Annotated in this window: 53 protein-coding genes, 1 tRNA gene and 1 pseudogene (2 of these 55 cut by a window edge); 34 read left to right on the top strand and 21 right to left on the bottom strand. The window is 60.7% G+C overall.

The genetic code is table 11. The annotated features are described in order from the left end of the window. On the top strand, positions 1-752 hold the end of the coding sequence (locus N5D22_RS16430; RefSeq protein WP_279656815.1) for a hypothetical protein. Its footprint begins 808 nt before the window's first position; only the last 752 of its 1,560 coding nucleotides appear in the window; its start codon lies beyond the left edge, outside the window; it ends in the stop codon at positions 750-752. Between the two features lie 94 nt (positions 753-846). On the opposite strand, the gene rpsA is transcribed toward N5D22_RS16430, so the two are convergent. Continuing rightward, the gene (gene rpsA, locus N5D22_RS16425) at positions 847-2,547 is read right to left on the bottom strand and encodes a 30S ribosomal protein S1 (RefSeq protein WP_003522474.1); all 1,701 of its coding nucleotides are present in this window, start codon (positions 2,545-2,547) and stop codon (positions 847-849) included. A gap of 151 nt (positions 2,548-2,698) precedes the next feature. Continuing rightward, entirely contained in the window at positions 2,699-3,379 is a 681-nt protein-coding gene (cmk, locus tag N5D22_RS16420) for a (d)CMP kinase (RefSeq protein WP_279656968.1), read from the bottom strand. A 199-nt stretch (positions 3,380-3,578) separates the two neighbouring features. On the opposite strand from cmk, the gene N5D22_RS16415 reads away from it, so the two are divergent. Both N5D22_RS16415 and N5D22_RS16410 read left to right on the top strand, forming a co-directional pair. Further along, complete coding sequence (locus N5D22_RS16415) at positions 3,579-3,965, top strand: TIGR02300 family protein (protein WP_279656816.1); 387 nt, start codon at positions 3,579-3,581, stop codon at positions 3,963-3,965. 152 nt (positions 3,966-4,117) lie between these two features. Continuing rightward, positions 4,118-4,193, top strand: a tRNA-Ala gene (locus tag N5D22_RS16410). Between the two features lie 76 nt (positions 4,194-4,269). Here N5D22_RS16410 and N5D22_RS16405 read toward each other — a convergent pair. Both N5D22_RS16405 and N5D22_RS16400 read right to left on the bottom strand, forming a co-directional pair. Continuing rightward, positions 4,270-4,770 (bottom strand): thermonuclease family protein, encoded by a 501-nt coding sequence (locus N5D22_RS16405; RefSeq protein WP_279656817.1) that lies wholly within the window; start codon positions 4,768-4,770, stop codon positions 4,270-4,272. 72 nt (positions 4,771-4,842) lie between these two features. Then, complete coding sequence (locus N5D22_RS16400) at positions 4,843-5,217, bottom strand: PAS domain-containing protein (RefSeq protein ID WP_279656818.1); 375 nt, start codon at positions 5,215-5,217, stop codon at positions 4,843-4,845. Positions 5,218-5,424: 207 nt separating this feature from the next. On the opposite strand from N5D22_RS16400, the gene N5D22_RS16395 reads away from it, so the two are divergent. The 7 genes and pseudogenes from N5D22_RS16395 (at position 5,425) to N5D22_RS16360 (ending at position 10,832) form a co-directional block, all read left to right on the top strand. Next, positions 5,425-6,327 (top strand): hypothetical protein, encoded by a 903-nt coding sequence (locus tag N5D22_RS16395; RefSeq protein ID WP_279656819.1) that lies wholly within the window; start codon positions 5,425-5,427, stop codon positions 6,325-6,327. A gap of 69 nt (positions 6,328-6,396) precedes the next feature. After that, positions 6,397-7,368, top strand: a complete 972-nt coding sequence (nadA, locus tag N5D22_RS16390) for a quinolinate synthase NadA (RefSeq protein WP_279656820.1) — start codon at positions 6,397-6,399, stop codon at positions 7,366-7,368. Next, positions 7,365-8,938, top strand: a pseudogene (locus N5D22_RS16380) (L-aspartate oxidase). The gene nadA and the pseudogene N5D22_RS16380 overlap by 4 nt, the downstream one beginning before the upstream one ends. A gap of 1 nt (position 8,939) precedes the next feature. After that, positions 8,940-9,797, top strand: coding sequence for a carboxylating nicotinate-nucleotide diphosphorylase (nadC, locus tag N5D22_RS16375; protein ID WP_279656821.1), 858 nt, complete (start codon positions 8,940-8,942; stop codon positions 9,795-9,797). Between the two features lie 149 nt (positions 9,798-9,946). Further along, positions 9,947-10,198, top strand: a complete 252-nt coding sequence (locus N5D22_RS16370; protein ID WP_065116337.1) for a GlsB/YeaQ/YmgE family stress response membrane protein — start codon at positions 9,947-9,949, stop codon at positions 10,196-10,198. Positions 10,199-10,210: 12 nt separating this feature from the next. Continuing rightward, positions 10,211-10,621, top strand: a complete 411-nt coding sequence (locus N5D22_RS16365) for a DUF3597 domain-containing protein (RefSeq protein ID WP_279656822.1) — start codon at positions 10,211-10,213, stop codon at positions 10,619-10,621. Between the two features lie 22 nt (positions 10,622-10,643). After that, entirely contained in the window at positions 10,644-10,832 is a 189-nt protein-coding gene (locus N5D22_RS16360) for a hypothetical protein (protein WP_003522463.1), read from the top strand. An 88-nt stretch (positions 10,833-10,920) separates the two neighbouring features. On the opposite strand, the gene cydX is transcribed toward N5D22_RS16360, so the two are convergent. From cydX to N5D22_RS16320, 8 genes are all read right to left on the bottom strand, one after another. Continuing rightward, positions 10,921-11,043: a cytochrome bd-I oxidase subunit CydX gene (gene cydX / locus N5D22_RS16355; protein ID WP_003508602.1), complete on the bottom strand. Its 123-nt coding sequence runs from the start codon at positions 11,041-11,043 to the stop codon at positions 10,921-10,923. 25 nt (positions 11,044-11,068) lie between these two features. Beyond that, positions 11,069-12,226 carry a cytochrome d ubiquinol oxidase subunit II gene (cydB, locus tag N5D22_RS16350; RefSeq protein ID WP_279656823.1) on the bottom strand — a complete coding sequence of 386 codons (1,158 nt, stop codon included), beginning with the start codon at positions 12,224-12,226 and terminating at the stop codon, positions 11,069-11,071. A gap of 6 nt (positions 12,227-12,232) precedes the next feature. Continuing rightward, a complete protein-coding gene (locus N5D22_RS16345) occupies positions 12,233-13,810 on the bottom strand; it encodes a cytochrome ubiquinol oxidase subunit I (protein ID WP_279656824.1) in 1,578 nt (525 codons plus the stop codon). A 67-nt stretch (positions 13,811-13,877) separates the two neighbouring features. After that, positions 13,878-15,569 carry a thiol reductant ABC exporter subunit CydC gene (gene cydC / locus N5D22_RS16340; protein ID WP_279656825.1) on the bottom strand — a complete coding sequence of 564 codons (1,692 nt, stop codon included), beginning with the start codon at positions 15,567-15,569 and terminating at the stop codon, positions 13,878-13,880. Beyond that, on the bottom strand, positions 15,566-17,353 hold the full coding sequence (gene cydD / locus N5D22_RS16335) for a thiol reductant ABC exporter subunit CydD (RefSeq protein ID WP_279656969.1): 1,788 nt from the start codon (positions 17,351-17,353) through the stop codon (positions 15,566-15,568). Before cydD ends, cydC begins: the two co-directional genes overlap by 4 nt. A 17-nt stretch (positions 17,354-17,370) precedes the next feature. After that, positions 17,371-17,949, bottom strand: coding sequence for a GbsR/MarR family transcriptional regulator (locus N5D22_RS16330; RefSeq protein WP_279656826.1), 579 nt, complete (start codon positions 17,947-17,949; stop codon positions 17,371-17,373). 2 nt (positions 17,950-17,951) lie between these two features. After that, complete coding sequence (locus N5D22_RS16325; RefSeq protein ID WP_279656827.1) at positions 17,952-18,158, bottom strand: hypothetical protein; 207 nt, start codon at positions 18,156-18,158, stop codon at positions 17,952-17,954. 252 nt (positions 18,159-18,410) lie between these two features. Continuing rightward, positions 18,411-19,442: an L-idonate 5-dehydrogenase gene (locus tag N5D22_RS16320; protein WP_279656828.1), complete on the bottom strand. Its 1,032-nt coding sequence runs from the start codon at positions 19,440-19,442 to the stop codon at positions 18,411-18,413. Positions 19,443-19,662: 220 nt separating this feature from the next. Between N5D22_RS16320 and N5D22_RS16315 the strand changes: the two genes are divergently transcribed. The 3 genes from N5D22_RS16315 (at position 19,663) to N5D22_RS16305 (ending at position 22,531) form a co-directional block, all read left to right on the top strand. Then, complete coding sequence (locus N5D22_RS16315) at positions 19,663-20,418, top strand: SDR family oxidoreductase (RefSeq protein WP_279656829.1); 756 nt, start codon at positions 19,663-19,665, stop codon at positions 20,416-20,418. Between the two features lie 85 nt (positions 20,419-20,503). Then, positions 20,504-21,397: an NAD(P)-dependent oxidoreductase gene (locus N5D22_RS16310; protein ID WP_279656970.1), complete on the top strand. Its 894-nt coding sequence runs from the start codon at positions 20,504-20,506 to the stop codon at positions 21,395-21,397. 150 nt (positions 21,398-21,547) lie between these two features. Next, positions 21,548-22,531: an aldose 1-epimerase gene (locus tag N5D22_RS16305; RefSeq protein WP_279656830.1), complete on the top strand. Its 984-nt coding sequence runs from the start codon at positions 21,548-21,550 to the stop codon at positions 22,529-22,531. Positions 22,532-22,549: 18 nt separating this feature from the next. Here N5D22_RS16305 and N5D22_RS16300 read toward each other — a convergent pair whose 3' ends face one another. Next, the gene (locus N5D22_RS16300) at positions 22,550-23,011 is read right to left on the bottom strand and encodes an Lrp/AsnC family transcriptional regulator (RefSeq protein ID WP_279656831.1); all 462 of its coding nucleotides are present in this window, start codon (positions 23,009-23,011) and stop codon (positions 22,550-22,552) included. A gap of 167 nt (positions 23,012-23,178) precedes the next feature. Between N5D22_RS16300 and N5D22_RS16295 the strand changes: the two genes are divergently transcribed. The 10 genes from N5D22_RS16295 to N5D22_RS16250 all read left to right on the top strand — a co-directional run bounded on the left by N5D22_RS16295 (position 23,179) and on the right by N5D22_RS16250 (position 38,001). After that, entirely contained in the window at positions 23,179-23,892 is a 714-nt protein-coding gene (locus tag N5D22_RS16295; RefSeq protein WP_279656832.1) for an aspartate/glutamate racemase family protein, read from the top strand. Beyond that, a complete protein-coding gene (locus tag N5D22_RS16290; protein WP_279656833.1) occupies positions 23,893-24,663 on the top strand; it encodes a class II glutamine amidotransferase in 771 nt (256 codons plus the stop codon). Between the two features lie 428 nt (positions 24,664-25,091). Next, positions 25,092-27,554, top strand: a complete 2,463-nt coding sequence (locus N5D22_RS16285; RefSeq protein WP_279656834.1) for a glycogen/starch/alpha-glucan phosphorylase — start codon at positions 25,092-25,094, stop codon at positions 27,552-27,554. Then, positions 27,554-29,761: a 1,4-alpha-glucan branching protein GlgB gene (gene glgB / locus N5D22_RS16280; protein WP_279656835.1), complete on the top strand. Its 2,208-nt coding sequence runs from the start codon at positions 27,554-27,556 to the stop codon at positions 29,759-29,761. The genes N5D22_RS16285 and glgB overlap by 1 nt, the downstream gene beginning before the upstream one ends. Positions 29,762-29,782: 21 nt before the next feature. Then, positions 29,783-31,045: a glucose-1-phosphate adenylyltransferase gene (gene glgC, locus N5D22_RS16275; protein WP_279656836.1), complete on the top strand. Its 1,263-nt coding sequence runs from the start codon at positions 29,783-29,785 to the stop codon at positions 31,043-31,045. Between the two features lie 5 nt (positions 31,046-31,050). Beyond that, a complete protein-coding gene (gene glgA / locus N5D22_RS16270; protein WP_279656837.1) occupies positions 31,051-32,493 on the top strand; it encodes a glycogen synthase GlgA in 1,443 nt (480 codons plus the stop codon). A gap of 4 nt (positions 32,494-32,497) precedes the next feature. Continuing rightward, the gene (locus tag N5D22_RS16265) at positions 32,498-34,126 is read left to right on the top strand and encodes an alpha-D-glucose phosphate-specific phosphoglucomutase (RefSeq protein ID WP_279656838.1); all 1,629 of its coding nucleotides are present in this window, start codon (positions 32,498-32,500) and stop codon (positions 34,124-34,126) included. Positions 34,127-34,435: 309 nt separating this feature from the next. Next, positions 34,436-36,391: a glycogen debranching protein GlgX gene (gene glgX / locus N5D22_RS16260; RefSeq protein ID WP_279656839.1), complete on the top strand. Its 1,956-nt coding sequence runs from the start codon at positions 34,436-34,438 to the stop codon at positions 36,389-36,391. A 54-nt stretch (positions 36,392-36,445) separates the two neighbouring features. Continuing rightward, positions 36,446-36,934 (top strand): MaoC family dehydratase, encoded by a 489-nt coding sequence (locus N5D22_RS16255; RefSeq protein ID WP_279656840.1) that lies wholly within the window; start codon positions 36,446-36,448, stop codon positions 36,932-36,934. A 23-nt stretch (positions 36,935-36,957) separates the two neighbouring features. Next, positions 36,958-38,001, top strand: coding sequence for a DUF2332 domain-containing protein (locus N5D22_RS16250; RefSeq protein WP_279656841.1), 1,044 nt, complete (start codon positions 36,958-36,960; stop codon positions 37,999-38,001). Here the strand turns inward: N5D22_RS16250 and N5D22_RS16245 are convergent. The 5 genes from N5D22_RS16245 to N5D22_RS16225 are packed head-to-tail and all read right to left on the bottom strand — an operon-like array spanning position 37,998 to position 43,491. Then, a complete protein-coding gene (locus tag N5D22_RS16245) occupies positions 37,998-38,552 on the bottom strand; it encodes a sarcosine oxidase subunit gamma (protein WP_279656842.1) in 555 nt (184 codons plus the stop codon). The two genes, N5D22_RS16250 and N5D22_RS16245, sit on opposite strands and share 4 nt — an antisense overlap. Next, positions 38,545-41,505, bottom strand: a complete 2,961-nt coding sequence (locus N5D22_RS16240) for a sarcosine oxidase subunit alpha (protein ID WP_279656843.1) — start codon at positions 41,503-41,505, stop codon at positions 38,545-38,547. The genes N5D22_RS16245 and N5D22_RS16240 overlap by 8 nt, the downstream gene beginning before the upstream one ends. Beyond that, positions 41,502-41,816, bottom strand: coding sequence for a sarcosine oxidase subunit delta (locus N5D22_RS16235; protein WP_279656844.1), 315 nt, complete (start codon positions 41,814-41,816; stop codon positions 41,502-41,504). The genes N5D22_RS16240 and N5D22_RS16235 overlap by 4 nt, the downstream gene beginning before the upstream one ends. Positions 41,817-41,827: 11 nt before the next feature. After that, the gene (locus N5D22_RS16230) at positions 41,828-42,238 is read right to left on the bottom strand and encodes a hypothetical protein (RefSeq protein WP_279656845.1); all 411 of its coding nucleotides are present in this window, start codon (positions 42,236-42,238) and stop codon (positions 41,828-41,830) included. After that, the gene (locus N5D22_RS16225; protein ID WP_003522141.1) at positions 42,238-43,491 is read right to left on the bottom strand and encodes a sarcosine oxidase subunit beta family protein; all 1,254 of its coding nucleotides are present in this window, start codon (positions 43,489-43,491) and stop codon (positions 42,238-42,240) included. The genes N5D22_RS16230 and N5D22_RS16225 overlap by 1 nt, the downstream gene beginning before the upstream one ends. A gap of 317 nt (positions 43,492-43,808) precedes the next feature. Between N5D22_RS16225 and rpsU the strand changes: the two genes are divergently transcribed. Continuing rightward, positions 43,809-44,036 (top strand): 30S ribosomal protein S21, encoded by a 228-nt coding sequence (gene rpsU, locus N5D22_RS16220; RefSeq protein WP_003508541.1) that lies wholly within the window; start codon positions 43,809-43,811, stop codon positions 44,034-44,036. A gap of 133 nt (positions 44,037-44,169) precedes the next feature. Continuing rightward, complete coding sequence (locus N5D22_RS16215) at positions 44,170-45,066, top strand: tetratricopeptide repeat protein (protein ID WP_279656854.1); 897 nt, start codon at positions 44,170-44,172, stop codon at positions 45,064-45,066. Between the two features lie 72 nt (positions 45,067-45,138). On the opposite strand, the gene N5D22_RS16210 is transcribed toward N5D22_RS16215, so the two are convergent. Continuing rightward, entirely contained in the window at positions 45,139-45,405 is a 267-nt protein-coding gene (locus tag N5D22_RS16210; RefSeq protein ID WP_004437715.1) for a DUF6074 family protein, read from the bottom strand. Between the two features lie 340 nt (positions 45,406-45,745). Here N5D22_RS16210 and N5D22_RS16205 point away from each other — a divergent pair, with 340 nt between their 5' ends. Next, entirely contained in the window at positions 45,746-46,024 is a 279-nt protein-coding gene (locus tag N5D22_RS16205; RefSeq protein ID WP_279656971.1) for an exopolysaccharide production repressor protein, read from the top strand. Positions 46,025-46,134: 110 nt separating this feature from the next. Then, the gene (locus N5D22_RS16200; RefSeq protein ID WP_279656856.1) at positions 46,135-47,124 is read left to right on the top strand and encodes a glycosyltransferase family 2 protein; all 990 of its coding nucleotides are present in this window, start codon (positions 46,135-46,137) and stop codon (positions 47,122-47,124) included. 189 nt (positions 47,125-47,313) lie between these two features. Here N5D22_RS16200 and N5D22_RS16195 read toward each other — a convergent pair whose 3' ends face one another. Both N5D22_RS16195 and N5D22_RS16190 read right to left on the bottom strand, forming a co-directional pair. After that, positions 47,314-48,282, bottom strand: coding sequence for a polysaccharide pyruvyl transferase family protein (locus N5D22_RS16195; protein ID WP_279656857.1), 969 nt, complete (start codon positions 48,280-48,282; stop codon positions 47,314-47,316). A 52-nt stretch (positions 48,283-48,334) separates the two neighbouring features. Beyond that, on the bottom strand, positions 48,335-49,300 hold the full coding sequence (locus N5D22_RS16190) for a glycosyltransferase family 2 protein (protein WP_279656858.1): 966 nt from the start codon (positions 49,298-49,300) through the stop codon (positions 48,335-48,337). A gap of 118 nt (positions 49,301-49,418) precedes the next feature. On the opposite strand from N5D22_RS16190, the gene N5D22_RS16185 reads away from it, so the two are divergent. The 7 genes from N5D22_RS16185 to N5D22_RS16155 form a co-directional block, all read left to right on the top strand. Beyond that, positions 49,419-50,897 (top strand): lipopolysaccharide biosynthesis protein, encoded by a 1,479-nt coding sequence (locus N5D22_RS16185; protein WP_279656859.1) that lies wholly within the window; start codon positions 49,419-49,421, stop codon positions 50,895-50,897. A 371-nt stretch (positions 50,898-51,268) separates the two neighbouring features. Then, positions 51,269-52,417, top strand: a complete 1,149-nt coding sequence (locus N5D22_RS16180; protein ID WP_279656860.1) for an acyltransferase — start codon at positions 51,269-51,271, stop codon at positions 52,415-52,417. 4 nt (positions 52,418-52,421) lie between these two features. Then, complete coding sequence (locus N5D22_RS16175) at positions 52,422-53,213, top strand: glycoside hydrolase family 16 protein (protein WP_279656861.1); 792 nt, start codon at positions 52,422-52,424, stop codon at positions 53,211-53,213. A gap of 61 nt (positions 53,214-53,274) precedes the next feature. Continuing rightward, positions 53,275-54,456 carry a glycosyl transferase family 1 gene (locus N5D22_RS16170; RefSeq protein ID WP_279656862.1) on the top strand — a complete coding sequence of 394 codons (1,182 nt, stop codon included), beginning with the start codon at positions 53,275-53,277 and terminating at the stop codon, positions 54,454-54,456. Between the two features lie 17 nt (positions 54,457-54,473). Further along, positions 54,474-55,472 (top strand): glycosyltransferase family 2 protein, encoded by a 999-nt coding sequence (locus N5D22_RS16165; protein WP_279656863.1) that lies wholly within the window; start codon positions 54,474-54,476, stop codon positions 55,470-55,472. Further along, the gene (locus N5D22_RS16160; RefSeq protein ID WP_279656864.1) at positions 55,469-56,413 is read left to right on the top strand and encodes a glycosyltransferase family 2 protein; all 945 of its coding nucleotides are present in this window, start codon (positions 55,469-55,471) and stop codon (positions 56,411-56,413) included. Before N5D22_RS16165 ends, N5D22_RS16160 begins: the two co-directional genes overlap by 4 nt. Then, positions 56,413-57,100, top strand: the 5' portion of a protein-coding gene (locus tag N5D22_RS16155; protein ID WP_279656865.1) for a glycosyltransferase family 2 protein. 308 nt of this gene lie beyond the right edge of the window; 688 of the gene's 996 nt are visible here — the first part of the coding sequence; its start codon is at positions 56,413-56,415; the stop codon falls past the right edge of the window. The genes N5D22_RS16160 and N5D22_RS16155 overlap by 1 nt, the downstream gene beginning before the upstream one ends.

Raw genomic sequence — 57,100 nt, 5'->3', positions numbered from 1 at the left:
GTCCGCTTCCGTCGCAAACCGGCAGCGTGACCAAGGAGGTATCGTCAGAGACCCGTCCGGCAAATCCGCCCCGTGCCGAAACCGGCGGAATGCGCCCTGCCCTTCCGCATCGGGAGGCGGTGAAGACGGAGCAGAAAGAAATCCGCACGGCTTTTGCCCCGCCATCCGGTCCGCTCGCGGATGACGCCGAGACCATGAACAACCTTCTGCTTGCCGCTACGGCCGGTAAACTTCCGGTCAAGGCGACCAGCACACAGGGCCCCCTGCCCGCACAACAGGGTGTTGCGCAGCAAGCATTAGATGATCAGCCCGCCGAAAAATCGGCCCTCGCGACAGCCGCTGCCCGCCCTTCGGGTGAGGAAACGGAAACGGTGGCCCATCGCCCCGAAGCCCAGCCCCTGCCGCGGGCCGTGCTGGACCCGGAGGCGAGAATGGCGATGCTGGAGCAATCGGCTTCGCAATCCCTGGTCGCTGCGGCTCTGGTAAAAGAAGGCACGCCGCTACCGCTCATCGCCTATCCGCCGGCGGATGAGGACTATGAACAGGAAACGCCGCCGCGTGGAGGCGGACCTTTTTCAGAGGAAGAGGCGGAAGGTGAGGCCGAGGCCGGGGCTGAAAATTCCGATGGTCAGGACGATACGGAAGAACGCATTGCTGCCAATGACACGACGGACGAGCAGGAAAGCACGCCCGCGGCGGCTTCTGACGACAGTGCGGAAAATTATTATCTGAAGATGAGCGGCATGCTCTGAGAAGCGCGCCGCGCCCACCCACCGGCAATAGCTGAAAGCAACAAAAAACCCGCCGGAAATTCCGGCGGGTTCTTCATTTCAAAGATCGGAGCGATTATTCGCCGCGGTTCTTCAGAGCCGCGCCGAGGATGTCGCCGAGCGAAGCGCCCGAGTCGGACGAACCGAACTGTGCGACGGCTTCCTTCTCTTCAGCGATTTCCAGAGCCTTGATCGAAAGCATGACCTTGCGGTCCTTCTTCGAGAAGTTGACGACGCGGGCGTCGACAACCTGGCCAACCGAGAAGCGCTCGGGGCGCTGCTCGTCGCGGTCACGGGAAAGGTCAGCGCGACGGATGAACGAGGTGAGGTCTTCGTGGTTGACGAGCTTCACTTCGATGCCGCCATCGTTGACGCCGATGACTTCAGCGGAAACGACTGCGTTCTTGCGCAGGTCGCCGGAAGAAGCGGCTTCGCCGACAGCATCCTTGCCGAGCTGCTTGATGCCGAGCGAGATGCGTTCCTTCTCGACGTCAACGTCGAGAACGACAGCCTTGACGACGTCACCCTTGTTGTACTCTTCGATGACCTGCTCGCCCGGACGGTTCCAGTCGAGATCCGACAGGTGAACCATGCCGTCGACATCGCCTTCGAGGCCGATGAACAGACCGAATTCGGTCTTGTTCTTGACTTCGCCCTCAACTTCAGTGCCGGCCGGATGGCTGTAGGCAAATGCCTGCCACGGGTTTTCCAGCGTCTGCTTGAGGCCGAGCGAGATACGGCGCTTGGACGGATCGACTTCGAGAACGACAACGTCGACTTCCTGGCTCGTGGACAGGATCTTGCCGGGATGGACGTTCTTCTTGGTCCAGGACATTTCGGAAATGTGGATCAGGCCTTCGATGCCCGGCTCCAGCTCGACGAATGCACCGTAGTCGGTGATGTTCGTGACCGTACCGGAGATCTTCTTGCCAACCGGGTACTTGGCGGAGATGCCATCCCACGGATCGGACTCGAGCTGCTTCATGCCGAGCGAGATACGGTGGGTTTCCTGGTTGATGCGGATGATCTGAACCTTGACCTGCTGGCCAATGTTGAGGATTTCCGAAGGATGGTTGACGCGGCGCCATGCCATGTCGGTAACGTGCAGCAGGCCGTCGATGCCGCCGAGGTCAACGAACGCACCGTAATCGGTGATGTTCTTGACGACGCCGTCAACAACCTGGCCTTCTTCGAGGTTCTGAACGATTTCAGAACGCTGCTCTGCACGCGACTCTTCGAGAACCGTACGGCGCGAAACGACGATGTTGCCGCGACGCTTGTCCATCTTGAGGATTTCGAAGGGCTGCGGGTTGTGCATCAGCGGGGTAACGTCGCGGATCGGACGGATGTCGACCTGCGAACGCGGCAGGAAGGCAACAGCGCCGTCCAGATCGACGGTGAAACCACCCTTGACCTGGTTGAAGATAACGCCTTCGACGCGCTCGCCAGCTTCGAACTTGGCTTCGAGCTTGACCCAGCTTTCTTCGCGGCGAGCCTTCTCGCGCGACAGAACGGCTTCGCCGAGAGCGTTTTCGATGCGCTCGACGTAAACTTCGACTTCGTCGCCGACCTTCAGCGTGCCGTCCTTGGACTTCGCGCCGAATTCCTTCAACGGTACGCGGCCTTCAACCTTGAGGCCGACGTCGACGATGGCAACGTCCTTCTCGATTGCCGTTACGATACCCTTGGCAACATAGCCTTCGGCAAGATCGTTGGAGGCAAAGGATTCTTCGAGAAGCGCTGCGAAATCTTCGCGCGTGGGGGTAGATACTGACATGAAATCTCCTGATTGCATCCGCGCTATGGCGAATACAAAAGCGCCGGTGGGCTAGTGTTGTTGATACCCGACCCCATGCCCGCCTTTTCAAAAAGGCTTTCCGGCGCAAGGACATGTCTTCGGGCAATTCCGGACTAAACGCGGACCGAATTCAAGCGGTTCCGCGAGAAACCTGTTTCTCCAGGGCGGCGTCGATGATCGTCCGCGCGGCCTGAAACGCCGCCTCTATACTCATTTCCGACGTATCTAGCAAGTGCGCGTCTTCAGCCGGCTTCAACGGGCTGTCGGCGCGGCCCATGTCGCGCTCGTCGCGTTTTTTCACCTCGGCGAAAATGGCATCATAATCACCGCTGCCGCCATTGGCCAGAATTTCGTCATAACGGCGTCGCGCCCGCACGTCGGCAGAGGCCGTGACGTAAAGCTTCACCGGCGCCTGCGGGCACACCACCGTGCCGATGTCGCGCCCGTCAAGCACCGTGCCCGGCTCTTTCGCGGCAAAACGCTGCTGCGCCTTCACGAGCGCGCGCCTTACCGGCGTCATCACCGCAATCTTCGATGCGGCTTCACCGATATCGTGCCGGGAAAGAATGGAGCGATCCAACCCCGCAAGGTCGACTTCCAGCGCCATCTTCTCGGCCACGGCCTCGTCATCGAGCGGCAGGCCGGCGTCCAGAAGCGCCTTGGCGGTCGCCCTGTAGGTCAGGCCGGTATCGAGATGGTGGAAACCATAGGTCTCGGCGATCCTGCGCGACAGCGTTCCCTTGCCCGCCGCAGCCGGCCCGTCTATGGCGATTGTAAAGGTCATGCAGCTTCCCGCCTGTGCGTCCGTCATCCATATAATAGAGTGTGTCACGCCTCCCCATTTATATCGGCATCCCCGCATAAGGGTTGCGCCGGGGCAGGCCACACCCGAAGTTTGTCTTTGACACGAAAGAGCGCAACGATTAAGGGGACCGGCTATAAATTTTACCGTCTATGCCGGTTTTACGGCGTACACACCGAAACTCATTCGACAATTTGAGGCTTAGACAGTGGCAAAAGCGGAACTTGGTACCAAGCGCACAGACCCCGATACCGGCAAGAAGTTCTACGACCTGAACCGCGATCCGGTCGTTTCTCCCTACACCGGCAAGTCCTGGCCGCTCTCCTTCTTCGAGGAAAGCACCGCCCAGGCCAAGATGGAACAGGCTGAAGAAGAGGATGTGGCGGAAGTCGACACCGAAAACACGGAAGTCGAACTCGTATCGCTGGAAGATGCCGATGGCGACAACAGCGGCGACGACATCCCTGATCTCGGTGACGACGACGATGTCGAAATCGACGACGATGACGACACCTTCCTCGAAACCGACGACGAAGATGACGACGACGACATGTCCGGCATCATCGGCGTATCGGGCGACGACGAAGAAGCTTGATTTAACTTGATAATTCGGCCCGACGACAAAAAAATGACGCCGGGCCGTTTTTTATGCTTGCACTCGTCGGAAAGCCGCAGTAGTAAGCCGCCACCGAACGGAACAACAACCGCTTCGGTTCCCGGAACCGGAAGAAATGCCGGAACCCTTATGGGGCTATAGCTCAGCTGGGAGAGCGCTTGCATGGCATGCAAGAGGTCAGCGGTTCGATCCCGCTTAGCTCCACCAAATCCTTCCCAGACAAAAATATCTCCGCTTCGGCCAGCCGCTTTTATGCATCCTGCAAGCCGTTTGACGGGATCGCCTATTGCAGCAACGCCCGCACATCCTGCCCGTTGATACGGCATTCCACGGAATTGCCGGCACCACCCTCCTCCACCGCCCGACATTCCAGATATCTGCCGCGCAACCGGTTCTCCAGCACCTTGAAGGCGTTGAGGCCGCAGGCGTAACGGCGGCCGTCGGGGCCGGCGCAGACGCGGTTGCGCTCGACATCCTCCACGCCGGAGAGGCGGAATTCCTGGCCCTTGAAGGTGAAGCGATTGCTGGAGATGACGCGCAGGCGCTCATCCGCATGCATTTTCAGCGGATAAAGATCGGGCGGCGTCGGAATGCGCTCGTAATTTTGGTGACGGGGATCCACCCGCACCGGTGAAGTGGTCCACAGCAGTTCCGTATTGGCCGCAAGGCCTGCTGGCGCCGATGTCGCCTCGCCATTGACGAGCGAAGCGATGCGGATGCCGGCCATGCCGAGGCCAATGGCCAGAACGATCTGAAACAGCAAAATTGCGATCTGCCGGACCATGTCACCGCAACATCAAAACAATGAACGAATTAAAATCGATCGCCGTCTCCTCACGAAGAGGTCCGTCGCCTATCACATCAATAAAATCTTGCCGGCACTGACATCCCGCACCGTGCCCATGGCCATGATCGGAATCCGGTCGCCATCCAGGATCACCCGCCCCGTTGTCCGCAGCCAGCGGAAACCGCCGGATGTGAGCTGAATGCGGTATTCCTGATCATAGAACACGCCATTCGTCAGCGAATTGTAAACCGCCTTGGCGACACGTGCCCGCGAGCCGCTTTCGATCTGCGCGATGAAATTTTCGACCGGAATGCCGCGGGCGGCTTCTTCCGGGGAAAAATCGCGCAAGCGGGCGGCCACGGCGTCGAGATAGATCAGGTTTTGCCCGATATTCCAGGTATAATAACCCACAAGTGTCTCTTCGAGCGATATGTTCTGCAACATCGGCCTTCTTACCGTCTGAAATGCTTGTGCGGGTCTTTAACATACCAGACGATAGACGGCTAACCACAAGAATTCATCCTTCCGTCTGACAGAATGGGGTTTGTCGGCGGCGGATTATCGACAGCCCTTTTCGGCCGCCATGTTGGCGAAGCCGGCTTCCTGTGCCAAAGAAGATTGATCCCAGAGCCAACGACCAGAGGAGCCGCCGTGACCATCGGGCTTGCCCATGCCGAACTCATCGCCGTCGTCACCGCCATCACCACGGATGAGCCACGGGTCATGACCGTTCGCGAGGGTGCAGCCCTTCCGTCGGGACCGTTCGAATTTGGGCACAGAACGCTACAGAGCGGCTTGCGGGAGTGGATCCACGAACAGACCCATCACCCCGTCGGTTATCTCGAACAGCTCTATACCTTCGCCGACCGCGACCGCAACAACGACATTTTGGGCGGCAGAACCATCTCCATCGGTTATCTCGGGCTGGTGCGCGAACAGGAAGCCTCCGGTGGCAAACGCGCCCTCTGGCATGGCTGGTACGAATATTTCCCCTGGGAGGACCATCGCCAGGGACGCCCGGCGGTTCTGGACAGCATCATCGACAGGCTGCGCGCCTGGGCGGATTCCGATCCCGCCTCCAGAAACCAGCGCCATTTGCGGGCCGATTTCACCTTCGGCCTCGATGGCGGCGGCTGGAACGAGGAACTGACCCTGCAGCGTTACGAGCTGCTGTATGAAGCCGGGCTGGTCGAGGAAGCGCTGGGCGAACCCCGGATCAATTTCGGCAGGCCGATGTTTGCCGATCATCGCCGCATCCTCGCCACCGGCATCGCCCGTCTGCGGGCCAAGATCAAATACCGGCCGGTGGTGTTCGAACTGATGCCCGACGCTTTCACGCTCCTGCAGCTGCAGCGCGCCATCGAGGCGCTGGCGGGGCTGACGCTGCACAAGCAGAATTTCCGCCGGCTGATCGAACAGCAGCAGCTGGTGGAAGAAACCGGCGACATGGCGACCGAAACCGGCGGACGCCCGGCCAAGCTTTTCCGCTTCCGCCAGACGATTCTCGATGAACGCGCCCTTTCCGGAACGAAACTGCCGCTCTCTCGCAATTGACATATACTCATAATGAGAATATGTCTTTGCCCTAGATATACTCAAAGAGAGTATAAATGGGAGAGCACCGTGAACGAGCAGATTTCCGCCGCAAGGCTTTATGACCGCGTCAGCAGAGTCATTCCCAAGGCCGAATGGATGGGCTTTCAGGACGATGTGGATGCGATCCTGGAGCTGAAGCGCAAGCGCAACGCCGTCATCCTCGCCCATAATTACCAGACACCGGAAATCTTCCATGGCGTCGCCGATATCGTTGGCGACAGCCTCGCCCTTGCCCGCAAGGCGATGGAGGTGGAAGCGGATGTCATCGTTCTGGCCGGCGTGCATTTCATGGCCGAGACGGCGAAACTGCTCAATCCGGAAAAAACCGTGCTCATTCCGGATATGGCCGCCGGCTGTTCGCTGGCCGATTCCATCACGCCCGAGGACATCGCGCTGCTGCGCAAGGCCTATCCCGGCGTTCCGGTCGTCACCTACGTGAACACCTCCGCCGCGGTGAAGGCCGCCTCCGACATCTGCTGCACCTCGGGCAACGCCCGTCAGGTGGTGGAATCGCTCGGCGTGCCGCGCGTGCTGATGTTGCCGGATGAATATCTGGCGAAGAACGTGGCGCGGGAAACCAATGTCGAGCTGATCGCCTGGCGCGGCCATTGCGAGGTGCATGAACTGTTCACCGCCGATGATATTCGCGAATTGCGCGAAAGCCATCCGGGCGTCACCGTGCTGGCGCATCCGGAATGTCCGCCCGATGTCGTGGAAGCCGCGGATTTTTCCGGCTCCACCGCCGTCATGTCCGACTATGTCGGCCGCGAGCGCCCCGCCCGCGTGGTGCTTCTGACGGAATGCTCGATGAGCGACAATGTCGCCGTGCATCACCCGGATGTCGAATTCATCCGCCCCTGCAATCTCTGCCCGCATATGAAACGCATCACCCTTGGCAATATCCGTACGGCCCTTGAGGAAAACCGCCACGAAGTGACGGTCGACCCGGCCATTGCCGTCGCCGCCCGCCGTGCCGTGGAAAGGATGCTGGAAGTATGAGCGAACGCCTCCCGTCGCAGCAGGACTGGACGGTCATTGTCGGCAGCGGCATTGCGGGCCTGATGGCGGCGCTGACGCTTGCGCCGCAGCCCGTGCTGCTTGTCACACGCGGCGTTCTCGGCGGCGAGACCTCCAGCGCCTGGGCGCAGGGCGGCATTGCCGCCAGCCTCGGGCCGGACGATAGCGCCGCATTGCATCTTGCCGATACGCTCGCCGCAGGCGACGGCCTCTGCGATAAAGATATGGCCGCAGAGATCGTTTCCGCCGCCCCCGCCGTCATCGAGGCGCTGGAGCGGGCCGGAGTGCGCTTCGACCGGGATATGCCGAGGGCAGGCTCGTCTTCGGGCTGGAGGCTGCCCATGGCAGAAGGCGCATCCTGCATGCCGAAGGGGACGGGTCGGGCGCGGCCATCGTCAGGGCTCTCGCCGCCGCCGTTCTTCGCACGCCCTCCATAACCGTTCTGGAAGGCACGGAGGTTCGCCGCCTGCTGACGGAAAATGGCGTCATCGCCGGTCTCGCCTGCATCGGGCCAAAAGGCTGCTTCACCTTGCCGGCAAGCGAGATCGTTCTCGCCACCGGCGGCCTCGGCGGGCTTTATGAGGCGACGACCAATCCCTCCGGCAATTTCGGGCAGGGCATCATGCTCGCCGCCCGCGCCGGCGCCATCCTCGCCGATATGGAATTCGTGCAATTCCACCCAACGGCGCTTTCCTCGCCCCGACGGCCGCTGGCGCTGGTGAGCGAGGCGGTGCGGGGCGAAGGTGCGCTGCTTCTCAATGAAAACGGCGAACGTTTCATGGCTGCCGTTCCGGGTGCGGAACTCGCCTCGCGCGATATCGTCGCTCGCGCCATCGACCGCGAAATCCTGCGTGGCGGCAAGGTCTTTCTCGATGCCCGCAGGGCGCTCGGCTCGGGTTTTTCCACCCGATTCCCCTCGATCGACCTGCTCTGCCGCGAAGCCGGGATAGACCCCGCCCGTGAGCTCGTGCCGGTCCGCCCGGCGGTGCATTACCATATGGGCGGCGTCGCCACCGATGGCAGAGGCCGAAGCTCGGTGCCGGGCCTTTGGGTTGCCGGCGAAACCGCCTGCACGGGTCTGCATGGCGCGAACCGGCTTGCAAGCAATTCCCTGCTGGAAGCGGCGGCCATGGGCATGCGCGCGGCGCAAGACATTGCCGGCAGACCGGCATATGCGGGAAAACAGGCAGCGGATATCGCAACACTCCCCGTGCCCGATTTCCCGGCAGCCGACCTCTCCCCCGTCCGACCCGTCGTTTCCCGCCATCTCGGCATCGTAAGACATGCGGAAGGGCTGACGGGCGCGATCCGCGATCTTCTGCCACTGGCAGAGCGGAACGGCCCGGCATCCGATCCTGCCCTTGTCGCGCTTGCCATCGCCGTCTTCGCGGCGCTGCGCGCGGAATCGCGCGGCGCGCATTTCCGCGACGATTTCCCTGAAAAACATGCGACGGCGACGAGGCGCAGGCTGAATCTCAGCGACATCCTCACCATCGCCCATGAATTTTCCTCTTCCAGCCATTCTTCGGCCGGCCTTGCGCGGAGCGCCTGACATGACCCTATCTCCCCTGCCACGCCTCATCATCGAACCGCTCGTGCGCAACGCCCTTCTGGAAGATCTCGGGCTGGCCGGCGACATAACGTCCGCCGCCGTCATTCCCGCCGATCATCGCTCGGTCGTCGTCATGGCCGCGCGCGAACCGGGCGTTATTGCCGGTCTCGACGCGGCGAAACTGGCTTTCCAGCTCGTGGATCCGGCCATCGTGATGAAACGGCATGTGCAGGATGGGGCCGCCGTAGCACCCGGCGATATCATCGCAACGATCGAAGGCCCCTCGCGCGGCCTTCTGACGGCGGAACGCACGGCGCTGAACTTCCTCGGCCACCTGTCGGGCATCGCTTCCGTCACCGCAAAAATCGCTGCCGCCATTGCCGGCACCAAGGCCTCGGTCGCCTGCACCCGCAAGACGACGCCGGGGTTGAGAGCGCTGGAAAAATATGCGGTGCGCGCCGGCGGCGGCATGAACCACCGGTTTGCGCTTTATGACGCCGTTCTCATCAAGGACAACCATATCGCCGTGGCCGGCGGCGTGCGCGACGCCATCCGCCGCGCCCGGCAGGGCGTAGGGCATCTCATCAAGATCGAGGTGGAGGTCGATACGCTTGCGCAGTTGCGCGAAGTCATGGATGAGGGCGTCGATGCGATCCTTCTCGACAATATGACACCCGAACAGCTGCGCGAGGCGGTGGGGATCGTCGCCGGTCGCGCCATTACCGAAGCGTCCGGCCGCATCAATCCGCAGACGGCCGCAGCCATCGCCGCAACCGGCATCGATCTCATCTCCGTCGGCTGGCTGACCCACAGCGCGCCGGTTCTCGATATCGGCCTCGACTTCCAAAATCAGAGCTAAGAATATGCGGCGCATAGTTCGCCGCACGGAACCAATCGCCCATATCGCCGTTATTGCTCCGCCTGAGGTCTATTCAAGGCGGGGGGATCAGTGCGCGCAAAAGCCTGTCCATATGCCTGCGGACCTCTCTCACAAAGGAAAGGCCTGTTATGGAAGACGCACAAGTTGGCTGGATTGCAGCAATCATTATCGGCGGCGTAGCCGGTTGGCTCGCCGAACAGTTCATGAAAAGCAATATGGGTGTTTTCATGAACATTATCCTCGGCATTGTCGGCGCCATCGTCGCCAATTTCCTTCTGGGGCTCGTGGGCATTTCGCTCGGAGGCTGGATTGGCTATCTCATCGCCGGTTTCATCGGCGCCTGCATTCTCATCGCCGTCGGGCGGGCATTTCGCCGCTAAGGGGAGGACACCATGAGCTTTTTCGACAAGATCAAGAACGCTATTTTCGGCAAGGCCGAGGCCGCACCGCAGACTTCGGCGCCGGCCGGCACGCCGGCAACCACGGCAAGCCCGGCAGCACCAGCCTCGCCCGCGCCGACAACGGCGGCACCGGCGCCGACCGGCAATGTCGATGTCGCTTCCATTCTGGATGCGGCTGTCAAGAAGAACGGCCAGAAGCTCGACTGGAAACACTCCATCGTCGACCTTCTCAAGGCTCTCGACCTCGACAGTAGCCTGACGGCCAGAAAGGAACTCGCCGGCGAGCTCGGCTATACCGGCAATACCTCGGACTCCGCGACCATGAACATCTGGCTGCACAAGGCCGTCATCAAGAAACTGTCCGAAAACGGCGGCAAGGTTCCGGCCGACCTTCTGGATTGAACCGATAAACGGGAGCGCCGCGATGGACGACTATTCCAGCCTGAGAGAGCAGATCGGCCAGGACCTCGACACCCTGCACAGGACCGAAAATCCGAAATCGATCTTCGAGATCGCCGACGACTATCTTCTGGGAAATCCAAATCTCAAGAGAGCCATCGTCGAAGACATCATCAAGGAAGAAGCGGACAAGCGCGGCATCGCGATCCACTGACGCCGCGCGCCGCACGCACGGCTGTCCTACCCAAAAGGGCGGTATCCCAACCGGATGCCGCCCTTTTTGGGCCGTGCGCCTCGAAGCTCTATTTGTCCAGCTTCGCTTCGGCCTTTTTCGCATTTTCTTCCATCAGCTCATACCACATCGCGTTCATGACCGCGAAGATGGCGGCGAGAGGCAGGCCGAGCAGCCAGGCGAAATACCACATGTTCGATCTCCTTCTTTCTTGAATATCAGTAGGCGTGACCGCTGTCGTCGCGGATCGCCTTTTCATCCACCTTGCCCCACAGCACGCGATAGACCCATGACGTATAAGCGACGATGATCGGGATGAAGATGAGGGCGACGACCAGCATAATGAACAGCGTCATATGGCTGGACGACGCATCCCACACCGTCAGGCTCGATTTCGGATCGACCGAGGACGGCAGGATGAAGGGAAACATCGTCAGCCCCACGTTTGCGACGATGCCGAAAATGGCGAGCGAGCTGGAAAGCAGCGCCAGCACCTCCTTGCGGGCCCTGAACAAGACGAAGGTAACAAGCGGGAAGGCAAGACCGAGCGCCGGCGCCAGCATCATCCACGGATGCGTCGTGTAGTTCGAGAACCAGACGCCTGACGCAATCTCGACCGTTTTTAACAGCGGATTGGAGGGGCCGTCGGTCACGACGTCCGAGGTGAAGCGATAGCCATCGATACCGAGCCACAGGAAGACCCCGCCAAGCGCGAAGAGAACGGTGGTGGCGAGTGCCGCGATGCTGCCGAAACCGCGGGCGCGGGCCGCCACTGCGCCATCGGTCTTCAGCACCAGCCATGCCGCGCCGTGCATCACCAGCATGGCGACGGAAACCAGGCCGCAGAGAATTGCAAAGGGGTTCAGAAGTTCGAACAGCGTGGTGCCGTCATAGAAAATCCTGAGATCGTCGTTCAAATGGAAGGGAACGCCCTGCAGCACATTGCCGATCGCCACGCCGAAGATCAGCGCGGGAACGAAGCCGCCGATGAAGAGAGCCCAGTCCCAGCCGTTGCGCCATGCGGCGCTTTCACGCTTGGAGCGGTATTTGAAGCCGACCGGCCGCAGGATCAGCGCAAACAGGGTGGCGAACATCGCCAGGTAAAATCCTGAAAACGACACGGCATAGAGCGGTGGCCAGGCGGCGAAGATCGCGCCGCCGCCAAGGATCAGCCAGACCTGATTGCCTTCCCAGACCGGGCCGACGGAGTTGATGACGACACGTCGTTCGATATCCGTCTTTGCGACGAAGGGCAGCAGTGCGCCCGTGCCCAGATCGAAACCGCCGGTGACGGCAAAACCGATGAGCACCACGCCGAGCAGCAGCCACCAGATGACGCGCAGGGTTTCATAGTCGATGAGTTGATGCAGGATCATGATGGCTTACTCCGCAGCGGCGAGTTTTTCAGGAACGAGCGGCGCTTCCGGCTCATGGTCCGGATCAGGCCCCTTACGAATCGCCTTCAGCATCAGCCCCATTTCGACGATGAACAGGACCGTATAGATGGCGATAAAACACAGAAGCGTAATCAGGACCGTCGAGGCGCTGAGGCTGGAGACGGCGGCGGCCGTGGGCAGCACGCCCTCGATGATCCATGGCTGGCGGCCGAATTCCGCAACTATCCAGCCCATTTCCGCCGCGATCCACGGCAGGGGAATGGCGAAGACCGCCACCTTCAGCAGGAACGGATAATGATCCAGCCGGCGGCGGGCCGAAAGATAAAAGAAGGTCGCCGTCAACAGGATGAAGAACATGCCGAGACCGACCATGATGCGGAACGCCCAGAACAGGGTGGGCACATGCGGAATGGTATCCGCAGCCGCCTTGGCGATCTGCTCTTCATTCGCCTGGCGCGGATCGTCGACATAACGCTTCAGCAGCAGGGCATAACCGAGCTCATGGCCGAGTTCGGCAAAGGTGCCGCGCACCTCTTCCGGCAACTCCGCGCCCTTGCCCGTGGCGCGTATCTGCATCAACGCGTCATAGGCCTTGATGCCGTCGCGGATGCGGGTCTTGGCCTGCTCCACCAGATCGTTGATGCCCGGGATCTGCGTGTCGAGCGAGCGGGTGCCGATGAGGCCCATCACCCACGGGATCTTCACGGCAAAATGCGTCTCGCGCGCTTCCTGATCGGGAAAACCGATGGCCGTGAAGGGAGCCGGGGCCGGCTCGGTTTCCCACATGGCCTCGATGGAGGCGAGCTTCATCTTCTGGTGTTCGGTCGAGAGATAACCGCTTTCGTCCCCCAGCACGACGACCGAAAGCGCGGAAGCGAGACCGAAGGAGGCGGCGACCGTCATCGACCGCTTGGCGAGATCGACATGGCGTCCCTTCAGCACATACCAGGCCGAGACGCCGAGCACGAAGATGGAGGCCGTCACGTAACCCGCGGAAACGGTGTGGACGAATTTCGCCTGCGCCACGGGGTTGAACAGGACCTCGAAGAAGTCAGTCACTTCCATGCGCATGGTCTGGGGATTGAAGGCGGAGCCCGCCGGGTTCTGCATCCAGCCATTGGCGATCAATATCCACAGCGCCGAAAAATTCGAACCGATGGCCACGCACCATGTCGCGGCGAGATGGCCGAGTTTCGACAGCTTGTCCCAGCCGAAAAAGAACAGGCCGACGAAGGTGGCTTCCAGGAAGAAGGCCATCATGCCCTCGATCGCCAGCGGCGCACCGAAGATATCGCCGACATAGTGGCTGTAATAACTCCAGTTCATGCCGAACTGGAATTCCATGACGATGCCGGTCGAGACGCCCAGCACGAAGTTGATGCCGAACAACGTGCCCCAGAATTTGGTCATCTGCCGCCAGATCGTCCGGCCGGTCATGACATAAACCGTTTCCATGATGGCGATCACCACCGATAGTCCGATCGTCAGGGGAACGAACAGAAAGTGATATAAAGCCGTCACTGCAAATTGCAGGCGCGACAGCGCCACTATGTCGAGTTCCATGGTCCTATCCACCTTTTCCGGAAGGCCGGCCTTCCATTTTCAAGACGACGCCGGCTCTCAAAAAATCTCAGTCCGGGCGCAGTGTCTCCAGCACTACGCCGTATTCCGGGGTACCGCTTTGACATTCATCAAATTGACGCCCCTCTTTCAGCACGATGATGCGATCGGCAAATTCCGCCTCGCGGCGATTATGGGTGATCATCACGACAGTCTTTTCCTGCGCCCTCGCAAACAGCCGGGTGAGCACGTCGCGGGCGGTCTCGCCGTCGAGCCCCTCCGTCACCTCGTCGAGAAGCCAGAGCGGCCGGTCGGCCAGCAGGAAACGGGCGAGCGCCAGCCGACGCGACTGGCCGGCGGAAAGCCCCTGGCCCGCCTCGCCAAGCCTTGTCTCCAGCCCGGCGGCCAAGGATTTGGCGTGTTCGGCAAGACCCGCCGCCTCGAGCGCGTCCCATAACTCGGCCCCGGTTGCGGCGGGTTTCGCCAGCCGCAGGTTGTCGGCGATACTGTCGCGGAAAAGCTGGCTTCGCTGCGTCATCAGGGTGGACGGCAGGGCGTCGACCGTACCCGCAGCAGGCTGCAATTCACCCGCCAGAAGCTGGATGAGGCTTGTCTTGCCCGCGCCGCTCTGGCCGATGATGGCAACCCGTTCCCCGGAGGCGATTGCAAGGTTGATATTCGTCAGGACCGGATTGTCGTTTCCTTCCCGCTCCAGACGCACGTTTTTGAGCTCCGCCGCCATGCCGTCGACCGGCGAGGCGGGACAGCGGCCTTCAGCCCTTGCCGAAAGACGCGGCGCGATGCGCCTTGCGGAAAACAGCGTGCGCCCAAGTTCCATCGCCCCGCGGCGCAGCGCCGTAAAAGGCTCCAGCGCGGCAAAACAGACGAGCAGGCCGAGTGCTGCGGCCGGCACGCTCACCGCCCCCTGCTCCGCAAGCCAGGCCATGCCCAGGAGGGCGGCGCTCAGGAGAATGGCCGCTGAAACTCCGAAGGAAAACCCGGCACTGGCCTCGATACGGTTCAGGCCATCGTCACAGGCACAGAGGTAATCGTCCACCCGTTTCACCGCCGCGACCTGCGCGGAAAGACGACCGGCGGTCAGCAGCTCCGCCTGCCCGCTGACGAGATCGGCCGTGCGGGCACGAAGGGCTTCCAGCCCGATTGCCCGGCGGCGCGAGAATTTTTCCGCCCGCAACGCGGCGTGCACCGAAATTCCAAGGCCCGCCGCGATGAGGAAAGCGGCTGTCAGAATGCCCGCCAGAGGATGAAGAAAAGCAAGTCCGAGCCCCGTTACGATTGCGGCAAGGATGGCAACGGCGGCTGGAACCAGAACACGCAGGTAAAGCGAATCCAGCGCATCGATATCCGCCGTCAGCCGGTTCAGCAGGCGCGCAGGCCTTGCCTCGAGGGATTTCGCGGCCTGCGGCGCGGCAAAGCCGCGAAACAGCCTCTCCCGAAGTGCCGCGAGCACGGAAAGCGTTGCGTCATGGGTCGTCATGCGTTCGCCGTAACGGGCGGCGGTACGCGCCAGCGCCAGAAGACGAATGGCGGCCGAAGGCGCAAAGACATCGAAGGCATAGGCCGTTGCCGGCAAAAGACCGGCAATCGCCGTAGCGGTGATGAACCAGCCGGAAACGCCGAGAAGACCGATGCCCGCCAGCACCGTCGTCACCGCCAGCGCCGCGCCCGCCAGCAGCATGCCGCGCCGCGCCGACCAGAACAGGGCGATAACGGGTCTCAATATCGCAAAACGCGCGATCATGGCTGCCCCCCCGAATGGATCGCCGTCATATCCACGATCCTGTCCATGCGCGCCGCAAGCACCGGATCATGGGTCGCGACGATCAATGTCCTGCCATCTGCCAGTTGCAGCAGGTTATCCGTGACGAGCGCAGCCGTTTCCCGGTCCAGATGGGCTGTCGGCTCATCGGCCAGAACAAGCTGCGTTGCGGGGTCTGCGAAAGCACGCGCAATGGCAAGCCGCGCCGCCTCCCCGCCCGAGATTCCATATCCGCCGTCACCGATCTGCAGGCGCCGGCGTGCATGCGTCAATTCATTAAGCCCGGTGCGGCGCAGCGTCTCTTCCACCATGCCATCACTGACAGCCGAACGGCCGAAGCGAATATTCGCCTTCAGCGAACCGGCAAAAAAGAACGGCTTCTGGCTGACCCAGCCGATCGTCCTTCGCAGCCCATCCGCCGTCGCATTGTCGAGCTTCACGCCGCCGATCCTGATCGAGCCCTCTCCAGCCTCGGCCAGCCCGGCAATCAAGGAGAGTACAGTGGATTTGCCACAACCGGAAGACCCAAGAATCGCAACTCGTTCACCCTGCTCAACCGTCAGGTTGAGGTTCTGGATGACAGGCGGAGCATTCGGGTAAGCGAAGGAGAGATTGTCGATCTCCACCAGACCGGGCGTCGGGAATGGGACAGACGCCGCATCCGCGCCTGCGCCCGCGATGACCGCACCGCCAGCTGCCAACTTGCCGAGCACATCAAGCGCCGCCTCACCCGCCGCGCGGTCGTGCCAGACGGCGGAGAGTTCCCGCAGCGGCTCGAAAAAGGCGGGAGCGAGAAGCAGGATGAAGAGACCCTCGGCCAGGGTGAGCTTTTCGCCCCAGGCGCCGAAATTCAGAAAACCGAGCAGATGGAAGCCGATATAGACGGCCGTCATGGCAACGCCGAGCGCTGCGAAAAGCTCCAGCACCGCCGAGGAGAGAAAGGCGACCCTGAGCACCGCCATCGTCCGCTTCTTGAGGTTCTGCGCATCGACGTTCAGGCGCTCCGCCGTGAGATCGACGGCTTCGAGCGTGCGGATCGTTTCCAGTCCGCGCAACCGGTCGAGGAGGAAGGCGTTCATATTGCCGGTCTCGACCAGTTGCTTTTCACTGGCGGCCTTGGCCTGCCAGCCGATGAGCGCCATGAAAAGCGGGATGGTTGGCATGGCGAGCAGCAGCACCAGCGCCGCAATCCAGGTAAAGGGCAGGATCGCCAGCACGAAAACCACGGGAATGATGGCGGCCTTCATGCGCGCCGGCTGGAAACGGGAAAGATAAGGCACCAGCGCTTCCGCCGCCTCGGCCAAAACACCCGCCGCCTCTCCGGAGGCGGTGCGCGACAGATCGAGCGGGGAAACCTTCGCGACAGCCTGCAGCGCTTCCAGCCGCTTCTGCGACAGGACCGCGCGGGCGGCACGAAACGACAGCCGTGCGGCCATTTTCTCGAGCCATGCCTTGATGAGGCCGAGGATGAGAACCGCAGCCGCAGCCGGCACGATCGCCATCATCGGCGCGCCGTCGGCAATTCTTCCGACTGAGAAGGCAAGCAACCCTGCCTGCGGCAGCCACAGCAAAGCCGCCAGCACATGCAGCAGTGCCACGGTTCTCCCCACCACCGGGGCACGTGTGATTTTCTCCCGCCCGACGGCTCTGCCGCGGGAGGTTCTGCGGTTGGCATTGCGCCGACGCATCGCATCGGGCGAGACTGCACCCGGCGCGGGACAGGCTGCCCCGTCACCATCGGCCCCCTGGCGGATTTCCACTGATATGCTCACGGCCGCTCTCCTCACCCGTCCTTCTTCGCGCTACGGGGTCTGGCGAGGGAGACGATCTTGTCCTTGGCCTCCAGAAGCTTCGTGACCTTCGAGCCGAGCGCCAGAAGCGAGGCCAGCCTTTCCGTCTCCAGCCGCTTCACATCGTCATACCAGCCGGTCAGCTGCTCGATCAGCGTCTTCATCTCGTCGATGCGCTTCTGCGCATGCCGCTCTTCTTCGTTTTCCGGCGTTTCCATCAGAATTTCGCGAAGCACGCTGAGCGTGGGATCGATCTCGCGCTTCTTGCGCTCTTCGGCAAGGGTGCGGAGAATCTGCCAGACATCGTCAGGCGTCGTAAAAAAATCGCGCCGGTCGCCGGGAAAATGCTTGAGAATTGCAAGGTTCCACGCCTGCAGCTCCTTCAGGCTCATCGACACGTTGGAACGGGAAATGCCGAGCGCCTCGACAATATCGTCCGCACACAGCGGCTGCGGCGAAATATAAAGCAAAGCATAGACTTGGCCGACGGTGCGGTTGATGCCCCAGCGGCTGCCCATCTCACCGAAATGCAGCACGAAGGACTGAACGAGCGGGGACAGGCTGGTCGGCATTTTTACGTTTCCTGAATTTTCAGTAATTTCTGAAATTTCGATAACGCAAAAAACGACAGGCGGCAAATCACCTTTTTGACCTGCGTCAAAATGTGCAAATGGGCAGAAACGACGCCGGTAAAGACGGTCGTGGGTGCAGCCCGGGGCAAAATATGCGGCAGTCGTGTTAGGGGGGATGACAGGCTGGGGCGTTTGCTGGCGTCCGTCACTTTCCCTCCGTCATTCCGGCCTTGAGCCGGAATCCAGCCAGCCCAAGCCCTTGGGCTGAAAGGACTCTCTCGCCGCGCAGACGCGCGTCGGCTAGATTCCGGCTCAAGGCCGGAATGACGTATCTAAAGCAGTTGATGATATCGATAACATCTTCACAAGTCTCCACGGGCAAGAACCCGCCGAAAAAAATCGGCGGCGGGATGACCCGCCGCCAATCGAAACGTCGGCACATTCGCGCGTAGAAACCTTGCTTACGAAAAAGCGATCTGCACCTTCATCGCACGGCTGCGGTCCGAGGCGAATTCGAAGGCCGAGATGGCGTCGGCGAGATCGACGGTCTGGGTGATGAACGGCTTGACGTCGATCAGGCCCTTGCGCATCAATTCGACCCCGGTGGCGAATTCCTCGTGGAAACGGAAGGAGCCGCGCAGATCCAGTTCCTTGGCGGTAATCGCCATCATCGGCAGGCTCATATCGCCGCCGAGGCCGAGCTGGACGATGATGCCGCGCGGACGAAGCGCCGCAATACCGCCGGCAAGCGCCACGGCGGCGCCAGAGCATTCATAGAGAACATCGAAGGTTCCCTTGTTCGCGCCATAGGCGGCAAGTGCGTCGGGCTCATCCTTGCTATTGATGACACGATCCGCCCCCGCCTCACGCGCCTTGGCAAGCGTGAAATCGGAAAGATCGGTCGCGACGATCTCGGCCGCGCCGGCGCGGCGGGCCGCCAGAATGGAGAGGATGCCGATCGGGCCGCAGCCGGTGACAAGCACGCGTTTTCCCAGCAAATCACCGGCGCGGCGCGTGGCATGCAGCGTTACCGCCAGCGGCTCCGCCATGGCCGCCTCACCGGCGCTGAGCCCATCGGCCGGCACGCATTGCAGGGCGTCGGCCACCAGAACCTCACGGAAAGCGCCCTGAATATGCGGGAAAGGCATGGCGCTGCCATAAAAGCGCATGTTGAGGCACTGGTTGTGCAGGCCTTCCTGGCAGAAACGGCAGGTTCTGCATGGGCGGGACGGTGAAACGGCGACCAGACCGCCGACCTTCAGCCCTTCCACGCCGTCGCCCAGTTCTTCGATGACGGCGGAGACCTCATGGCCGAGCACCATGGGTTCACGAAGCCGCACCGCGCCGAAACCGCCATGATTGTAATAATGCAGATCGCTGCCGCAAATTCCGCCACGGACCAGACGAAGCCGCACTTCTCCCGGCCCCGGCGCTTCCTCGGGCCGCTCCTCGATGCGCACATCCTTTGCCCCATGGGCAACAATCGCTCTCATAAATATCTCCCGTTCGACATCGCACCTGAGCGGCGCGACAAAATAATCCGCATCCCTGTCACCGCCGCCTGACGCGCATTTGCACGTCGTGCCACCTCCCCGCCCGCCCGATCCGTACCGAAAGCGGGCGTTTAAGCCTTGACATCCACGTCTGAAAGGGATGAATGTTATCGATAACATAAACTTGTACGAATGCAATGTCGAGAGACTGGAGGAAACAGTGGGCCTTAAATTGTTCGATCTTTCCGGCCGCCGCGCCCTGATCACGGGTTCGTCCCAGGGTATCGGCTTCGCGCTGGCGCAAGGGCTGGCGGAAGCGGGAGCGGAAGTGGTGCTGAACGGGCGCGACGAGGCGAAGCTTAAAACCGCCGCCGCCGGCATCAAGGGTGCAAAAACGCTTGCTTTCGACGCCACCGATCATGAAGCGGTGCGCAAGGCCATCGACGGTTTCGAGGCGGAAGTCGGTCCCATCGATATTCTGGTCAACAATGCCGGCATGCAGCATCGCACGCCGCTCGAGGATTTTCCGGCGGATGCCTTCGAGCGCCTGCTGCAGACCAACATCGCTTCGGTGTTCCACGCCGGACAGGCTGCAGCGCGCCATATGATAAGCCGCGGCCGTGGCAAGATCATCAACATCGCCAGCGTTCAGACCGCCCTTGCCCGCCCCGGCATCGCGCCCTACACCGCCACCAAGGGCGCCGTCGGCAACCTGACGAAAGGCATGGCGACGGACTGGGCCAAATACGGCCTGCAATGCAACGCCATCGCACCCGGTTACTTCGACACGCCGCTCAACGCCGCCCTGGTGGCGGACGAGATCTTCTCGGCATGGCTTGAAAAGCGCACGCCGGCCGGCCGCTGGGGCAAGGTCGAAGAGCTTGTCGGCGCCTGCATTTTCCTGTCGTCCGATGCCTCGTCCTTCGTGAACGGACATATTCTCTATGTCGACGGCGGCATCACCGCTTCGCTTTAAAAACGCTGAAACCGGATGGCCGGCTGCGGCTATCCGGTTTTGAACCGAAGATACCACGACACTTTGGGAGGAGGCCGTGAACACCATGACCGAGAAGAACAAAGTCGCCCTGATCGGCGCCGGCGCCATGGGCGGGGCGATCGGCACACGGCTCATCGAGACCGGCAATCAGTTGTCGGTTTTCGATCTGGATGCGGAAAAGGTGGCGGCGCTGACGAGCCTCGGCGCACAGAGCGCGGGTACGGCGGCGGAAGCGGCTTCGATCTCCGATGTGGTCATCCTCAGCCTCAATTCGCCTAAAATCGTTCGCATCGCCGTCTTCGGCAAGGATGGCGTCGCGGCGGGGGCGAAGCCTGGCACGCTCATCATCGACATGTCCTCCATCGACCCGGAAGCGACGAAGGAACTGGCGGCAGATGCCGCGGAAAAAGGCCTTCGCTGGGTGGACAGTCCCCTCTCGGGTGGTGCGCCAAAGGCGCTCATCGGACAATTGACGCTGATGGCCGGCGGCAGCGAAACGGATGTGGCCGATGCGCATCGCGTGCTGCGGCATGTGGCCAGCAATTATACCCACATGGGACCCTGCGGCGCGGGGCAGACGACGAAACTCATCAACCAGGTTCTGTGCGGGCTGAATTTCCTTGCGGTGGCGGAAGCAACGCAGCTTGCGCTGGATGCCGGCGTCGATGCCGCCAAAATCCCGCAGGCGCTGAAGGGCGGCCGTGCCGACAGCGCCATCCTGCAGGAATATATGCCGCGATACGTGGCCAGGGACTACCGCCGCACCGGCCGCATCGACAATATGGTGAAAGACCTCAACGGCGCGCAGGATCTCGCCCGGCGCACCAACACGGCCATGCCGCTGACGGCGGTTTGCGCCGAGGTGCACCGCATGCTGACGGCGGCAGGGCTGGGTGGCGAGGATCAGGCCGCGCTGATGGAGTTTTTCAGTGGCGCGAAGCGAAGCTTTCCGGACTGATTTTCCCGGCAGACATGGAATGGCAGGAGCCTGTTGATACGCCCCCTGCGAACCATTGCGAAATTGTCCTTCAGCGAAGATGATCGGGCGAGTCGGCACGGTAATTGCCCCGATGACCGCAGAGGCATGCATGCAAAGGACAATTTCCCGATGACTATCTCCACGACAGGCACGGGGATTGCCGGTCTGACCGTTTCCGGAAACGGTTTCACTGCCGAAATCGCTTATGAGGGCGCGACGCTTCTAAGCTGGCGGCCGGTCTCTGCCGATGGCGGCGAAGGCGAAAATCTTGTCGACGGATATTCGACGCCTGCCGAAATGCAGTCGCAGAACGGGGTCAGGAACGGCATTCTCGCACCCTTCACCAATCGCATCCCGGATGGTCGGTTCAGTTTTGGCGGGCAGATGCACCGCATTGAGCCGGTGCTTGCTCACGAGGCCCTCGTCTTCCACGGATTTGCCAGAGCCCTGCCCTTCGCACTTGCGCAGTCTTTCGAGAAAAACGGCGCTCACATTCTCGTCTTCCGCGCCGAAATAGCGCCTGCGGATTTTAAGGGTTATCCCTACCGTCTCGCCATCGAGGTGGAATATCGTTTCGCCGGCCATGAGGTCGCCATCGACATACGCGGCATCAGCAGCGATGACCGGCCCCTGCCTTTCGCCGCCGGCTGGCATCCCTATTTCCGCCTGCCCGGCACGACGTCTATTGACGATCTTCTCCTCACGCTGCCCTCGCGAACGGCCATTGAAACAGACGAAGACCTGATCCCCCTGCGTAACCCAGAGGGCGGGATGGTCAAACGGGACGACACCCGTTTTCTCTTTGCACCGCTGGCCGGCCATGTGCTCGATGTCTGCTTCACCGATCTGATTGCATCCGAAAACGGGCTTTACGAAACGAGGCTCGAAAACCGGCACGACGGTTCGAGCCTGACGGTATGGCAGGAACGCGGGCACATGCATGTCTTCACCGGCGACACGCTGGCCCGTGACAGGCGACACTCCATTGCGCTCGAACCGGTGGAAACGCCCACCAACGCCTTCAACCAGCCGGAACTTGCGGATGCGATTACGCTGCAACCAGGCGAGACGCGAAGCTTCCGCTTCGGCGTCCGTTTCGAGGCGGCACGCTGATCAAGGTTCGATGATCGCTCAGATATGCGTCGTCGGCAGCGATGACGACAGCTTCACCGTCTCCATGGAGATATAGGCGGACATGTCGTAAAGCTGGACGCGGCGCAGGATCTGTTTGTAGACCGTGTCGTAATATTCGACATTCGGCAGCACCAGTTTCAGGATATAGTCGAAATTCCCGGTCAACCGGTGAACCTCGACGATTTCGGGTATGGTGCTGACGGCCGCATGAAACTTGTCCAGCCAGTCTTCGGCATGCAGGCCGGTCCTCACCAGCAGGAAAACCGTAGTCGGCAGATTGATCTTTCGCCGGTCGAGCAGCGCCATCGTGCCCGTCACATAACCTTCCGCCCGCAGCCGCGTGATGCGGCGGGAACAGGCGGATAACGACAGGGAAACCTCCTCCGCGATATCGGCGAGCGGGGTTTCGGCATTCTCCTGGAGAATCGCAAGGATTCGGCGGTCGCGGTCGTCAATCATCCGTAAAGGATGCACCAGTTAACGAAAATACGCAACAAATTTGCGGCATATGCACAAAAAGCGCCTTGCGCTTGCACATATGCCCGGAAATCCCTGTAAAAACGCATGCCGTTTTCGTGACAGCGATGGCATCCTTATATTCAATCAAACTTGATAAGGGGAAAGTTATGAAACGGATCGGCCTGATCGGCGGCATGAGCTGGGAATCCACCGCAACCTATTATCGCATGATCAACGAGGCCGTGCGCGACAGCCGCGGCGGGCTGGTTTCGGCCGACATCGTCATGCATTCGCTTGATTTTTCCGAGGTCGTCGCCCTGCAGAAGGCCGATCGCTGGGATGAGGCCGGTGCGCTTCTGGGTGCGGCCGGCGCGCGCCTTGCCAATGCCGGCGCTGATTGCGTGCTGATCTGCACCAACACCATGCATCTGGTTGCGGACACCGTGGAGAAGATGTCAGGTGTGGCGCTGATCGACATCATCGACGAAACCGCCGCAGCCCTGAAGGCGGACGGACGCCGCAAGCCGCTTCTGCTTGCCACCCGCTACACGATGGAACATGGCTTCTACACCGACCGCATGCGCCGCCACGGCGTCGACGTTGTCGTGCCCGACGCGGAAGACAGAGCTGCGATCCACGACATCATCTTCGGCGAACTCTGCCAGGGCGAGATCAAGTCCTGCTCGCGGGAACGCTATCTCGCCGTCATCGAGAAGGCCCGCGCGCTCGGCGTCGATTCCGTCATTCTCGGCTGCACCGAGATTTCGCTGCTGATCGACCCCGATGCCCTGCCGCTGCCGGGTTACGATTCGACCGCCATTCACGCGAAGGCCGCCGTCGGCTTCGCGCTCGGAAACAAGGCTTTCGACAGAGCCGCATGAATGTGCCGCCTCTTTGCCTATTCCGGTAAACCCGTCTGGCTCGATAGCCTGCTGATCGAGCCGGAAGCATCGCTGGTCAGCCAGTCCATGGCCGCAAGGGAAGCGAAAACCGTCGTCAACGGCGATGGCTGCGGCCTTGGCTGGTATGGCGAACGCGGAACGCCCGGCGTTTTTCGCGATACAAGGCCCGCCTGGTCCGACGCCAATCTGGCAGCGCTTTGCCACCAGCTCCGCTCGGGCATGTTCATGGCCCATGTCCGCTCCGCCACGTCAGGCGAAGTGTCCCGTGCCAACTGCCACCCCTTTGTGCATGGTCGACACCTGTTCATGCATAACGGCCAGATCGGCGGTTACGAACAGATCAGGCGCGATATCGATTCTCTCATTCCCGACGATATCTATGCATCCCGGCGCGGCACCGGCGACAGCGAAGCCATCTTCCTCATCGCCGCCGGCCTTGGCCTCGATGCCGATCCGGTGCGCGCCATTTCTACCGCGCTGCGCCTCTGTCAGGAAAAGATGCTCGCGGCGGGGGTTTCTTCCGCCTTGCGCTTCAGCGCCGTACTGATGGATGGCGATTGCGTGCACGCCTTCCGCTGGTCGAGCGATGACAAGCCGCCGACGCTCTACTGGCGCGGGCTGGAAGAAGGCATTGCGCTGAGTTCGGAGCCCTTTTCCTTCGATTGCACCCCCTGGTGCGCCATTGCGCCGAATACCAGGGTGACGATCCAGGCCGGCGGAATGACGGTGGAACCGTTTCTCCTGCCGTAAACGATGACCGAAACCGGTACTCATACCCGCACCCACCGCAGGTCGGCGCGGCGGCGGAGCTGTCTCATTTATTTTCATTGAATTTTCGCAGGCGTGAAGGCTAGTGTGTGATCCGATAGTTCGAAACAGATTTCAGGACCGGTGAACCACTTCAGAAGTATTGCAGCCTCTTTCCCTTTTCTGACCGATGCCCGGCATCGCAAAGACCAAGCAGATCCGTCGAAGAACGGCGCACACAGGCGATCGATGCCTTCGGCGATCCTTTGAGCGCCGAGAAAAACACTTATTTTTCATTGCGCTAAGCTGTTCAATTTTCCGAAAAAATGCTGTTGCCACGCCTCCATATCGATGCATAAACTGGCATCAGCAAAGGCAAGCCGGATCGACCTCATCAGACCCTCTCCTCCCACCAAGGTGCTGACCGACCAATGATCAATAATCTCAACGCCGCCGATCTTCCCCGCCCCGCCCCGCGCAGTTCCAACCCGGAAATCATGGCGTCGGAAATCATCGAACGCCTCACCTACCGCATCGGCAAGGACGTCAAGGTTGCAAAACCGCATGACTGGCTGACCGCAACCATCCTCGTCGTCCGCGACCGCATTATCGACAAGTGGATGGAATCCACCCGCAAGGCCTATGCCAACAATTCCAAGCGCGTTTATTACCTGTCGCTCGAATTCCTGATCGGCCGCCTGATGCGCGACGCCATCTCCAATATCGGCCTGATGCACGAAATCCGCGATGCCCTGTCTTCGCTCGGCGTCGATCTGGATGTCATCGCCGGGCTGGAGCCGGATGCGGCGCTCGGCAATGGCGGTCTCGGCCGTCTCGCCGCCTGCTTCATGGAATCCATGGCGACCGTCGACATTCCCGCCTATGGCTACGGCATCCGTTACGTGCACGGCCTCTTCCGCCAGCAGATGGCGGATGGATGGCAGGTGGAACTGCCGGAAACCTGGCTGGCGCACGGCAACCCCTGGGAATTCGAGCGCCGCGAAAGCTCCTATGAGGTCGGCTTCGGCGGCTCGGTGGAAACGATCGGCGGTTATGAAGATCCGCAGCGTTTCGTCTGGAAACCGGCTGAACGCGTCATCGCCATGGCTTACGACACGCCGGTCGTCGGCTGGCGCGGCACGCGCGTCAATACGCTGCGCCTGTGGTCGGCGCAGCCGATCGACCCCATTCTGCTGGCCGCCTTCAACGCCGGCGACCATATCGGCGCCTTGCGCGAAAGCAACAAGGCGGAAAGCCTGACGCGGGTTCTCTACCCCGCCGATGCGACGCCGGCCGGTCAGGAACTGCGCCTGCGGCAGGAGTTCTTCTTCTCCTCCGCCTCACTGCAGGACATTCTGCGCCGCCATCTGCAGCAATATCCCGATTTCACCTCGCTGCCCGAGAAGGTCTCGATCCAGCTCAACGACACGCATCCGGCCATTTCCATCGCCGAAATGATGCGTCTTCTGTGCGATGTGCACGGGCTGGAATTCGAGGAAGCCTGGAAGATCACCCAGGGCACCTTCTCCTACACCAATCACACGCTTCTGCCGGAGGCGCTGGAAAGCTGGCCGGTGCCGCTGCTCGAGCGTCTTCTCCCCAGGCATATGCAGATCGTTTATGCGATCAACGCCAACACGCTGGTCTACGCCCGCAAGGAAAAGAAGATGGCGGATCAGCAGATCCGTTCGATCTCTCTCATTGATGAAGGCGGTGAGCGCCGGGTGCGCATGGGCAATCTCGCCTTCATCGGCTCGCATTCCATCAACGGCGTTTCCGCCCTTCATACCGACCTGATGAAAGAAACGGTCTTTGCCGACCTGCACAGCCTTTACCCTGACCGCATCAACAACAAAACCAACGGCATCACACCGCGCCGCTGGCTGATGCAGTGCAATCCGGGCCTCACCAGCCTGCTGCGCGAGACGATCGGCGACGACTTCCTCGACGATGCGGAAAAGCTCACCGCGCTCGACCGTTTTGCCGACGATGCCGGTTTCCGCGAGAAATTCGCCGAGGTGAAGCGTCTGAACAAGGTGCGGCTTGCCAATACGGTGGCGCAGCGCATGGGCATCCGCGTCGATCCCTCGGCCATGTTCGACATCCAGATCAAGCGCATCCATGAATATAAGCGCCAGCTCCTGAACCTGGTGGAGACGGTGGCGCTTTACGACCAGATCCGTTCCCACCCGGAACTGGACTGGGTGCCGCGCGTTAAGTTCTTCGCAGGCAAGGCGGCGCCGAGTTATCACAACGCGAAGCTGATCATCAAGCTTGCCAACGATATCGCCCGGGTCATCAACAACGATCCGGCCGTGCGCGGGCTTCTGAAAGTGGTGTTTGTTCCGAACTATAACGTCTCGCTTGCGGAAATCATGGTTCCCGCCGCCGATCTTTCGGAACAGATTTCGACGGCCGGCATGGAAGCTTCCGGCACCGGCAACATGAAATTCGCGCTCAACGGCGCGCTCACCATCGGCACGCTCGATGGCGCCAATGTCGAGATGCGCGATCATGTCGGCGCAGACAATATCGTCATCTTCGGCATGACGGCGGATGAGGTGGCCAAGGCGCGCGCCGAGGGTCACAATCCCCGTGCGATCATCGAACAATCGGCGGAACTGTCACAGGCTTTGTCGTCGATTGCGTCAGGCGTCTTTTCGCCGGATGATCGTTCCCGCTTCACCGGCCTGATCGACGGGCTCTATAACAGCGACTGGTTCATGGTCGCCGCCGACTTCGACGCCTATGCCAATGCGCAGCGCGAGGTGGATGCGATCTGGAGCGATCCGGACAGCTGGTATGCGAAGACAGTGCGCAACACGGCGCGTATGGGCTGGTTCTCGTCCGACCGGACAATCCGCCAATATGCCACCGAGATCTGGAGAGCCTGATGAAAAAACCGCTCAATTCGGCCGAAGAGAAAAAGACTGGCGAAATCACGAAGGCTGAAATCGAGGCGATCAAGAGCGGTTTGCATTCCAATCCCTTTGCCCTTCTCGGCGTTCACGAAACGCCGGAAGGGTTTTCCGCCCGCTGTTTCATTCCTGGCGCCGAGGAGGTTTCCGTCCTGACGCTGGATGGAAATTTCGTGGGCGAATTGAAGCGGGTCGATCCGGACGGCTTTTTCGAAGGCCGGATCGATCTTTCGAAGCGCCAGCCGGTGCGGTATCGCGCCAGCCGCGACGATGCCGAATGGGCGGTGACCGACCCTTACAGCTTCGGCCCGGTTCTCGGCCCCATGGACGATTATTTCGTCCGTGAAGGGTCGCATCTGCGGCTCTTCGACAGGATGGGCGCGCATCCGCTGAAGCTCGAGGGCGTCGAGGGTTTCCACTTCGCCGTCTGGGCGCCCAATGCGCGGCGTGTTTCCGTCGTCGGTGATTTCAACAATTGGGATGGCCGCCGGCACGTGATGCGGTTCCGCAAGGATACCGGCATTTGGGAAATCTTCGCGCCTGACGTCTATGCCGGCTGCGCCTACAAGTTCGAAATCCTCGGCGCAAACGGCGAGCTTCTACCCCTCAAAGCCGACCCCTATGCCCGCCGCGCCGAGTTGCGACCGAAGAACGCTTCCGTCACCGCGCCGGAACTCACCCAGAAATGGGAAGATCAGGCCCACCGGGAACATTGGGCGCAGGTGGACCAGCGCCGCCAGCCGATCAGCATTTACGAAGTGCATGCCGGCTCCTGGCAGCGCCGCGAGGACGGCACCTTCCTCAGCTGGGACGAACTTGCTGCCCAGCTCATTCCCTATTGCACGGATATGGGTTTCACCCATATCGAGTTCCTGCCGATTACCGAACATCCCTATGACCCCTCCTGGGGTTACCAGACGACCGGGCTTTATGCGCCATCCGCCCGTTTCGGCGATCCGGAGGGCTTTGCGCGTTTCGTCAACGGCGCCCACAAGGTCGGCATCGGGGTGATCCTCGACTGGGTCCCGGCGCATTTTCCGACCGACGAGCACGGGTTGCGCTGGTTCGACGGCACGGCACTTTACGAACATGCCGATCCGCGTCAGGGTTTTCATCCCGACTGGAACACGGCCATCTATAATTTCGGCCGCATCGAGGTGATGTCCTACCTCATCAACAATGCGCTTTATTGGGCCGAGAAATTCCATCTCGACGGCCTGCGCGTCGATGCGGTCGCCTCGATGCTCTATCTCGATTATTCCCGCAAGGAAGGCGAGTGGATCCCCAATGAATATGGCGGACGGGAAAATCTCGAATCCGTCCGTTTCCTGCAGAAGATGAATTCCCTCGTCTACGGCACCCATCCGGGCGTCATGACCATTGCCGAGGAATCCACCTCCTGGCCGAAAGTATCCCAGCCCGTCCACGAGGGCGGCCTCGGCTTCGGCTTCAAATGGAACATGGGCTTCATGCACGATACGCTGAGTTATTTCTCGCGCGAGCCGGTGCATCGCAAGTTCCACCATCAGGAGCTGACCTTCGGCCTGCTTTACGCCTTCAGCGAAAATTTCGTGCTGCCGCTTTCCCATGACGAGGTGGTGCATGGCAAGGGTTCGCTGATCGCCAAGATGTCCGGCGACGACTGGCAGAAATTCGCCAATCTGCGCTCCTATTACGCCTTCATGTGGGGTTATCCCGGCAAGAAGCTGCTGTTCATGGGGCAGGAATTCGCACAATGGAGCGAATGGAGCGAAAAGGGCTCGCTCGACTGGAACCTGCGCCAATATCCGATGCACGAGGGCATGCGCCGCCTCGTGCGCGATCTCAACCTCACCTACCGTTCAAAACCCGCTTTGCACGCCCGCGACTGCGAACCCGAAGGTTTCCGCTGGCTGGTGGTCGATGACCACGACAATTCCGTTTTCGCCTGGCTACGTATGGCGCCGGGTGAAAAGCCGGTGGCGGTCATCTGCAATCTCACGCCGGTCTATCGGGAAAACTATTATGTGCCGCTTCCGCTTGCGGGGCGGTGGAGGGAGATTCTCAACACCGATGCCGAAATCTACGGCGGCAGCGGCAAGGGAAATGGCGGACGTGTTCAGGCGGTCGATGCTGGCGGCGATATCGGGGCGATGCTCGTCCTGCCGCCGCTTGCCACGATCATGCTCGAACCGGAAAACTGACAGACAGAGAGGGAGGACACCATGTCGGAAAAAAGAGTTCAGCCTTTGGCACGTGATGCAATGGCCTATGTCCTCGCGGGCGGCAGAGGAAGCCGCCTGAAGGAACTGACGGACCGCCGGGCGAAACCCGCCGTCTATTTCGGCGGCAAGGCGCGCATCATTGATTTCGCGCTTTCCAACGCGCTCAATTCCGGCATTCGCCGCATCGGCGTCGCCACCCAATACAAGGCGCACTCCCTCATCCGCCACCTGCAGCGCGGCTGGGACTTCTTCCGCCCCGAGCGTAACGAGAGCTTCGACATTCTGCCGGCCTCGCAGCGCGTTTCCGAGACGCAATGGTATGAGGGCACCGCCGACGCGGTTTACCAGAACATCGATATCATCGAGCCCTATGCGCCCGAATATATGGTCATCCTCGCGGGCGACCACATCTATAAAATGGACTACGAATACATGCTGCAGCAGCATGTCGATTCCGGTGCGGACGTGACGATCGGCTGCCTTGAAGTGCCGCGCATGGATGCGACGGGCTTTGGCGTGATGCATGTGAATGAAAAAGACGAGATCATCGATTTCATCGAAAAACCAGCCAACCCGCCCGGTATTCCCGGCAATGAAGACCTGGCGCTCGCTTCCATGGGCATCTATGTCTTCCACACGAAATTCCTGATGGAAGCGCTGCGCCGCGACGCCGCCGACCCGACTTCCAGCCGCGACTTCGGCAAGGACATCATTCCCTATATCGTGAAGCACGGCAAAGCCGTCGCCCATCGTTTCGCCGATTCCTGCGTGCGTTCGGATTTCGAGCATGGTCCCTACTGGCGCGACGTCGGCACGATCGACGCCTACTGGCAGGCCAATATCGACTTGACGGATGTGGTGCCGGACCTCGATATCTACGACAAGTCCTGGCCGATCTGGACCTATGCGGAAATCACTCCGCCGGCGAAATTCGTGCATGACGATGAAAATCGCCGCGGTTCGGCCGTTTCTTCGGTCGTCTCCGGCGACTGCATCATTTCCGGTGCGTCGCTGCAGCGCAGCCTGCTGTTTACCGGTGTGCGCGCCAATTCATACTCCCGCCTTGAGAATGCCGTAGTACTGCCGAGTGTGAAGATCGGGCGTCATGCCCAGCTCAGCAATGTCGTCATCGACCATGGCGTGGTCATTCCGGAAGGACTGATTGTAGGAGAAGACCCAGAACTGGATGCCAGACGTTTCCGCCGTACCGAAAACGGCATTTGCCTTATCACCCAATCGATGATCGACAAGCTGGACCTGTAGAGCCCATGAATGTCCTTTCGGTTTCATCCGAAATCTATCCCCTGATCAAGACCGGAGGGCTCGCCGACGTTGCCGGCGCGCTCCCCATCGCGCTGGAAGCGCACGGCGTCACGACGCGGACATTGATACCCGGATATCCGGCGGTGAAGGCCGCCGTGACGGACCCCGTCAAATGTCTGGAATTCACCGACCTGCTCGGTGAAAAAGCCGATGTTCTCGAAGTGCGGCATGAGGGGCTCGACCTCCTCATTCTCGATGCGCCCGCCTATTACGAGCGCTCCGGCGGCCCCTATCTCGACCAGACCGGCAAGGATTATCCTGATAACTGGAAGCGCTTCGCGGCGCTGTCGCTGGCGGCGGCCCGCATTGCCGCCGGCACGCTTCCCGGCTGGCGGCCGGATATGGTGCATGCCCATGACTGGCAGGCCGCGATGGCGCCGGTCTATATGCGTTATGCTGAAACGCCCGAAATTCCGAGCCTTCTCACCATCCACAACATTGCCTTCCAGGGCCAGTTCGGCGCGAATATTTTCAGCAAGCTTGGCCTGCCCGCCCATGCCTTCGGCATGGAAGGCATCGAATATTACAACGATGTCAGCTTCCTGAAGGGCGGCATGCAGACGGCGACGGCGCTCAGCACCGTCAGCCCGTCCTATGCCGAGGAAATCCTCACCCCGCAATTCGGCATGGGCCTGCACGGCGTCATCGGCAGCCGCGCCCATGTGCTGCACGGCATCGTCAACGGCATCGACGCCGATGTCTGGAACCCGGCAACGGACCATCTGATCCACGACAATTATTCGGCCGCCAATCTCAAGAACCGCGCGCTGAACAAGAAAGCTGTCGCCGAACATTTCCGCATTGACGACGATGACAGCCCGCTTTTCTGCATCATCTCCCGCCTCACCTGGCAGAAGGGCATCGATCTCATGGCGGAAGCCGTGGACGAGATCGTTTCCCTCGGCGGCCGTCTGGTGGTGCTCGGCGCGGGTGAAGTGGCGCTGGAAGGCGCGCTTCTGGCGGCGGCGTCCCGCCACCATGGCCGCGTCGGCGTTGCCGTCGGTTACAACGAACCGCTGTCGCATCTGATGCAGGCGGGCTGCGATGCGATCATCATTCCCTCGCGTTTCGAACCCTGCGGCCTCACCCAGCTTTACGCGCTGCGCTACGGCTGCGTACCGGTCGTCGCCCGCACCGGCGGCCTTGCCGACACGGTGATCGACGCCAACCATGCCGCCATCGCCAATAAATCGGCGACCGGCGTGCAATTTTCACCCGTCACGCTCGATGGTCTGAAACAGGCGATCCGCCGGACCGTCCGTTATTACCACGACCCGAAACTGTGGACACAAATGCAGAAACTCGGAATGAAATCCGATGTTTCCTGGGAAAAGAGCGCCGGTCTTTACGCCGCGCTTTACAGCCAGCTTATTTCGAAAGGCCATTGAAACAATGATCAAGACTGTTCAGACAACGCCCTATCAGGACCAGAAGCCGGGCACTTCAGGCCTGCGCAAGAAGGTGCCAGTCTTCGCCCAGGAAAATTACGCCGAGAACTTCATCCAGTCGATCTTCGACGCGCTCGAGGGCTTTGAGGGCCAGACGCTGGTGATCGGCGGCGATGGCCGTTATTACAACCGCGAAGTCATCCAGAAGGCGATCAAGATGGCCGCCGCCGCCGGTTTTGGCAGGGTGCTGGTCGGTCAGGGCGGCATTCTCTCGACGCCTGCCGCCTCCAACGTCATCCGCAAATACAAGGCTTTCGGCGGCATCGTGCTTTCCGCCAGCCATAATCCCGGCGGCCCGAACGAAGATTTCGGCATCAAATACAACATCGGCAATGGCGGCCCCGCACCGGAAAAGATCACCGATGCGATCTATGCCCGCTCGAAGGTCATCGACAGCTATAAAATCTCCGACGCCGCCGATATCGATCTCGACAGGGTGGGCAGCTTCAAGGTGGACGAGCTGACGGTCGAGGTGATCGACCCGGTTGCCGATTACGCCGCCCTGATGGAAGAACTGTTCGATTTCGACGCCATCCGCGCGCTCATCGCCGGCGGCTTTAAGGTCGTGGTCGATTCCATGAGCGCCGTCACCGGCCCCTATGCCGTGGAAATCATCGAAAAGCGCCTCGGCGCGCCGAAGGGTTCCGTCCGCAACGCAACGCCGCTGCCGGATTTCGGCGGCCACCACCCCGACCCGAACCTGGTGCACGCCAAGGAGCTTTATGACGATGTCATGAGCGCGGAAGGTCCAGATTTCGGCGCGGCGTCGGATGGCGACGGCGACCGCAACATGGTGGTCGGCAAGGGCATGTTCGTCACTCCCTCCGACAGCCTCGCCATCATCGCGGCCAATGCCAAACTCGCCCCCGGTTATGCCGCCGGCATTTCCGGCATCGCCCGCTCGATGCCGACGAGCGCGGCAGCGGACCGTGTGGCCGAAAAGCTCGGCCTTGGCATGTATGAAACGCCGACCGGCTGGAAATTCTTCGGCAATCTCATGGATGCCGGCAAGGTGACGATCTGCGGTGAAGAAAGCTTCGGCACCGGCTCCAACCATGTGCGCGAAAAGGACGGCCTGTGGGCCGTGCTCTACTGGCTGAACATCGTCGCCGCGCGCAAGGAAAGCGTGAAGGACATCGTCACAAAACACTGGGCCGAATATGGCCGCAACTATTATTCCCGCCATGACTATGAGGAAGTGGATTCGGACGCCGCCAACACGCTGGTCGCCACCCTGCGCGAAAAACTCGCCACACTTCCCGGCACCAGCTACGGCAATCTGAAGGTCGCGGCGGCGGATGATTTTGCCTATCACGATCCGGTCGATCAGTCGGTCAGCAAAAATCAGGGTATCCGCATCCTGTTCGAAGGCGGCTCGCGCATCGTGCTGCGCCTTTCCGGCACGGGCACTGCGGGCGCCACACTTCGCCTCTATGTCGAGCGTTACGAGCCGGATGCAGCCCGTCACGGCATCGAAACGCAGGAGGCGCTTGCTGACCTGATTTCCGTTGCCGATACGATCGCCGGCATCAAGGCCCATACCGGCCGCAACGCACCGAGCGTTATTACCTGAGGGTTTTGTTCAGTTGCATCCGCCGTTGCTGGAGAGGCACAGAATCGAAAAAACGGGAGGCGGCCACAAGGCCGTCTGAGAGTAGTAACAGACCTCTCTCCAAACTCGACGTCATCCTCGGCCTCGTGCCGAGGATCTGCCAACGTATCGCCCAATCAATGCGTAGCAGATGCTCGGGACAGGCCCGAGCATGACGGAGGAGAGGTTTTGGGTTCGCCATCGATCACAGGCGGACGCATACCCGCCTTCCATTACCGGCCACTTTCTACCGTTACGAAGAAGAAACAACTATCCCCGGAGAGACAGACCATGCAGACACCTTCCGTTTTCCCCAAAGGTGCAATCCAGACGGAAAACGGAATGGAATTCACGGTCTATTCCCGGCACGCCTCGCAGATCGATCTCTGCCTTTTCGATGCGAAGGGCGAGAAAGAAACGGCGCGTTTGCCGATGACGCGCGGTGAAGATGACGTTCACCGGTTGACCGTCTCCGATGCCGGCCCCGGCACGCGATACGGTTTTCGCGCTCACGGCATTTACGCCCCCGAACACGGCCTCTGGTTCGACCCTGCGAAATTGCTGCTCGACCCCTATGCCACGGAGATCGACCGCCCCTTCCGGCACGATCCCGCGCTTTGCGCCTTTGGTGCGGAGACCGGCGGGATCATGCCGAAGGCGATCCTTTCACAGCATGAGCCGGTCAGGCGTCAACCGCCGCTTTTTGCCGAAGGCGGGCTGATTTACGAACTCGCCGTCAAATCCTTCACCCGGCTGCATCCTGAAGTGCCGGAAGAGATCAGGGGCACCGTTGCCGCACTTGCCCATCCCGCCATTGTCGCGCACCTGAAAAAAATCGGCGTCGATGCGGTGGAGTTGATGCCGATCACCGCCTGGATCGACGAGCGCCACCTGCCGCCGCTCGGCCTTTCCAATGCCTGGGGTTATAATCCCGTCGGCTTCATGGCGCTCGATCCACGCCTCTGCCCCGGCGGCGTGCGGGAATTGCGCGACACGATTGCGGCACTGCATGCGCAAGGCATCGGCGTCATTCTCGATCTCGTCTTCAACCATACGGGCGAAAGCGATATTGAAGGTTCGATCCTGTCGTTGCGCGGGCTCGACAACCTCACCGCCTTCCGCCACCCGCCGGGAAAGCCGGGCGCGCTGGTCAACGATACCGGCACCGGCAATACGGTTGCCTGCGATCATCCCTATATTCGCCAGCTCATCGTCGATTCCCTCCGGCATTTCGTTCTGGCTGCCGGGGTGGACGGCTTCCGTTTCGATCTCGCGCCCGTACTCGGGCGAACGGCCCACGGCTTCGACATGGCGAGCGAGACGCTTGCGGCCATGCATTCGGATCCCGTGCTTTACGACCGCGTGCTGATCGCCGAACCATGGGATATCGGCCCCGGCGGATATCAGCTCGGCAATTTCCCCGAAAGCTTTCTGGAATGGAACGACCGCGCCCGCGACGATATGCGCCGCTTCTGGCGCGGCGACGCCGGCGCCAGCGGGGCGCTGGCCGACGCCCTTTCCGGGTCTTCGTCGATCTTTTCCCGCCATGGCCGCTTAAACAGCCGCAGCGTCAATTTTCTCGCCGCCCATGACGGTTTCACGCTGTTCGATCTCGTCAGCCACGAACACAAGCACAATCAGAAAAACGGCGAGAACAATCGCGACGGTCACAATGAAAACCACTCCTGGAACAATGGTTTCGAAGGCCTGACGGATGATCCTGCCATTGTCGCCGCCCGCATTGCGGATGTGAAGGCGCTGCTTTCCACCCTGTTCGTCAGCCGCGGCGTCTTGATGCTGACCGCCGGCGATGAGGGCGGCCGCAGCCAGCATGGCAACAACAACGCCTATTGTCAGGACAATGACATCACCTGGGTCGACTGGTCATCGCTTGTCCCCGAACTGATCGATCACACCGCATTTCTCGCAGCGCTTCGCAAACGCTTCGACGTCTTTTCCGAGACCGGCTTCTTTTCCGGCAGCGGCGATGTGACATGGCTTGCCCCGGGCGGGGAGCCTATGACGGTTACGGACTGGGAAAGCCCGGATGGACCGGCCTTCGCCATGGTGCTTTCAACATCGGACCGGGAAACGGGCGACGAGGCCGAGCTTGCGGTTCTCATCAATCGCGGTCGCGACGTCGTTCCTTTCACGCTGCCCGGCGATGGCTGGTGCGCCATCGGCACGGATTTCGGCAATCCCGCCTTTCTGCCAGCTCGTTCCGTAGTGTTTTATCTGCGCAGTTGATCCCTTCACGTCGCCAGCCGTATAAGTCCCTGGAAACAATGCGGACGAGGTAACATGACAAAAGAAATTGCGCTGGCGGAGATGAAGGGCCGCGTCGGCACGGAAATGGGTGTTTCCGACTGGATCACCGTCGACCAGACGATGATTGACGCCTTCGCAAAGGCGACGCTGGACGAACAGTTCATCCACACCGACCCGGAACGCGCCAAAGCGGAAAGCCCCTTTGGCGGCACCATCGCGCATGGGTTCCTGACGCTGTCGCTGCTTTCGGCCCTGAATTACGATGCCCTGCCCCGCATCCGCGAACAGACCATGGGCATCAACTACGGCTTCGATGCCGTTCGTTTCGTTACCCCGGTCAAAAGCGGTGCGCGGGTGCGCGGCCGCTTCACGCTGGCGGAGGCGCGTTTTCGCGGCGCGGCCATGTTGATGACGACCTATGACGTGGCGGTGGAAATCGAAAACGAGAAAAAGCCGGCGCTTACCGCACGCTGGACCACCATCAGCCAGTTCAACCCGGAGGACAGGCCGGAAGACGCCTGAAACCGCCGCAAGGGAGAGACCGCATGCATGACGAAGCCGTAAGGAGTGCGTTTCTCGTGCAGGCAAGAGCCTGCGACAGCCTCGGCTCGCCCTTTACCGCACGGCTCTGCCGCGCTGTGGCGGCAAGGCTCGACCGCGATACCGAGGTGGGCGAGCGGATTTTATCCTGGCCCGGCGATGTCGGCCCCTCGGGCGATTCCGTTCCCCTGCGGCTGGCGGGCGCCCTGCATGCGCTCGCCATCGAGGAAAAGATCGCGCCGCTTGCCGATATTGCGCCGGAAGACGAAGAAGCGCTCTGGCAGGCTTGCGCCAGCGCCCTGCGTTTTCATTCCGCCTTCATCCTCGACCGGTTGAAATCACCGCCGCAAACCAACGAGGTTCGCCGTTCCGCCGTTCTGCTGCCGGGCTTTCTTTCGATTGCGGCACTGACCGGCAAGCCGCTGGTGCTTTCCGAAGTCGGAGCCAGCGCAGGCCTCAACCTGCAATTCGACCGTTACCGATATCGCCTCGGCGACCTCACCTGGGGTGAGCAATCCGATGTTTTCCTGTCACCGGAATGGCGCGGCGACACACCCGCCCATGAGCGGATCGAAATTATCGAGCGTGCCGGCTGCGATCTCAACCCGCTCGACCCGTCATCCGCCGAAGATCGCCTGCGGCTGATGTCCTATGTCTGGGCCGATCAGACAGACCGGCTGGAGCGAACCGCCGCCGCCCTGCGGATAGCCGTGGAACATGGTCTGCATGTCGAGAAGGCGGACGCGGTCGACTGGCTGAAACGCCGCTTTGCCACGCAATATCCGGGTGCTGCCCATGTCGTCTATCATTCCGTCGCCTGGCAATATCTGCCCGATGGATTGAAACAGGCAGGCGAGGCTGTGATTGCCGAAGCTGGAACCCGCGCCACGCCGGATGCCCCGCTTGCCCGGCTGCAAATGGAGGCGGATGCGACGCCGGGTAGCGCCGCCATTACCCTGCAGATATGGCCGACCGGCGAGAAACAGGAAATCGGCCGGGCCGATTTCCATGGACGATGGGTGGAATGGCGGGGCTGGATGGCGGGTTAAACCGCCACGTCCTCAGCCGCTTCCTGCAACAGCCCGCCGACATATTCCGCAAAGGAACGCCAGCATTCCACCCGGAACGTATCGTCCGCCGTGCGCAGCAGCACCACTTCCGCCTTGCCGAAAACGGTGCGTGAGCACGCGCCGACGGGGAACTTTGCGAGAGAAAGATCCTGCGGGCAGCCGGCATTGAGTGCCGCTTCCGCACCGGCACCGGAGACGATGACGGCCGTGTTGCGGTGGGAAATATCGGTTGCCGAAAACAGGCCGGAGACGCCGGCGAGAGCCGCCATCAGGTCGCTCTCGCCCTGATCGATCACCAGCCATTCATCCGGCCCGAGCCAGAGGGCGGACCGCAGGCCCGAGGTGACGGAGCTTTTCGGGTGGGCAGGCAGGGCAAGACCGAGCGCTTCCGAAAGTGCCGGCAGGGCGCTTTCCCGGGCGCGCAGCGACAGCCGCGCGGCGGAAGCTGCGGGTTTCAGCGAAACGAAGGGCGAGCCGCCGTGAAAATCCTCGAGCACGGATTTGCGTTTTGCGTGAAGTTTGTCAGCCATTGAGACGGGCTCCTTCCTTGTCGAGGAAGACCATGTCGGTCACTTCGACGGCAATGGTTTTATCGGCGAGCGGAATGTAGAGCGTTTCGCCCATGCGCGCCCTGCCATCCGCCACCAATGCGAAAGCGATGGAATGGCCGAGATTTTCCGACCAGTAAGCGGAGGTGACATGGCCGAGCATGGTCATGGGCTTCGGCTGATTTGGATCGACAACGATCTGGCCGCCCTCGTCCGGAACGATCAGCCGGTCTTTTGTCTTCAGGCCGACAAGCTGTTTGCGGCCGGAGCGCGTGAGATCGGGACGTTTCAGCCCGCGAATGCCGACGAAATCCGCTTTCTTCTTGGAAACGGCCCAGGCAAGCCCGGCATCGTCAGGCGTCACCGTGCCGTCCGTATCCTGCCCGACGATGATATAGCCCTTTTCCGCACGCAGGATATGCATGGTCTCGGTGCCATAAAGGCAGCCGCCCACGGCTTCCGCCCTTTCGCGGATCGCCGACCAGACGGCTGCGCCATAATCAGCCGGAACGTTGATTTCGAAACCGAGTTCGCCGGTGAATGACACGCGGAAGAGCCGCGTCGGCACGCCGCAGAAGGTGCCTTCGGCCACCGCCATATGCGGGAAGGCCTCCGGCGAGAGATCGATGCCCTCGACGAATGGCGCGATAACCTCACGCGCCTTCGGCCCCTGCACGGCAATCACGGCCCATTGTTCGGTGGCCGAGGTGAGCCAGACATTGAGATCGGGGAATTCGGTCTGGAGATAATCTTCCATGTGCTGGAGAACGCGCGGCGCGCCGCCCGTGGTCGTCGTCACATGGAAACGGTCCTCGGCAAGACGGCCGACAACGCCGTCGTCGTAAACGAAACCGTCTTCGCGGGTCATGATGCCGTAACGGCAGCGGCCGGGTTTCAGCGTATCCCAGGCATTGGTGTAGATGAGGTTCAGGAACTTCGCCGCATCCGGGCCGACCACTTCGATCTTGCCAAGCGTGGAGGCATCGAACACGCCGACGCTTGTCCGAACCGTCTTGCATTCGCGGTTGATCGCCTCATGCATGTCCTCGCCCGCCCGCGGGAAGAACCAGGCGCGTTTCCAGTTGCCGACATCCTCGAACACCGCACCGGCCGCAAGCTCTTCCTCGTGCATCGGCGTCTTGCGGGCAGGATCGAACAGCGCGCCGCGCGAATGGTTGATGAGCGTGCCGAAGGTAACAGGCGTATAGGGCTGGCGGAAGGTGGTGAGACCGACCTTGGGCAAATCCCGGCCAAGTGCTTCAGATGCGATGGCAAGGCCATGCATATTGGACATCTTGCCCTGATCGGACGCCATGCCATTGGTGGTGAAGCGCTTGATATGCTCGACGGAATGCATGCCCTCGCGCACGGCGAGGCGGATATCCTTGGCGCAGACATCGTGCTGGAAATCGATGAAGGCCTTGACGCCGGTGCCCTCACCCGCGCCTTCGGCCGCACCGATCATGCCGCCTGTCCAAATCCTGGCATTCTCGCCGGAAAACTCCGCGCCGCCGCCACCGGCAGCCGCAGCCTCGGCAATCAGCGCGGAAAGATCGTCCGTGCCGTTGCAGGCGCCGATGGAAACACCGTTCTGCACATGGATATCTGGCAGGAAACGCTGGTTAGCCGCGTCAAACTTCAGCTTGCCGCGCGATTGCGAGAAGAGATGCACCGATGGCGTCCAGCCGGCGGAAACGACAAGCGCATCGATGGCGATCTTGCGCTTGTTGGAGCCGCCATTGCGGCCAACTGTCATGGAAGACACACGCAGGCGGCCGGCGGTATTGTAAACGCTATGGCCCGCCAGCACTTCGATGCCGAGCGCCCGCGCCTCATCCAGCAGGCGCTGATCCGGGTTCTCGCGGCAATCGACGATGGCGGCGATCTTCACCCCGGCCTTTTTCAGATCGAAGGCCGTCTCATAGGCCGAATCATGGGCGGTGTAGACGCCGACATTTTGGCCCACGGCGACGCCGTAGTGGTTGAGATAGGTGCGTGCGGCCGAGGCCAGCATGATGCCGGGGCGGTCATTATTGGCAAAGACCATGTGGCGTTCGATCGCACCCGCCGCCAGCACGACCTTTTTGGCGCGCACCTGCCACAGCCGCTCGCGCGGCTGGTGTCTGGCGGGCGTGGCGAGATGATCGGTCACCCGCTCGGCCAACGCCACGAAATTGTGGTTGTAATAACCGAAGGCGGTGGTGCGCATCAGAACCCGCACATTGGGCATGGATTGAAGCTCGGCAAGAACCTTCTGCGCCCATTCATAACCGGGCAGACCGTCGATGACAGTACCAGTGTCGAAACGCAGCGCGCCGCCGACTTCGGCATTTTCATCGACCAGAATAACGCTGACGCCCGTTTTCGCGGCAGCAAGCGCCGCGGTCAGACCAGCGACGCCGGCGCCGGCCACCAGCACGTCGCAATGGGCATAACGGCCGGAATAATGATCCGCATCCGGCTCGCTCGGCGCCTTGCCGAGACCGGCGGCGCGGCGGATCAGCGGTTCGTAAATCCTGTGCCAGGCGGCCTTCGGCCACATGAAGGTCTTATAATAAAAACCGGCCGCGAACATCGGCGACAGGAGGTCGTTGATCGCACTCAGATCGAAGGATAGCGACGGGAAACGGTTCTGCGAGGCGATGATCGCGCCGTCGAACACTTCCTGCACCGTGGCGCGAACATTGGGCTGCTTGCGCAGGCTGTCCCGCGACACATCGATCAGCGCATTCGGCTCTTCCGGCCCGGCGGAAAGAAAGCCGCGCGGCCGGTGATATTTGAACGAGCGGCCGATCAGATGCACGCCATTGGCCAGAAGCGCCGACGCGACGGTATCTCCCTCCAGCGCCGGATAGATCTTGCCATCGAAGGTGAAGCGCGCGGTTCTGGCCGGCGTCAGTCGGCCGGCGCCCTTGATACGATAATCGCCGCTCATTGCCCGGCTCCCTTTGCTGCGGCAAGGACCGTCTCAGTATCGGGTTTCGGCTCACCCGCCTTGTAGGTCATCAGGAATTTGTCGCTGACCGAATCGCGGGCGGCGTTGAAGAAGCGGCCGCAGCCGTGAATGTGACGCCAGCGCTCGAAAACGAGGCCCTTGTCATTGTCGCGAATGAAGAAATATTCGGCGAAGGCCTCGTCGGAAATATCGGCGATGTTTTCCGGCCGGGCAATATGGGCTTCGCCCGCCCAGCGGAATTCCAGTTCGGAACGGTCTTCCCCGCAATAGGGGCAATGGATCAGAAGCATCGTCGCTCCACCTAGAGAGAATTTTCCGGAAGTATGGTTCCGGCGGGTTGGTCACACAGCCGCTTCCCCATGGCTACGAAAGGGGAAAGCCGCTTTAAAAGCTGCTCGAAATTATCGAAAGGGCGTAGCGCCGAGGCCCGGCCCATATTGACGATGGCAACCGCCATCATGTCGGTGTCGATTGCGAAGGGGTAATCCTGCTCGCCATCTTCCTTCTCGCCGACAAAATAAACCATCTTGTTCGCGAGACTCGGAGCACAGAGAAGCAGGCCTTTTTCCGCCACGAAAGGCCAGTCTTTCTCACCCTGCATCTTCGCAATCTTCTGGCTGCGAAAATCCTTGGCCTCGGGAATGACGCTGCCGACGGGCACGGCCACGGCCGCGCCCGATATGTTGATCGCAAGCATGGCCGCCGCCAGCATCAATGCGCCACCGCGGCAGCGGCAGCCTCATCGATAAGACGGCCGGTGCGGAAACGGTCGAGCGTCAAACCAGCCGCCAGACGATGCGGTTCACCCCGCGCAATGAGATGCGCGAAGAGGTTCGCCGAACCCGGCGTCGCCTTGAAGCCGCCCGTGCCCCAGCCGCAATTGACAAAGAGGTTCGGCACCGGCGTCACGCTCTGGATCGCCGAGCGGTCAGGCGTGTTGTCGGTAATGCCGCCCCATTGCCGCATCATCTTGACGCGGCGGAAGATCGGGAACAGCTCGCAGATCGCGTCGAGCGTGTGGGTGATGATCTGCAGGCCACCGGTCTGGGAATAGGAGTTATATTGGTCGGTGCCCGCGCCGATGACCAGCTCGCCCTTGTCAGATTGCGAAATATAGGCGTGGACCGTGTTGGACATCACCACACAGGGGAAGATCGGCTTCAGCGGTTCCGAAACCAGGGCCTGCAGCGGGTTTGAATGCAACGGAACACGCACGTCAGCCATTTTCATGATGACGGAGGAATGACCGGCGGCGGAAACGCCGATTTTCTTCGCACCGATGAAGCCGCGATTGGTCTCCACACCCGTCACCGCCCCGTCCGGCCCACGGCGGATGCCCGTAACCTCGCAGTTCTGGATGATGTGCACGCCGCGGTCCGAAGCCGCACGGGCATAACCCCAGGCCACCGCATCGTGGCGCGCCGTGCCGCCCCGGCGCTGGAGTGCTGCGCCATTGATCGGGTAACGGGCATTGCCTGATATATCGAGCGGCGGACAATAGGCTTTCGCCTGCTCCGGCGTCAGCCACTCATTGTCGATGCCATAAAGACGGTTGGCATTGATGTGGCGGCTGAAGGACTGCCGGTCATGGATATTGTGCGACAGCATCATCACGCCGCGCGCCGAATACATGACGTTGTAATTGAGATCCTGGCTCAGGCCTTCCCACAGTTTCAGGGAATGCTCGTAAATATCCATGCTCTCTTCATAGAGATAGTTGGAGCGGATGATGGTGGTGTTACGGCCGGTATTGCCGCCGCCAAGCCAGCCTTTTTCCAAGACAGCGACATTGGTAATGCCGTGTTCCTTGGCAAGGTAATAGGCAGCGCCGAGACCGTGGCCGCCGCCGCCGATAATGATGACATCATAATCCTTGCGCGGCTCTGGTGAGGCCCATTGCGCATCCCACCCCTTATGACCCCTGAGCGCCTCACGCGCCACGGCAAAAACGGAATATTTGCGCATTCGCAATCTGCTCCTCAAGAACCGGCCAGAGTCCGGAAACATAGTCCCGATCCGTATCATACACATGGCAAATCGGGATGGGAGGCAATATCCATTTTGCGACGTCGCGATGATTTTGTTTCGACATTGCGGGGCCGAATTCCGGGCACACAGCATTTTGCGGGCTGATTATGCGCTACCGGCTGGACTTGCTGCAAATGATCTGTTATTGCACGTCACCAATCGCCCGGCTCGACAGCCGAACGAACGATTTTTTATTTGCGTGCGGATGCCTTATTCACATAGCAAATCAACCAAACCAAAGGAACGGGATTCACGTGCAGGTACTAGTCCGCGACAATAACGTTGATCAGGCGCTCCGCGCCCTGAAGAAAAAGATGCAGCGCGAAGGCATTTTCCGTGAAATGAAGATGCGCGATTATTACGAAAAGCCCTCCCAGAAGCGCGCCCGCGAAAAGGCTGAAGCCGTTCGCCGCGTTCGCAAGCTGGCACGCAAGCGTGCACAGCGCGAAGGTCTGGTTGCAGGCCCCCGCGCAGGCCGTTAATAGGCCGTCTTTTGGACGTTTTTGAATGCTTGTTGGGCGGGGGCGATCAATTCGCCGCCGCTCTTTGTGTTTGTGGCCGGAGAAAGTTCTTGAGAACGACCGTGAGACCGGCCTGCGAGGGAACCCACACCGAATGATCGCTGTCGACGCCTGTGTTGTGAAAAACTCCGATGCTTCCGCGCGTCGGGTGCCATTAAAAAGCAACAGAGGGTTCCGCGCTTCTCTGGTCGTCTGCACTGTTCTGGCCGGTCTTTCCGGCTGCGCGACATCCAACCAGACGGAAGATGTGTTCAGGATCGACCGCGCCCAGGGCTCGCAGGAAAACATCGCCTCGCTCACCTCGGTCATCAACGCCAATCCGCAGGATCCGGAAGGCTACAACGTCCGTGGCTCCGCTTACGGACGCGCCGGCGATTCGCGCCGCGCCATCGAGGATTTCAACAAGGCGCTGCAGCTGAACCCGCGCTTCTACCAGGCCTATGCCAACCGCGCGCTGGTCTACCGCAATACCGGGCAACAGCAGCAGGCCCTGCAGGATTACAACGCCGCCCTGCAGATCAATCCCAGCTACGATGTGGCGCTGATCGGCCGCGGCAATCTTTACCGCCAGTCCGGACGCGTCGAGGAAGCCTTCAACGACTTCTCCCGCGCCATCGAGCTTGAAACCACCGACGGACGCGCCTGGCACAATCGCGGCCTGATCTACCAGCTGCGCAACCAGCATGCCCAGGCCATCGAGGACTTCTCCAAGGCGATCTCGCTCTCCTCGACCTCGCCGGAACCCTATAACGGCCGCGGCCTTTCTTATGTCGCGCTGAATGACGACGAAAACGCCTTTGCCGATTTCAACCACGCCATCTCGCTGGACGGCAATGTGGCGGAATCCTGGGCCAACCAGGCGCTTGTTTATGAGCGTCGCGGCGAGATGGCCAAGGCCGCCAAGTCCTATGGGCATGCGGCCCGGCTCGACCCGAAATACAAGCCGGCGCTCGACGGCGTTGCCCGCACACGCGGCGCCGGCGCCTCCTGAGTGCGAAGAGAAGCAAACAAAAAAAGCCGGCGGTGAACACCAGCCGGCTTTTTTATGGGAAACGCTGAAACCTCAATGGCTGTCGCGACGTGCCTCGGGCGCAGCGTCAACCGCCCATAATTCCGCCTGCACCGCGTTTTGAAACTCCATGACCTCGCGCCGCATGGCGGCGTCCTCATAGCCAAGCGCCGTCAGACGGGCGGCCAGTTCGCGGCACTCCCTGCGCCAGAAATCATTCGCCTCCACACCATGCAGCCGGTCGAGCATGGTTGCACATCTTTTTACGTCGGCAATGCGGTTCTTTGCCGGAAAGGCGATTACTTCTGAACTCGTTGTCACGCGGGCACCTTGCTCTTGCTGAGGAATCAATACCGACTTTTTAAAGGCGAGATGGTTAACGAAGTCTGCAGAGGGGGTCAGACAGCCAATAATGGCCGCAAGAGAAGGATTTTATGCCTCTCAAAAGCATGAAATTGCCCGGGGATGCAGCCCCGATTGGGGGAAGCCATCGATTACCAAGCAATTTACCAATCAAGATTACCGAAATTTCATGCCGCAGGAGTTAGAAGAAGTATATGTGTGTTGAAACAGCACCGGTCTCATCGTATATTTCTTGCAAAGAAAAAAAATGCCGCAGCGCAGCCAAAAATGGAGAAATCGTTCTCGGGAGGAGAGCACCATGTATGCACCTCGTGTTTTTTTCAGCATGATCGGTGCATTGCTTGTCTTTGCGGTTGCCACATATTTCATCCACGGTTCCTTCTATACGGCATTTATCCAGACCCTCATCTGTGCCGTCATTCTGCAAGTCGGTTATTTTATTGGGATTCTGGTTCTGGTCTCCCGGGAAAAGCGGCGGATGCGCGAAACCTTCTCGCGTGATCGCAACGCCGAGACCATGACAGCGGATACGGTAAAGAGCGCCCCGCCGCATGGAGCCAAACTGACCGACATGTGAGCTTTCACACAGCTTCATTTATTGCGTCGCAAAAAAATCGCTTGCATCCACACCCGTGACACTTTCTGCTGACCAAATCCTGACGGTTGGTCAAAGCAGAAGGACAAGACATGGTGAGCGGTTCACAGCCCATTTGCGTCATCATCGCTGCGAAAAACGCATCCGAAACCATCGACATCGCCATACGCTCCGCCCTTGTGGAACCGGAGGTCGGGGAAGTCGTGGTCATCGACGACGGTTCAACCGATACGACGAGCGATGTGGCGCATGCGGCGGATGACGGCACGGGACGTCTGCGGGTCGTGCGATTCGATGTCAATCGCGGCCCTTCGGCCGCACGCAATCACGCCATCTCGATCTCATCGGCGCCGCTCATCAGCATTCTCGATGCGGACGACTTCTTTTTCCGAGGTCGTTTCGCCGCCATGCTGGCCGATGACGACTGGGACCTCGTGGCCGACAATATCGCCTTCATCCAGCAATCGGTCCCCGGCGCATCCTCCATGCAGCCGGCCCGTTTCGAACCGCAGGCGCGGTTTCTGTCGCTCACCGAATTCGTCGAAGGCAATATTTCCAGGCCCGGCGTCGAACGCGGGGAAACCGGGTTTCTGAAGCCGGTCATACGCCGCGCTTTTCTCGACAAACATGCGCTGCGTTACGATGAGGGCCTGCGGCTCGGCGAGGATTACGAGCTTTACGTGCGGGCCTTGGCTGCCGGTGCGCGTTACAAGGTCATCCGCCATTGCGGTTACGGTGCGATCGTGCGCGGCAACTCGCTGAGCGGCCGCCATCGCACCGAAGATCTTCGCCGCCTATATGAGGCGGACAAGGCCATTCTCGCCGGCTGCCGGCTCTCGGCGGAGGAAACGGCGATCCTGCGCGAACATGAAAAACACATCCGCGCCAAATTCGAGCTTCGCCATTTTCTCGATACGAAAAAGCAGAAGGGCATGGGCGGCGCGCTGAGCCATGCCCTTGCGCGGCTGCCCGCCCTGCCCGCCATCACACGCGGCATCTGGAGCGACAAGACCGCCCGGTTCCGCAAATCGCCGCCGGTGCGGGATGTGCGTTACCTGCTGGACGGTACGCCGGTTTCGTAGGGGACAAGACGACCTGCGCCAATTCCTCGCCGTCATCCTCGGGCTTGACCCGAGGATCTACTCGCGTATCGTACGATCAGCCGGTTGCAGATGCTCGGAACAGGCCCGAGCATGACGATAGAGACCCTAGAGGATGGCATCCTCAAGCGAAGGCGGCAGAAAATTCTCTGCCGTATCCATTCTTCACCCTTAGAGATAATCCCGCTTCACCGTTTCCAGAACGGCGGCGAAACGCTCCTTGCGCTCTTCCAGCCGGCCATCCGGGCTGAGACGCGGCTCCGCGCGGCTTGCCTGCCAGAGCGCCAGCGTGGAAGGCGCGGCCAGCACCTGCTTGGCCAGTTTGCGCAATGACCGAGGCTGCGTTTCCTGCGGCCGCACCAGCACGTCACCCTCATGCGCCGGGCCTTCATGCGCCGGAACGGAACTGGTCTCGGCAATGGCGGGGCCGGGCGGCGGCGGGAAGCTCATGCCCCAGAAGCGCGAACCCTTTTTCGCCGCCTCGGCGCGGGTCGAAACCGGCACGTAGCGCGGCTGATATTCGACACCCACGCTGCCGGCCCAGTCGCTCCATTTGAAGCTGTTGATCGACGGCGAGGTGCTGACCGCAACCCATGGCACGCGGAAGGCATCGGCAAGGATTGCGCCATGCATGGATTCTGCGACGATGAATTCCGACTGGGCGATGGCGCGGATCACCGCTTTCGCCTCGCCGCGTGGGTCGAGATAGGTGAGCCCCGCCGGTTCGCAGACGGTTTCCCACATGCCGAATTCCGCCGATTCCCAATGCGGAACGAAGGTCTTCTTGTAGAGCTTCGGCAGGCCTTTGAAATCGGGCATCTCGGTGACCATGACGGCCGGGTCGACAATGCCCTTTTCGAGCGCGAGCCCGAGCTTGGCGGCGGTTTTTTCGCCGCGCACGCAGCGAATATCCCAGAACTCGGTGCTGGTATCCGGCACCGCGCCATAACCATAACCGCTGCCGATCACCAGCTTGCGCTGCCTTGCGGGCAAAAGAACATCGTTCAGCACGGTGCCGACGCCGACGAGCATGACATCGTCATGCACATCGCGAAGGCCCGGAAGCAGAAAATCCCACAGCCACAGGTTGAGATCGTCACCGAAATTTCCGTGATGAGATTCCCAGTGGTAAGGTTTCATGAGGTCACTCCTGGGTGAAAAAACATATAAATTCTTGCGGGCGAGAATTCGCTCATCTGGAGCGGACGATTTTTCCAGCACCTAGCTCGAAAGCAGCGCGCAGCAGTGCCGGATCGCGCATCGCCCATTTCAGGAGCAGCCCGAATTCGGGCGCCTTGCGCCGTTTCAGATTGCCAGCCTGGCTCCACAGCGCCTGTTTGCGCGCCGTGTTTTTATAGGAAGCGATGGAGGCGACATCGTCCGGCCGGCGTGAAAAACGGCCCTCCAGCGTATCGAGCGCCACCCAGGTATTGAACTGCTGGCGCAGGAATTCCGGCGAGGTATTGTCGATGCTGTGGAAGATATTGACCCCCATGCCGCGCATCGCGCCAGCGTCGTCACACAGAAGCGTGCGCTTCGATGCGAGGATGGAATCGCAGAAAAACAGCACGTCTTCCGCCGCCAGACGAAGCGCCGGGTCAAAGCGGATTTTATCAAAAAGAGCACGGCCGATCACCATGCAGGAGAGATGCAGGAAGCTCCAGTTGCGCAGCATCACACTTGCCAGATCCGGCAGTTCGATCACCAGCGGCTTCTCGGAAAGCCTTGCCGCACCCTCATTCTTCTCCAGCTCGGAAATGGCGAAATGATAATAAAATTCGTCACTTGCCTGCATTGAGGCCCAGTAGCACTCGCCGCCATAGGTCTGAAGCGCAAAGGCCGCATTCTGCAGATGATCGGGGGTCCAGATATCGTCGGAATCGAGAAAGGCGACATAGTCGGTGCCCTCAGGCACATTGTCCAGACCGGTGTTGCGGGCGCCGCCCGGGCCGGCATTGGCCTGTTTAATGACGAGAATCCGGTCTTTCTCACCCTGCGAAAGTTCCGCAAGTTCCTGATCGATCGGGTATGGCGATTCGTCATCGACGATGACAAGATCGAAATCCTGGTAAGTCTGCGCAAAAACCGATGCGAGTGCACGTCCCAGGACACCGTGCTGCTTTTGGTAGTAGGGAATGACGACAGTAAATCTTGCCATTGTTTCGCCCCTTGCGTTGATCAAGAAGTGTCGGGCCCGATCCTAAAAGCGGCCCCGATGGTATCGGCAACTCCCAACCGGCTTTCCTCCCGCCGGCCTCCAGAAACAGGATGCTTGTATGCCCCCAGCGCCAAATGTAAAGACCATCACCACGAATGTCGGCTGGAGCGTTTTATCAAAAACAGGGACATTCGGGCTTAAATTTGTCACGGTCCCCATTCTCGCAAGACTGCTTTCCCCGGAGGAATTCGGGGTGGTGGCGGTAGGACTAACGGTTGTACAGTTCCTGACCATGATCGCCGGCGCGGGGCTGACCTCCGCCCTCATCGTCGAGAAGGAAGAGGATATGGAAACGATCCATACCGTCTTCTGGGCCAATCTCGCCATCTCCTGCACCATGGCCGCCGTCCTCTACATCTTCGCGGAGTTTTTCGGCGGGCTGCTGGGCGCGGTGGAAAGCGCTTACCTGCTGCGCATCATGGCTTTCCTCATTCCGCTGCAGCTTGCCGGCGATGTCGCCTATTCACTGCTCGCCCGGCGCATGAATTTCAGCAAGGATGCCCTCTGGAGCATGGCGTCGGAAAGCATCGCCGCGGTTGTCGCCGTGGCGCTCGCCCTTCTCGGCTTTGGCGTCTGGGCGCTGATCATCCAGCTTTTCGCCGCCGCCCTCATACGGCTTGTCGGGCTTTATGCCGTCTCGCGTTATTGTCCGCGCTTCGTCATGAAACCGCGCCGGCTGGTGCCGCTTCTCGGCTTCAGCTCGGGGCTGATGGGCTCGGAAATTGCCAATTTCGTCACCTTCCAGTCACCGATGGTGGTGATTGCCCGGCACCTGGGTCTGGCGGATGCCGGCGCCTACTCCGCCTCCAATCGTTTCGCCAGCATTCCCAATCAGGTGGTTCTGTCGGCTGTCATGGGTGTCCTGTTTCCTGCCTTCAGCCGCATGATGGACGATCCGCAGCGCCGTCGCGATGCGCTGATGTTCAGCACGCAGGTGCTGACCGTGCTTCTGGCGCCGATGATGTTCGGCCTCTGGGCCGTGGCGGAGCCGGCCATGCTTGTCATCTTCGGGCAGAACTGGGCCTATGCCTGGCCGGTTCTCGGCCTGCTCGCCCTGTCCAAGGCCATTCTGACACCGTGCAGCACCTTCATCCCCTATCTCAAGGGCGCAGGTTACGGCCGTGTCCTGTTCTGGTCGGCGACGATCCGCGCCATCGTCACCACCGTCGCGGTCTGGCTCGCAGCACTTTATGGAACCCTGATCGACGCGATGGTGTGGCTCTGCATCGTCAATGCGATAACGCTGGTCGCCTATTCCTGGGCGGTGTTCAAGGCGAGCGACACGCCGTTCTTCCGCGGCCTTTATGTCAGCAGCCGGCCGATGATCGCGGCGCTGGTGATGGCCGTTGCCGTGCGTTATCTGCTTCACGTTCTGGCTGAGCGCATCCCCAATGCCACGCTTCAGGTCCTCATCGGCGCTGCCGTCGGCGGCCTCATCTATGCGATACTGATCCTGCTGACCGAACGGGCGCTGCTCGGGAAAATCCTGAGCATGGTCAAATCACGGCGCATGCGGGATACTGCAACCCAAGGTTAGAAATCTCACAGAAAAATGCGCCTCATTTCCGCCGTTAAGCGGCTTTGCCGCGGTGATATCTTTCGCCGCGGCAGGGTCGCGCCAGTCATCTTTTTGCGGCGCAACATCACGACAAATGACAAATTCACACGCTTCAGCGATTTTTAACGATGCGTGAAATTAGAAAAACTCTATTAATTTCAATTATTTGATTTTTCTTGACTGCAAAAATGGCGTTAACGCCAGACATTCACCCGCAAAATCTAATCTTGTGTTTTTCCCGCGTCGCCACATTTTATCCCAAAGTCGAAACCAGACTTTCCAGTGCGGGCTTAAGTTCGCTCTGGTTGCAACGCGGCGTGGGGAGACGCCGCCCAATAGGGGTGACTGATGTGACTGTCGATCAGAACCTATCCTCCCGTATCAACTTGATGCGCATATTGCTGATTTCTGGAATTGTGTTCGTCCATGTGCCGCACGATGCCGAAACCAGCCCGTTTCTCGGCCTTTACGGTTTCTTCGACTGGCTGCGGGTTTTCCTGGGCGATGCGCTGTTTCGCATCGGCGTACCCTGTCTCAGCGCTATCTCCGGTTATCTGCTGTTTCGCCGCGGCATGAGCGGTTTCGATTACCCGGCGACGATCCGCTCCAAGTCGAAAACCGTGCTGCTGCCTTTCCTTCTGTGGAATGGCGCGCTGTTTGCGGCCGTATTGCTGATCCAGCTCTTCGATGTGGGTGTGGGCTATTTTCCCGATCTGTGGAACGCCAGCCCGCGTGAAATCATCAGCCATGGAACCGCGCTTGAAGAACTTCCGGTAAATGTACCGCTTTATTTCCTGCGCGACCTTTTCGTCTGCATCCTGCTGTCGCCGGTGCTCGCCTTTCTGATGCGCCGTTTCGCGCTGCCGACACTCGCCCTCCTGCTTTTCATCACCGCCATGCCTGACCTGACGATCTTCATCGTCCAGAAGAAGTCCATTCTTTTCAGCTTCTCGCTCGGCATTGCGCTTGCGCTCCACCGCGTCGACGTCAAGGCGCTCGACCCTTACGCCGTGCCGATCATGGCGCTGACCTTTGCTGCCTCGGCCATATTGGCGACGGGACTTTATTTCACCGGGCCGGAATTCACCTTCTGGCTGAACATGTCGCGCAATCTGCTGGCGGTTTTCGGCGCGCTCGGTTTCTGGGTTTCCTCCGCCATCCTGATCCGCAGCCGGCTCGGTCAGCGGCTTGCAGAAACCGGCAGCCTGAGCTTCTGGATTTTCTGCGCCCACTATCCGCTGCTCGTGATCATGTGGATGGTGTGGAACAAGGGCGGGCCGGATTTCTACCCTGCTTTTTATATCAGCGCGACGCTTTCCGCCTTCGTCATTCTGGTGATCAGCAATGCCCAGACCCGCAAATACCTGCCGGCCGTCTATGCCGTGCTGACCGGAAGCCGCAGCGGCAAAGGCAAGACGAAGGCCGACTTTGCGGCAAAACGGGCCGCCATGATCGGCCCGCCGACATCCGAAACGCTTTATTCGCAACGACAGAGGTGAACCAATGACAACATTTGTCACCCGCGTTCAGACACGCATCCTTCTCGCCGCAGCCCTTTCGGTCACCGCTTTCACAGCGCCGGTCCACGCACAGGAAGGCAATGGCGCATCCTTCATCGAGAACTTCGATTCCATGGACAGAAGCTTCTGGTACGTTTCCGACGGCTGGAACAATGGCGCGCATCAGAACTGCACCTGGTCGAAGAAACTGGCGACGGTGGAAAACGGCCAGCTGACGCTCGGTTTCGAAGAAGCCAAGGCCGGCGACCGCAACTTCGCCTGCGGCGAAATCCAGACCAAGGGGCGTTATCGTTACGGCACCTATGAAGCACGGATGAAGGCCGCCACCGGCTCGGGCCTCAACTCCGCCTTCTTCACCTATATCGGCCCGACCGACAAGAAGCCGCACGATGAAATCGACTTCGAGGTTCTGGGCAAGAACACCGGCCAGGTGCAGCTCAATCAATATATTTCCGCCAAGGGCGGCAATGAGAAGCTGGTGCCGGTGGAAGGCGGCGCCGATGCCGGTTTCAACGATTACGCCTTCGTCTGGGAACCGCAGCGCCTGCGTTATTACGTCAACGGCAAGCTCGTCCATGAAGTGACGGACGAGTCGAAAATTCCCCAGAATGCCCAGAAGATCTTCTTCAGCCTGTGGGGCACCGACACGCTGAAGGACTGGATGGGCCGGTTTTCTTATGCAGGACCATCGCAAATGATCGTTGACCGGTTTGCCTTCACGGCGCTCGGCGACAAATGCCAGTTCCCGGAATCCATCGCCTGCGCCCTCAACTGATTTTTTTGAACCAAACCGTCATCCGCGGCGTCTCTGACGCATGAACCAACCGGACCCTTGCATGACCCATGTTCTATATCTCGCGCATGATCTGTCGGACCCCGCCATTCGTCGGCGGGTGCTGACCCTGCTTGCGGGCGGGGCGCGGGTGACGCTGGCAGGTTTCCGGCGCGGACAGAACCGATTGGCGGAGATCGAAGACGTCGTGCCCGTCGTGCTCGGGGAAACCGCCGACGGGCAGTTTCTGCAGCGTATGGCGGCGGTGGCGAAAGCCAGCCTCTCGCTCGGCAAGACATTGAGCGGCATCCCCGCCCCCGATGTCATTCTTGCCAGAAACCTGGAAATGCTGGCGCTGGCAAAGCGGGCCATGTCGATCTATGCCGGGCAGCCGGCACTGGTTTATGAATGTCTCGACATTCACCGCCTGCTTCTTAACAAGGGCAAGCCCGGACAGATGCTGAATGCCGCCCAGCGTTATTTCGCACGCGACGCCAAGCTGCTGATCACCAGTTCTCCGGCTTTCGTGGAGCATTATTTCAAGCCCATGTCGGGCCTCGACCTTCCCGTCCTGTTGCAGGAAAACAAGGTGCTGGCGCTCGACGCCACCGTTGCCGCCACGCCGCAGCCACGCGCACCGGCACCCGGCGAACCATGGAAAATCGGCTGGTTCGGCGCGCTTCGCTGCCGCAAATCGCTGGAAATCCTTGCCGAATTTGCCCGTCGAATGGAAGGCAAGGTCGAAATCATCCTGCGCGGCCGGCCGGCCTATTCGGAATTTGCCGATTTCGATGGCTTCGTGGCCGCCGCCCCGCATGTGCATTTCCATGGGCCTTACAAGAACCCCGAAGACCTTGCCGCCATCTATAATGAGGTGCAGTTCACCTGGGCGATAGACTTTTTCGAGGAAGGCCAGAATTCCAGCTGGCTGCTGCCCAACCGGCTTTACGAGGGCTGCCTTTATGGCACCCTGCCGATTGCGCTTGCCGGCACGGAAACCGCCCGCTTCATCGAAAAGCGCGATATCGGCTTCGTCCTGCAACACGCGGGCGCTGACGATCTTGCTGCCCTGTTTGCGGAGATGAACCCGCAAACTTATGCGGATGCCTTCAACACCCTCTCGGCAATAGACAGCAAACAATGGCTGACCGACCGCGACGATTGCCGTCTGCTGGTGCAGCAATTGTCCTCTCTCGCCAAATCCGCTTCCGGGCATGCCCGTGAAGCGCAGTTTTCACCCGTGTAGTGCGTAGGGGGCAAATCATGGAAGGTCTTGGTCATTCCGGCATCAGAACGCTGATCGTCATTCCCTGCCTCAATGAGGCGAAAACGATCGAGGGGCTGCTTGTCAAATTCACCGGTGCGATGCAGGGGCGTCTTTTCCGCATCGTGGTTGCCGATGGCGGCAGCACGGATGGAACCCGCGATATCGTTTCCGCCTTTGCGGCGGCGGATGACCGCGTGACGCTTCTCGCCAATCCGAAGCGCATCCAGAGCGCCGGCATCAACCTTGCCGTCGCCACCTTCGGGCAGGATTTCGATTACCTCATCCGCATCGACGCCCATGGCGATTATCCCGACGATTATTGCCAGCGGCTGATCGAGGATGCCGAGCGCACCGGCGCGGATTCCGTCGTCGTCGCCATGGATACGGTCGGCCACGGCCTGTTTCAGAAGGCGACGGCCATCGCCCAGAATTCCAAGCTCGGCAATGGCGGCTCCAAGCACCGCGAAGGTGCCAAAGGCCACTGGATCGACCATGGCCACCACGCGCTGATGCGGATCGCCGCTTTCGACGCGGTCGGCGGTTATGATGAGAGCTTCAGCCATAATGAGGATGCCGAACTGGATTTCCGCCTGCGCAAATCCGGTTTCCGCATCTGGATGACCGACAAGACCCGCATGACCTATTATCCGCGCGCGAGCGTCATGCCGCTGTTCAGGCAATATCTTGCCTATGGCCGCGGCCGGGCGAAGAACCTGCTGAAACATCGCTCCATCCCGAAAATCCGCCAGATGATTCCGCTCGCCGTGCTGCCGGTCTTCATCTTCGCGCTGCTGTCGCTCATCCATTGGGCGGCACTTATTCCGCTTGGCCTCTGGATCGCCGCATGTGTGGGTTATGGCTTGTGGATGGCAATAGGTCAGAAAAACCCATACGGCCCGCTCGCCGCTTTTTCGGCAATGGTGATGCATCTGGCCTGGTCCACCGGCTTCTGGCTGGAACTCCTGAAATTCCGGGGAAGAAAGGCTGTCTCATGACCGACAACACCGTCACCCGCCCACATGATTCGAAAACCGTCGATATCGGCATCTGCACCTACAGACGCCCCGCACTTATCGCCACACTTCTGTCACTCTTCGAGCTGGAGGTGCCGGAAGGCGTGAAAGTTCGGCTGATTGTTGCCGATAATGACGAGGAGCCAAGCGCCAGGGCGAGCGTCGATCGGCTGCGCGAAACCGCCCCCTTCGAGATCACCTATTTGCATTGCCCGAAATCGAATATTTCGATTGCCCGCAATGCCTGCCTGTCGGAATGCAGGGCGGATTATCTGGCCTTCATCGATGATGACGAGACCGCCCCGCCGCATTGGCTTGCCGCCCTTCTCGAAAAAGCCGACGAAACCGGCGCGGAAGTCGTTCTCGGCCCGGTGACGGCGGTTTACCGGGACAATGCGCCGGGCTGGATGAAACGCGGCGATTTCCACTCGACCGTTCCGGTCTGGGTCAATGGCGAGATCATCACCGGCTATACCTGCAACACAATGCTCAGAATGGATGCCCCCTCGGTGAAGGGCCGGCGCTTCGCGCTGGCGCTTGGCCAGAGCGGCGGTGAGGACACCCATTTCTTCTCGCATCTTCACGCCGCTGGCGGCCGCATCGTTTTTGCGGAAGATGCCATGCTGGCCGAACCGGTGCCGGAAAATCGCGCAAGCTTCATGTGGCTTGCCAAACGCCGCTTCCGCTCCGGCCAGACCCACGGCCGTGTGCTGGCGGACAGGAAACCCGGTATACGCCGCGTGGTGCAGGTGCTGAAGGCAGGATCGAAAGTGCTTTATTGCGCCGTCTTCGCCGCCTTAAATGGTTTCAACGCCGTTCGCCGCAACCGTTATGCGCTGCGTGGCGCGCTGCATATGGGCTCGATGAGCGGCGCTTTCGGCGTGCGCGAAATCCGTCAGTATGGCGCGGTGGAGGCGACCTGATGGAAAACCTTGCCTCACCGCCCGATATCAGCTTCGTTATCGCCGCCTATAATGCCGCCGATACGATTGAAGCCGCCATTCAAAGCGCACTCGACCAGCAGGGTGTGACGCTGGAGGTTATCGTCGTCGACGACCGTTCCGCTGATGACACCATTGCGCTCGTGGAAGGTATCGCCATCATCGATCCGCGCGTCCGCCTGCTTGCTCTTGCGGAAAACCTCGGTCCGGGCGGGGCACGCAATGCCGGCATCGAAGCCGCAACCGGACGCTGGATCGCCGTGCTCGATTCCGACGATGTCATCCGCGCGGAGCGCTCCGCCTGCATGATGTGCCGGGCGGAAGCCGCCAATGCGGCGATTGCGGTCGATAATCTCGATGTCGTCTATGCCGACGGCAGGCCGATGGAGACGATGTTTCCGGAAGAATTTCTGGAAGAGCGGCCGGTTCTCACGCTCGAGGACTTCATTTCCTCCAACATCCTGTTCCGCGCTACCTTCAACTTCGGCTACATGAAGCCGATGTTCCGGCGCGATTTCCTCAATGTTGAGGGGCTGCGTTTTCGCGAGGATATCCGCATCGGCGAGGATTATATCCTGCTCGCCTCGGCGCTCGCCGCCGGCGGTCTCTGCGTCATCGAACCGAAGCCGGGTTATGTCTACAATATCCGCGAAGGCTCGATTTCGCGCG

This window comes from Agrobacterium sp. GD03872 (assembly GCF_029840625.1).
Classification (GTDB): Bacteria; Pseudomonadota; Alphaproteobacteria; order Rhizobiales; family Rhizobiaceae; genus Agrobacterium; species Agrobacterium fabrum_A.
This window is presented reverse-complemented; position numbering and strand designations above follow the sequence as displayed.

What these genes read in the sequence shown, in the direction of transcription:
- N5D22_RS16285 (WP_279656834.1), top strand. Translation starts at nt 25,092, where the DNA reads ATGATCAATAATCTCAACGCCGCCGATCTTCCCCGCCCCGCCCCGCGC.
- N5D22_RS16365 (WP_279656822.1), top strand. Translation starts at nt 10,211, where the DNA reads ATGAGCTTTTTCGACAAGATCAAGAACGCTATTTTCGGCAAGGCCGAG.
- cydB (WP_279656823.1), bottom strand. Translation starts at nt 12,226, where the DNA reads ATGATCCTGCATCAACTCATCGACTATGAAACCCTGCGCGTCATCTGG.
- N5D22_RS16300 (WP_279656831.1), bottom strand. Translation starts at nt 23,011, where the DNA reads ATGATTGACGACCGCGACCGCCGAATCCTTGCGATTCTCCAGGAGAAT.
- N5D22_RS16195 (WP_279656857.1), bottom strand. Translation starts at nt 48,282, where the DNA reads ATGAAACCTTACCACTGGGAATCTCATCACGGAAATTTCGGTGACGAT.
- N5D22_RS16240 (WP_279656843.1), bottom strand. Translation starts at nt 41,505, where the DNA reads ATGAGCGGCGATTATCGTATCAAGGGCGCCGGCCGACTGACGCCGGCC.
- N5D22_RS16235 (WP_279656844.1), bottom strand. Translation starts at nt 41,816, where the DNA reads ATGCTTCTGATCCATTGCCCCTATTGCGGGGAAGACCGTTCCGAACTG.
- N5D22_RS16320 (WP_279656828.1), bottom strand. Translation starts at nt 19,442, where the DNA reads ATGAGAGCGATTGTTGCCCATGGGGCAAAGGATGTGCGCATCGAGGAG.
- N5D22_RS16190 (WP_279656858.1), bottom strand. Translation starts at nt 49,300, where the DNA reads ATGGCAAGATTTACTGTCGTCATTCCCTACTACCAAAAGCAGCACGGT.
- N5D22_RS16250 (WP_279656841.1), top strand. Translation starts at nt 36,958, where the DNA reads ATGCATGACGAAGCCGTAAGGAGTGCGTTTCTCGTGCAGGCAAGAGCC.
- cmk (WP_279656968.1), bottom strand. Translation starts at nt 3,379, where the DNA reads ATGACGGACGCACAGGCGGGAAGCTGCATGACCTTTACAATCGCCATA.
- nadC (WP_279656821.1), top strand. Translation starts at nt 8,940, where the DNA reads ATGACCCTATCTCCCCTGCCACGCCTCATCATCGAACCGCTCGTGCGC.
- N5D22_RS16175 (WP_279656861.1), top strand. Translation starts at nt 52,422, where the DNA reads ATGACAACATTTGTCACCCGCGTTCAGACACGCATCCTTCTCGCCGCA.
- N5D22_RS16290 (WP_279656833.1), top strand. Translation starts at nt 23,893, where the DNA reads ATGTGCCGCCTCTTTGCCTATTCCGGTAAACCCGTCTGGCTCGATAGC.
- N5D22_RS16400 (WP_279656818.1), bottom strand. Translation starts at nt 5,217, where the DNA reads ATGTTGCAGAACATATCGCTCGAAGAGACACTTGTGGGTTATTATACC.
- cydX (WP_003508602.1), bottom strand. Translation starts at nt 11,043, where the DNA reads ATGTGGTATTTCGCCTGGCTGCTCGGCCTGCCTCTCGCCGCCATCTTC.
- cydC (WP_279656825.1), bottom strand. Translation starts at nt 15,569, where the DNA reads ATGATCGCGCGTTTTGCGATATTGAGACCCGTTATCGCCCTGTTCTGG.
- N5D22_RS16245 (WP_279656842.1), bottom strand. Translation starts at nt 38,552, where the DNA reads ATGGCTGACAAACTTCACGCAAAACGCAAATCCGTGCTCGAGGATTTT.
- N5D22_RS16225 (WP_003522141.1), bottom strand. Translation starts at nt 43,491, where the DNA reads ATGCGCAAATATTCCGTTTTTGCCGTGGCGCGTGAGGCGCTCAGGGGT.
- glgB (WP_279656835.1), top strand. Translation starts at nt 27,554, where the DNA reads ATGAAAAAACCGCTCAATTCGGCCGAAGAGAAAAAGACTGGCGAAATC.
- glgX (WP_279656839.1), top strand. Translation starts at nt 34,436, where the DNA reads ATGCAGACACCTTCCGTTTTCCCCAAAGGTGCAATCCAGACGGAAAAC.
- glgA (WP_279656837.1), top strand. Translation starts at nt 31,051, where the DNA reads ATGAATGTCCTTTCGGTTTCATCCGAAATCTATCCCCTGATCAAGACC.
- glgC (WP_279656836.1), top strand. Translation starts at nt 29,783, where the DNA reads ATGTCGGAAAAAAGAGTTCAGCCTTTGGCACGTGATGCAATGGCCTAT.
- rpsA (WP_003522474.1), bottom strand. Translation starts at nt 2,547, where the DNA reads ATGTCAGTATCTACCCCCACGCGCGAAGATTTCGCAGCGCTTCTCGAA.
- N5D22_RS16345 (WP_279656824.1), bottom strand. Translation starts at nt 13,810, where the DNA reads ATGGAACTCGACATAGTGGCGCTGTCGCGCCTGCAATTTGCAGTGACG.
- N5D22_RS16185 (WP_279656859.1), top strand. Translation starts at nt 49,419, where the DNA reads ATGCCCCCAGCGCCAAATGTAAAGACCATCACCACGAATGTCGGCTGG.
- N5D22_RS16310 (WP_279656970.1), top strand. Translation starts at nt 20,504, where the DNA reads ATGACCGAGAAGAACAAAGTCGCCCTGATCGGCGCCGGCGCCATGGGC.
- N5D22_RS16200 (WP_279656856.1), top strand. Translation starts at nt 46,135, where the DNA reads ATGGTGAGCGGTTCACAGCCCATTTGCGTCATCATCGCTGCGAAAAAC.
- N5D22_RS16330 (WP_279656826.1), bottom strand. Translation starts at nt 17,949, where the DNA reads ATGCCGACCAGCCTGTCCCCGCTCGTTCAGTCCTTCGTGCTGCATTTC.
- N5D22_RS16170 (WP_279656862.1), top strand. Translation starts at nt 53,275, where the DNA reads ATGACCCATGTTCTATATCTCGCGCATGATCTGTCGGACCCCGCCATT.
- N5D22_RS16370 (WP_065116337.1), top strand. Translation starts at nt 9,947, where the DNA reads ATGGAAGACGCACAAGTTGGCTGGATTGCAGCAATCATTATCGGCGGC.
- N5D22_RS16215 (WP_279656854.1), top strand. Translation starts at nt 44,170, where the DNA reads ATGATCGCTGTCGACGCCTGTGTTGTGAAAAACTCCGATGCTTCCGCG.
- N5D22_RS16230 (WP_279656845.1), bottom strand. Translation starts at nt 42,238, where the DNA reads ATGCTGGCGGCGGCCATGCTTGCGATCAACATATCGGGCGCGGCCGTG.
- N5D22_RS16255 (WP_279656840.1), top strand. Translation starts at nt 36,446, where the DNA reads ATGACAAAAGAAATTGCGCTGGCGGAGATGAAGGGCCGCGTCGGCACG.
- N5D22_RS16265 (WP_279656838.1), top strand. Translation starts at nt 32,498, where the DNA reads ATGATCAAGACTGTTCAGACAACGCCCTATCAGGACCAGAAGCCGGGC.
- N5D22_RS16360 (WP_003522463.1), top strand. Translation starts at nt 10,644, where the DNA reads ATGGACGACTATTCCAGCCTGAGAGAGCAGATCGGCCAGGACCTCGAC.
- N5D22_RS16165 (WP_279656863.1), top strand. Translation starts at nt 54,474, where the DNA reads ATGGAAGGTCTTGGTCATTCCGGCATCAGAACGCTGATCGTCATTCCC.
- N5D22_RS16160 (WP_279656864.1), top strand. Translation starts at nt 55,469, where the DNA reads ATGACCGACAACACCGTCACCCGCCCACATGATTCGAAAACCGTCGAT.
- N5D22_RS16405 (WP_279656817.1), bottom strand. Translation starts at nt 4,770, where the DNA reads ATGGTCCGGCAGATCGCAATTTTGCTGTTTCAGATCGTTCTGGCCATT.
- N5D22_RS16305 (WP_279656830.1), top strand. Translation starts at nt 21,548, where the DNA reads ATGACTATCTCCACGACAGGCACGGGGATTGCCGGTCTGACCGTTTCC.
- N5D22_RS16205 (WP_279656971.1), top strand. Translation starts at nt 45,746, where the DNA reads ATGTATGCACCTCGTGTTTTTTTCAGCATGATCGGTGCATTGCTTGTC.
- N5D22_RS16295 (WP_279656832.1), top strand. Translation starts at nt 23,179, where the DNA reads ATGAAACGGATCGGCCTGATCGGCGGCATGAGCTGGGAATCCACCGCA.